This window comes from Bacteroidota bacterium (assembly GCA_016720935.1).
In the GTDB taxonomy this organism is placed as follows: Bacteria; Bacteroidota; Bacteroidia; order AKYH767-A; family 2013-40CM-41-45; genus JADKJP01.
Window position 1 is genome coordinate 173015 of record JADKJP010000006.1, and the last position, 57671, is coordinate 230685.

Here is a 57671-nt window from a genome sequence, read left to right on the forward strand (position 1 = left end):
ATGAAAAGGCCAACATGGTTCTTTCCCGCACCGCGGAGGCACTTGCCGCGGATACAAACGCGTGCAGAAATATGGAAGTGTGTGTAGGCAGAAATGAAATTCACAAAACGGATTCTTTGCTCACCAATTACATGGACTTCTATAATTTTCACATCGATTATTATTTCGAAGTGAAGAAGCCGGGAGAAACGGCAGCGCAGAACAATAGCGGTTTGAAGAATAATGTTTACAAAAAACGTCTTGAAGAAGAAGCCACAAGGAACGGACTTGAATTAAATCTTTTTTTACCGGAGAAAAGACAATTCATCGTTCAGGAAATGGGACCGATGTTCATCACATCTGTCATCCTGATTCTTGTGGTGTTGATTATGTTCTGGCGAACAATTCTGTTGCTGATGAGGGAGAAAAGATTGTCGGAACATACCAATGATTTCCTGAACAACATGACGCATGAATTCAAAACTCCGCTGACCAATATCGCTCTTGCAGGGAAAATGATCACGAAGGATGCATCGAACAGGCAGGAGGAAAAGATCAAACATTATTCTGAAATCATTCTCGCGGAGAACGAGAAGCTGAGATTGCAGGTGGAGCAGGTGCTGAGCATGACAGCATTGGAGCGTGGCGAAATTCCATTGCGCAAAACTGAACTGGATGTTCACGAACTTATTCGTGAGGCGATAAAATACATCAGCATCCAGATTGAAAATAAACAAGGAGAATTAAAACTGAATCTGGATGCGGAAAACCCGGTAATATTCGGAGATAAGACGCATTTGGTAAATGCATTGTATAATCTGGTCGACAATGCCATCAAATATTCGCCGGAAAAACCGGAACTTTCCGTTCGCACTCATAATCATGAAAAACAATTCATCCTTGTGGTTTCAGACAAAGGAATCGGTATAGAAAAAGAATACCAGAAGAAAGTCTTCGAGAAATTTTTCCGTGTACCAACTGGTGATGTGCACGACGTGAAAGGATTTGGTTTGGGTTTGTCCTATATCAAAAAGATTGTAGAATTGCATCAGGGTAAGATTGATCTTGAAAGTACTCCCGGAAAGGGAACCACATTTACTGTTACATTGCCGAATGCTTAAGGAGAAAATCAGAATATTATTGGCAGAAGACGATCTGAATTTGGGCGTCTTGCTGGTAGATTATCTGGAAGCGGAAGGCTATGATGTAAAGTTGTGTAAGGATGGAGAACTTGCATTAAAAGCATTCGAAGGCGGACAGTTTGATTTGTGTCTGCTCGATGTGATGATGCCCAAGATGGACGGCTTTACTCTCGCGAAGGCGATCCGTTCAATCAATAAAACAGTACCGCTGATTTTCATCACCGCGAAATCTCTGAAGGAAGATAAATTAAAAGGCTATGATCTCGGCGCGGATGATTACATCACCAAACCTTTTGATGAAGAGGAGTTGCTTTGGAAAATCAAAGCTGTTGTGCGCCGTATGCCCGGAACAACTTCTCTTGCATCAACTGAAATAGTTCAGATCGGTAAATACACTTTTGATTATACCAATCAGTTGATTTCACTCAATGGCATCAACAGAAGAATAACAGAAAAGGAATGTGAGATACTGAATTATCTGTACGCGCAAAGAAACCGGAAGGTCAGGAGGGAAGAGCTCCTAAAGGCCATCTGGGGCGAGAACGATTATTTTTTTGGAAGAAGTATGGATGTCTTTATTTCCAAGATTCGCAAATACCTGAAAGATGATCCGAACCTGAGTATTGAAAATGTCTTCGGCGTCGGCTTTATATTTAATGTTCCTGAAGTTTAATTTTTTCCCCTTTTTACTTCCGTCCCCCGTCCCCCGTCTATAAAATAGCTTACCCTGTTTTTTCCAATTAACTTAAGGACTTTAACAAGTTTGATTTTCTAAAATCCCTGAAAACAGCTTAAAAATAGATCACCTCTGTAAGTTCTTCATCTTCAACATGAAGGCTGACAATTTTAAGACAATTGCGCAGGGGCTTCCTGTTATCTTTCGTTTACAAAAAACCAAGGACCATGAAAAACAAACTACTCTTAAGCCTTTCCATTGCAGCATTCGTATTTGCTGTTTCTTCCTGTTCACGTGAGAAAGATGATTCTCCGGGTTTATCTGACAATGCATTGATCAGTCTGGCAAACTCGAATGACCTTGTGAATGTGGATGTACACAGTACAGATTCACGTTTGTCGCAAGCCCCTGCCTTCAGGATTCGTATGAATCACATTGCTGCCGATGCGTGCAATGATTCCTTCCATTCTCTTCCTGCTGTCTTCCCTGCAAGTTCGGTCCTCGTAAAAGAATATTTAGATGCATCCGGAACTGTCACTGCACGTGATGTAATGTATAAAGCTCCGGCTGATTCAAGATCTGATGGTGGTTGGCTTTGGGCTTCTTATGATGCCGATGGACAAAATGTATACAGCGCCTCTCGTCGCGGTAGTTCCTGCAACAGCTGCCATTCAGGAGGAACAGATAAAGTAATTGGGCTTTAGAATTGTTGATTGTAGATTGTTGATTGCTGATTGAATCACAAATAAAAAAGTCCCGGCGATGAGCCGGACTTTTTTATTGATGGATTTCTGATTGAAGATTTTAGATTTCTGATTGAAAATTGATTGGATTTTGCAGAACCAATCTACAATCCTCAATCTACAATCAGCAATTAACTTGTGGATTTCTGATTGAAGATTTTAGATTTTTGATTGTAGATTGATTGGATTTTGCAGAGCCAATCTACAATCATCAATCAAAAATCATCAATTAATAAAATCTTCCACGATTATCTTCGATGTTCGCTTTTTCCTTCAGTGCATTTTGCAATTCATAATCACTGCGGGATTTACGTTGTTCGAGGACTTGTTTGATGTTGGCAGAATAATCGGTAGTAGGAGCCGGTTCAGTGAATGATTTAATAAACACTGCTGTTACTCCGTTATCTCCTTTGATTGGTTTTGAAAACTGACTGGCTTTCATTCCAAAAATGGCACCTACAATATTCAGCTCATTTCCGATTCCCGGGATGTATGGGTTTTGGAAGCTGATTTTGTCGGCATCGCCGGGAGTTACATTCAGTTTGTTCGCCATCGCGTCAACATTGGTTGCGCCGGTTGCGTTCATTTTTTCGATGAGCATAGCGGCTTTCTTTTCCTTGCGAGCTTCAGCAGTTACCTGTTCAAGAACTTCTTCCATTGGAAGGATTCCTTTTTCTTTTACATCGGTAAGATGAGCAACAACATATTTATCACCGAAAGTGAATGCTTTTGAAATATCACCTTTGTTTGCCTGATAAGCCCAACGTACCAATTCGCGTGGAGATTCAAGTCCGGGAACGCTTTTATCTGTTTCACGGATGTTATCAGCGATACGTTTATTGAGACCTTGCTTCACAACAGCGCTGTCAAAAAGTACAGCGGTATTATTTGTAGCGGCAAACTGATTTGCCTTATTGAACATATCATCGTAAGTCTTTTGTGAAGGCTCCACTTTACGTTCAACCACCGCGAACTGCATCTGACGTGAGGTAGCTCCTTTTTCCATTACTTCAATAAGGTGTACACCAAACTGTGATACAACAATTGGCATATCGCCTTTTTTGCCATCAAAACATGCATCGTTGAAAGGCTTAACCATCATGCCCGGTTTGAACCAGCCAAGATCTCCGCCTTTGGCGCCAGAACCCGGATCTTGTGAAAAACGTGTTGCCAGGTCGGCGAATTTGGAACCTTTCTTGATCGCGTTTTTCAAACTATCAGCAAGAGCCATAGCCTTTGTTGTATCGTTATTCTCGATCTTCACCAGGATGTGACGGGCTTTCACAGAATCAGCAACGAATTTTTCAGCTGTTGATCTTGCAAGTTTCAATACGCCATTCTCGTTGTAAGGTCCGATCAAAGTACCGATAGGAGAGGAGAAAAGTGTATCCAGCATAGGCTTTGTTCCTTTTGCATGGAAAGCAGAATCAAAAGGCGCATCACTGTTTTGTGCAACAAAAGCAATCGGGTTTTCACTGACAGCGAATTCATCTTTTTTCTTTGTTACCCATTCGTTGACTTTCTGCATATCGTCTGCGGAAGGCTGAACATCAAAAGCGACATATTCAACTTTGCGCATGGTTTCAGCCTGTTTGTACTTGCTCTGATTCGCGTTGTAATAATTGCGCAGATCATTTTCTTCAACAGCTACAGTAGTATCCATAATTGTATTGTAGTCAAGTCGTACAAATCGGATACTGGCAGTACGTTGTCCTTCATCGTATGCGCGTTTTGCCTCTTCAGTTGGAACAAAGAGTCCTGCTTTGATAAGGTCTTTGTATTTGGCAGCGATGCGCTCATCACGCATTGCATCTTCAAATTGTTTCCACTGGCGCTGTACGCTTTCTTCACGGTTAGGAAGATCTTTCAGGAATTTAATAACCGCGTTAGGATCGAAAACATTTGTTTTCGGATCTGTGAAAGCCTGTTTTACCTGTGGGTGAGCATTCGGTCCTGTACACATTTCGTACAGTTCTTCCGGACTGCAGGAGAGACCGAGTTTTTTATATTCTTCACCGAGCGTATTTTCATTTACAAACATCGACCAGGATTGTTCACGCAACATGTCCTGAGTGTTTTGATCAATGGTTTCTGTACGGGTGTTGAGTTTGTAATTTTCGGTCAATGTCTCTACCCGTTTTTCAAATTCCGAGTAGCGCACTTTTACACCACCGATTTCTCCAACGACATCACTGTTGCGGTGTAACAAACCTGTGTTGGATGTAACCAGGTCACCGAGGATGAAGAGGAGCATCGAAACACCGACAAACACGATGAGCAAACCAACGCGTTTCCGGATTCTGCCAATAACTGCCATAAATTATATGAGTTTGAAGTTAAATATTTGATAAGGTATCTTTCGGAAACAATGCAATGCCTTGCTAATCAGATGATTGCATAGACTTATGCATAGATTTTCCTCAAAATGAGGGGCGAATATACAATAAGCAGGGCAAATCGCCAAGTTCGGAGTGAATGTAAGTCCCTCTGCTCAAGGCGGCTAAAGCCCTGTAATTTGCTTAGAAGGCAGGCATACGATGAAGCTCCGGAAACGTTTGATTTTTGCAAAAAAAACAGCAGGTAAATTTTTCCGAAATCAGCCGGATATTTTCAGGAGATTTCAGTCCTCCGGATTGATTTTAAGCCGTACCTGTTCGATACGGTTATTATTCATTTTCACGGCAGTAAAAGTGAATGGAGGTATGACAATCTCTTCACCCGCTTCCGGAATATTTTCATGATGATGAAAAATGAAGCCGCTGAGGGTTTCATAGGATTCGGACTCGGGAATGTTGAGTTCGTATTTATTGTTCAGATAATCGATTTCCAAACGCCCAGAAAGCATGTATTCCTTGTCGTTGATTTTCTTTTCTGTTTCTTCCGGAATATCATGTTCGTCCTGAATTTCACCGAAGATTTCTTCGATGACGTCTTCAATTGTCACCATTCCTGCCGTACCTCCGAATTCATCCACTACAACAGCTACACTCCTGTGCTGGTTGGTGAATTGTTTCAGCAATTCATTCGCGCTCATCACTTCAGGAACGATGCTTACAGGTAATAAAACCTGGACGATCTCCGATGGTTTTTTGAACATCTCTGATGAGTGAACAAAACCAATAATGTTATCAATGGAATCGCGGTAGATAAGGATTTTAGAAAGTTTTGTTTCGATGAATACTTTATTCAGCGATGCAATGGATTCCGTTACATCGAGCGCGATGATTTCTTTTCGTGGAACCATACATTCACGCACTTTCACTTCTTTAAAATCCAATGCATTCTGAAAGATCCGGATTTCGGTGTCCATTTCTTCCACCTGGCTGTTTTTGCTGGTCAGTTCACGGATGTAAAAATCAAGATCCACACGTCCGAACACCGGTCGTTCTTCCACGAAATCTATCCTGAAAATGCTACGCATGATAAAACGGGACAATCCTATGATGACCCACATAACAGGATACAAGAGGTAATACATCATCAGCAAAGGAACTGCCAATACCCGAAGGATTCCATTCGGATTGATCCGGAACAGCACCTTCGGAATAAACTCCGCTGCTACAAGGATAATGAGTGTACTGAACAAAGTCTGAATGATGAGCAGCATCCCTTCGCCGTGCATTTGTCTGGGCAAAATCGACCGGAGGAGATCCAGCGTAAGAATATCTTCCGCCATGATGGTACCATATATGACAAGCGCGATGTTGTTCGCGATCAGCATTGTGGCGATAAAATTGGAAGGCAATTTGATGAAATTCCAGATGATTCGGGCTGAAAAACTGCCCTGACTGCGGTCCAGCTCGATCCGCAATTTATTTGCTGAAATAAAGGCGATTTCACTTCCCGCGGCAAATGCGGAACACAAAAGTGTGAGTAAAATAATACTCCAATTAGACATTACTGTAATTTAAACAGGGCGAATATACAAAGGAAAAAATTGATCACGGGGTTTAGAGTTCCGGGTTCCGAGTTTCGGGTTGTTCGTTCCAGGTTGAAAGAAAGTACGATTGAAAGTGTGATACCGACCACTAAGCACTAACCACTAAGCACTAACCACTACCCACTACCTCAATGGTACTGCTTCGCCTCCTTCTCCTTCTGATACTGTTCCATCCGGATCCGTTGTTTTTTCCTGACGGTATACATGAGCAAAGCTACACCCGTGATTGCGAGCATCCAGATGGCAGCCTGCCAGCCGTCGGTGAAAAACTGGTATGCGGAGATCATCCCGGTAGAAACGGAGATAATCAGCCAGGACATTTCAAGAATCCTTAACATGGGTTGAAGTATTGATAGGAATGGTTCCTCTGGTTTTGAAAATTTTGTATTTGGTAAAATCTTCGTTGGCTTCGAAACCATCACCGTAGATGATTTGATCCTTCGTTGTGATTTTTACAAATTCGTCACTGATTAATTTCTGTTTTTTCATCCCAAATGAGATGTTCCGTATTAAGCCGATCGCCTTTTGATTGACAACCACCACATTTTTCCTGGCCTCCATGCGCTGATCTCTTTCATACCTGATTCCATAATCAGCATCCAGTTTACTTTTACATTCAACTGGTTATCATAGAAAATCGCGCGTAGCCCTTACTGCATTTCAATATACGGATTTTCTGATTCATAGCGATCAAGAACCGGTGCTGTCAACTCTACCTGAACACGTGCAGAAGCGCTGTACAGGATTTTGATATTTTTGCGGTTTCTGTCGGGGTTTTTTCACCTTTTCCGTACAATTTGACCTTGTTTAGGTCATTTTCGCATGAAATGAAAAAGATACCGAGCATACCCAATAGCACTCCCTCTTTCATTTTCATAATACAAACCTAAGGCATTCCTTGAAAAAAGCCAAAGCTTAAACGAGGAATAAGCTGGATTGCTTTGTTTATTATTTGGATTCGCCCAAAATTCCATTTTGCACCAGTTTGTCTTTGAATCCTGACCTGATTCCGAGACAATGATGGTGTAAAAGATTCACGCTACTGAATTTGCCTTGTTAACAAAAGGTTAATCCTCTCCGACCTTTTAGCTTTTATTTTACTTTTGTACTGCAAAAAAATAATTTACAATTAACAGATGAAAAAACCAATTCTTGCGGTAGCCGCAACTGCGATTGCAGCTTCAGCAACCATTTACAGCTGTACACAGAGTGAAGCAAAAAAAGGAGTAGGCATTGATCTTGCGAATTTTGATACAACTGTCAGCCCGAAAAATGATTTCTTCCATTACGCGAATGGTGGATGGATCAAAGCCAATCCAATTCCTGCCGATCAGGTACGTTGGGGATCCTTCAGCATCCTCGGGGATAACAACCGCAAATACCTGCGTGATATCCAGGAAGCCGCTGCAGCAAAACAAGGTGCTGCAAAAGGAAGTCCGGAACAATTGGTAGGAGATTTCTGGTACAGTGCAATGGACACTGCGAAAATTGAAAGTCTTGGTACCACTCCGATCAAAGGAGAAATGGAGAGCATCGAGAAGATCGCTGATATAAAAGGTATAATGTCTTATACTGCAAAATTACAAATGTGGGGAGCGAACCCAATGTTTGGTTTTTACGCGGGACAGGATCCAAAAAATAGTGAAGTAGTTGTTCCTCAGATTTACCAGGGTGGATTGTCTTTACCGGATCGCGATTATTATCTGAAGAACGATGATCATTCCAAACAAATCCGTGAGGAGTTTGTGAAGCACGTGAGCAAAATGTTTGAACTCTATGGCCTCGATGCGGCAACTTCAAAAAAATACGCGGACGTTGTAATGGGTATTGAAACAAAACTCGCTTCAGCATCCATGACACGTACGGAATTGCGTGATCCTTTTAAAACCTATAACAAAGTTACCATTACGGATCTTGACGCGATTACTCCATCTATCAAATGGGCCGACATGATGGACCAAATGGCAGTTCACGGTAAATACGATTATCTGGTGCTGGGTCAGCCTGAATTTTTGAAAGAACTCGAAAACCAGGTAAAGAGCAATTCTCTCGATAACTGGAAAATCTACATGAAGTGGAATTTATTGAATCTCGCAGGTAATGTTCTGAATAATGACCTGGTGATGCAAGATTTCTATTTCAATAACCAGGTTTTGAACGGGCAAAAAGCAATTCAGCCGCGCTGGAAACGCATGACTTCACTCAGTGATGGTTTGATTGGTGATGCATTGGGACAGTTGTATGTTGCAAAATATTTCCCACCGGATGCAAAGAAAAAAGCGGATGAGCTTGTTGCCAATCTGATGGCTGTATACGACGAACGTATTCAGAAACTGGATTGGATGAGCGATGTAACCAAGAAAAAAGCTTTGGAAAAATTACACACCATCACTCCAAAGATCGGTTATCCTTCCAAATGGAAAGATTATGCCGGACTTGACATTACTCGTGATAATTTCTTCCAGAATTTAATGAATGCCACCAAATGGAATTATGAATACATGATCAACCAGATTGGTAAGCCTGTTGACAAAACACAGTGGGGAATGACACCTCCAACAGTAAATGCATATTACAATCCTTCCAATAATGAGATCGTATTCCCTGCAGGAATTCTTCAGCCACCATTCTTCAATAAAGACGCTGATGACGCTGTTAACTACGGTGGAATCGGTGCGGTAATTGGCCACGAGATTACACATGGATTCGATGATGAAGGACGTAACTTTGATGCCAAAGGAAACCTGAATAGCTGGTGGCTTCCGGAAGATTCAGCAAAATTTGTTGCAAAAGCTCAGCTGATCATTGATCAGTTCAATGGTTACAAAGTGCTGGATACACTAGCTGTAAATGGAAACCTCACACTTGGTGAAAACATCGCTGACCTTGGTGGAATTACCATCGCTTACGAAGCATTTAAACGTACTAAGCAAGGACAAGGCAATGAGAAGATTGATGGATTGACTCCGGAGCAAAGATTCTTCCTCGGTTTCGCGACCATCTGGGCCGGAAATATCCGACCGGAAGCTGCGGCGCAACGGATCATTACAGATCCACATTCTCCTGCACAGTATCGTGTAAACGGACCACTGAGCAATATCGATCAATTCTATAAAGCGTTTGGTATTCAGGAAGGTGACGCATTGTACCGTCCGGATTCATCACGCGCTAAAATCTGGTAATTTGATTTTTTTTGAAAAGCCCTGCGCATTCTGTGCAGGGCTTTTTTTTTACAATCGCCCGGAATATTTTTTTTCTTTTCATTCAACAAGTACACGTGGAAGCACGTAGCTTTGAGCCAACAATGAGTCCTGAACAATTTTCATTTTCTGATTTCAAGCTAAACAAACAATTGCTCACTGCGGTTGAGGAAGCAGGATTTCACACGCCAACCGCGATTCAGCGAAAGGCCATTCCATTGATCCTCGGCGGGAGCGATATCCTTGGTATCGCTCAGACAGGTACCGGTAAAACCGCGGCTTATCTTTTGCCTGTGTTGATGAAGATTAAGTTTGCCCAAGGAACTGACCCCAGAGCATTAATCATGGTGCCAACACGTGAACTGGCGATGCAGGTTGCCGAGCACATCCGCATGTTCGCGAAAAATACTGATTTAAGATTTCTGGCCGTTTATGGTGGAGTGGGGCTTAAGCCACAAGTGGAAGCATTGGCAAAAGGAATTGATATCCTTGTAGCCACACCGGGACGTTTGATGGACTTGTATTTGCCCGGACATCTGAACCTGAAAGATATCCGGATCTTTGTACTGGATGAAGCGGAACGATTGCTGGATATGGGATTCAAACATCAGATCGACAGAATTCTTGAAGTAGTTCCCCGAAAGCGTCAGAATCTTTTATTCACCGCGACATGGAACGACAAGATAAAACAAGTGTCTCAGAACTTCCTTGTTTCTCCTACAGAAATCCGCATCGCTCCGGAGATCAAAACAGCGAAAACTGTTTCACAGGTTGTGTATTTTGTTCCAAACCTGAGAACTAAAATCAACCTTCTCGAATTTCTGATTGAAGATCCTTCTTTTCGCAAAGTCATTGTTTTCTGTAAAACAAAAAGTACCGCGACAAATCTGTCACGATATCTGACTAGAAAATATGGAGATGAATTTGTACGAGTCGTCCATGGAAACAAAGACCAGAATACCCGATTAAATTCCATCAAAGCGTTTAAAGAAGAACAGGTTCGTTTTCTCGTAACAACGGATGTTGCCGCAAGAGGGATAGACATTGATGAAGTAAGTCATGTTATCAATTTTGATGTTCCGCTGGTGTACGAAGATTACATACATCGTATCGGTCGAACCGGTCGCGCTTTTCGCACCGGTGATTCCATTACCTTTTGCGCTCCGAACGATGAATATCATTTGAAGAAAATTCAAAAGCTTATCGGACAAAAAATCCCTGTCCAAATAATGCCTGAACATATTGAAATTACAGAAACACCTTATGAAGAACGACAGGCTATTCTTCGTGAAGTGGACATGCAAAGAAGAAAAGATAACCCGGCTTATCAGGGAGCTTTTCATGAAAAGAAAAAAAGGAGTAAATAAATTTAGAAATGTAATTAAGTCTGTTCATTTGACTGTTGAATTTGTATGACGGATTCTCCCAAAAACAAAGCATACATTCTGATAACTATTCTCGCCGTGATCTGGGGGAGTTCCTTCATCCTGATCAAACGAGGAATTGAAGTATATACACCCGGACAAGTCGGTGCATTGCGCATTTTCGTTTCAGCGCTGGCATTGATTCCTTTTGTATTTCGTTCGTTCGGAAAAATTGAACCCGGGAAATGGAAATATCTCGCTGCAACCGGATTGCTTGGCAATGGAATTCCCGCGGTCTTATTTCCTTTAGCAGAGACAAACATCAGCAGCGCTGTTGCTGGAATGATTAATTCCCTCACTCCAATTTTTACGCTCATTGCTGGAATGTTGTTTTTTGGAATGCAGGCGGGGAGAAGCAGAATCACCGGTTTATTCATTGGACTCATCGGTGCAATGCTTCTTATTTTTGGAAGAACAGGAGGTACGATAGAAGGCAATCCGAATTATGCATGGATCATCGTCGCTGCGACGGTCTGTTACGCGCTAAGTGTAAATATCATTCGATCTCACTTGTCTACCATTGGTTCAATCAACAACACCGGTTTTGCGCTCCTCATTGTTGGAATTCCAATGGGAATTTACCTGTTCAGCACTGATTTTATTGTCAGGACACAAACTGTTCCCGGCGCGGGTTTCAGTCTGATGTGTGTTGTGCTTCTGGGTTTGCTGAGTACTGCTTTGTCGACAGTATTATTCAATCAGCTCATTAAAATTTCCGGTGCATTGGTAGCTTCATCTGTAACCTATCTGATTCCAATTGTTGCCACCATCTGGGGATTGGCGGATCATGAATCACTTGGTTATTTGCATCTTGCCGGACTGGGAGGCATTCTTGGTGGAGTATACCTCATCAATAAGAAAAGCTGAACAAAAATATTTTCATAAAAAAAACTCCCGTAAGTTCTACGGGAGTTTTTTATGAATGAAAATTTATTTTTACTCAGAGTTGCAAAGTTCTCAAAGAACAATGGAATCGTTTCAATTCCTTTCAGGAAATTAAAGACACCGTAATGTTCATTCGGAGAATGAATCAAATCGCTGTCAAGTCCGAATCCCATGAGTACAGACTTCAGTCCAAGTTCTTTTTCAAATAATGCAACAATCGGAATACTTCCTCCACCGCGGGTAGGAATCGGCTTCTTGCCAAAAGTTTTTTCCATTGCCATGCTTGCCGCTTTGTAAGCGACAGAATCTGTAGGTGTCACAACTGGTTCTCCGCCATGATGAGGCCTTACTTCAACTTTCACAGATTTTGGTGCAATGCTTTTAAAATGATTGCTGAACAATTCCGTAATTTTTTCATTGGATTGATTAGGCACAAGTCGCATGCTGATTTTAGCGAAGGCTTTGGAAGGAAGAACAGTTTTGGATCCTTCGCCTGTGTATCCTCCCCAAATTCCATTTAACTCAAGTGTTGGACGAATTCCTGTTCGTTCCAGAGTAGAGTATCCTGTTTCACCATGAACATCATCTATACCGAGATCTTTTTTGTATTCATCAAGATCAAATGGTGTCTTGTTCAGTTCAGCTCTCTCTGCTGCATTAAGTTCAAGCACTGTATCGTAAAAACCGGGTATCGTAATATGATTATTTTTATCCTTCATGGATGCAATCATCTCACACAAAATGGTGATTGGATTTGCCACGGCACCTCCGTAAACACCGGAATGCAAATCACGATTCGGGCCTGTCACTTCAACTTCGACATAGCTCAATCCGCGTAAACCAACTTCCAGTGAAGGCAGGTCGTTAGCAAGGATGGATGTGTCAGAAATCAGAATGACGTCTCCTTTCAGACGGCTTTTGTTATCCCGAACCCATTGTCCAAGGTTGCTGGAGCCGACTTCTTCTTCTCCTTCAATCATGAATTTTACATTGCATGCAAGTGTTTTTGTTTGCATCATGAGCTCAAAAGCTTTCACATGCATGTATACCTGTCCTTTGTCATCACAGGATCCTCGCGCGTAAATTTTTCCATCACGGATGACCGGCTCAAAGGGTGGAGTTTCCCAGAGGTTCATCGGATCTGCGGGTTGAACATCGTAATGTCCATAGACGATAACTGTTGGCAACTTCGGGTCTACCATCTTTTCTCCATAAACAATTGGATGGCCTTTGGTCGGGCAAACTTCTACCAGATCAGCTCCGGCAGACAATAATTTTTCTTTTATATAATCAGCTGCTCTTGCAACATCTTTCGCGTATTTGCTATCCGCACTTACAGAAGGAATGCGTAGCAATTCAAAAAGTTCGTCAAGAAATCTTTTTTCATTTGACTGAATATATTCTTTCGTTGTCATAGGTCGGGATTAAATATTTATGTGAATGATTTTTCAAAGGTATGTCAAATCAGGATAGTTTTAAAAATGCGGACAAAATATTGTCACCCGATAAAATAAACCTGGTCCGTGTTACCACAATCTAAAGAACGCGAATAGTCTCCTTTTTCCGAGATAGGAAAGGTTTGATTCATGACGGTATGCTTCCTTTTCAAAAATAATATTCCTGTATGCTTTGTGGTGATTTCTATAGCGAATGAGATTGATCAAATAATTCCCCAGGTACAAAAAATAGAAGGGAAGCACCAGCAATTCCAATTGTTGACGGATGTGTATCTTTTCATGATTCAGAAGTACGGCGTCTGCCCTGAATCGCTGATCAATCAGAATAAAGGGAAAAATTGTAATTCCCGCACGTCGCATGCGGCGCATAAAGATGAGTATCAATTTCCGGAAATTAAATAGTCGCTGTTTTTTTCTCTCCTACAAGAACTTTGCCGGTCATTTCTTCAGGAATGTTCAGGCCCATCATGGTCAGGATGGTTGGTGCCAGATCCGACAAACGACCATCACTGATATTTCGGAAATCTTTATCAATGAGAAACAATGGAACTGGATTCGTAGTGTGGGCTGTATTCGGAGAGCCATCTTCATTGATCATATAATCCGCGTTTCCATGATCCGCTGTGATCAGAAATGAATATCCATTCTTTTGTCCTGTTTCAACGACACGTTTCACACAGGCGTCAACAGTTTCAACAGCTTTGACAACGGCATTGAAATCACCCGTATGGCCAACCATGTCGGCATTCGCGAAATTCAGACATACAAAATCCGGTGTGCCTTTTTCAAGCTCTGCGCAAATCGCATCAGTCACTGCTTTCGCGCTCATTTCAGGTTGAAGATCATAGGTGGCTACTTTGGGCGATGGAATCATAATCCTGTTTTCACCTGTGAAAGGTTCTTCACGTCCTCCGGAGAAAAAGAAAGTAACGTGTGGGTATTTTTCTGTTTCAGCGATACGAATCTGCGCTTTCCCTGCGTTCGCTACAATTTCGCCGAGAGTATTTTTTAAATTGTCTTTGTCGTAAATGATTTTTACATTCTGGAAAGTGTCATCATAATTCGTCATTGTCACATAGTAAAGATCCATCCTGTGCATGTTATGTTCATGGAAATCTTTTTGAGTGAGAGCGATCGTAATTTCTCTGCATCGGTCCGTTCTGAAATTAAAGCAAAGCACAGCGTCGCCCGGTTCAATTTTTGCCAGCGGATTTTTCTGTTCATCGACAATCACTATTGGTTTGATAAACTCATCCGTAACTCCTGCCGCATATGATTCCTGTATGGCAGCAGCAGCATCGGTTGAAGCATGGCCTTTTCCATTGACAAGTAAATCATACGCCGATAGAATTCTTTCCCACCGTTTATCTCTATCCATTGCATAATACCTGCCAACCACCGAAGCAATTTTACCCGTTGATTTAGCAAAATGCTGACTCAATTCATTGATAAATCCGAGCCCACTTTTTGGATCCGTATCACGACCATCCATGAATGCATGAATGAAGGTATTGTCAACATGATTCGCTTTTGCGATATCACACAAAGCTTTAAGATGATTAATATGCGAATGCACACCGCCATCAGAAACCAAACCAATCAGATGGAGTTTCTTATTGTTTTTCTTTACATAACTGAGCATGTCCAGAAGGACAGGGGTGTGTGTAATGACTTATCCTTGACAGCAAGATTTACTTTGACCAGGTCCTGGTATACAACTCGACCTGCGCCAATATTCAGGTGTCCGACTTCTGAGTTTCCCATTTGTCCATCAGGGAGCCCGACATTTTCTCCAGAAGTGAGCAGTTCTGAATTCGGAACAGTTGCAAACAATGAATTAATAAAAGGAGTTTGCGCTTTGTAAATCGCATTAGCATTTGTATGAGGACCTTTTCCCCAACCGTCCATGATGATGAGCACTACCTTTTTTTTCATTTGAAAACAGATAAGGTGAACAATTCTAAACCCAACTCAGAGGAAAAATTCCTCAGAGGCCTACAGAGTGCAAATTTACGAAAATCAGATGGGAAGTACCGGTTCCGGAAATATGATTTATGACATTTCCATTTTAAATGACGGATTCAGCTGTCTACCGGGAGTTGTTGCCGGGTTTTTGGTCGTATTCGAAGGCGTGGACGAAATCAGCAAAAGAGGTATTCAGGGTAAAATTAACTCAGGAATAAGCCGGAAATTGGATACAAAATATTGTTCCATTTGGCTTATTATCGTACACGGAAATCTGTCCATTATGCCCCTGAGCAATGTATTTGACAATAAATAAACCCAGGCCGGTTCCTTTAGTTTTGCGGGTCTCTTCGTTTCCCAGCCTGTAAAATTTTTTGAAGATTTTGTCTTTTTCAGAATCCGGGATACCCGGGCCTTTATCAAGAATACACAGGACTATTTTTTTACCATCCCTTTTCAAATCAATTCCCAAAGGTATTTCCTTAGGAGAGTATTTCCACGCATTCTCGATAAGGTTGGAGATCATGAGAATCAATGCATTTTTATCTCCTTGAATGTGCAATCCTTCTTCAATATGTGTTTCAAATTTTGGAGGATCGGGTACATTTTGCAGTTTTTGAACATGCAATCGCATCAGAGCGGAAAGGTTCATGTCTTCCATTGCAAAAGAATAACCGTTGTGGTCAATCAGATTTGCAAGCAGAGCATTTTCAACAAGGTTGTTTAGTCTTTCCGTGTCATTAATCGCGCTGTTGATAAATGATTTTTCCTTTTCCTTTTCAAGATCGTGACGGAGAATAGTCTGTAAGTATAATTTGATGGAAGCAAGTGGAGATTTAAATTCATGAGTAATGGAAAGAAGAAAGTTTTTTTGCTGGCGGGCCAATGCCATTTCTTTACGAATGGATCGGGCAGTAAGAATGCTTCCCCATGTTAGCAATGCCAGAAATACACTGCCCTCTCCAATCACCATCCAGCGCCGCTGGGTATTTTTCTTTTCAAGATCGGCAATAGCTTCCCTGGATTCTTCCGGAGTTCGGGCTTTCAATTGAACGTTTTCAATCTTGTGCTCATATACTTCGTTGTTCAGATCAACGAGGAGATATGCCCACCAGCAAAATTGAAAGAGGACATAAAAAGCAAGAATGGAGAGAATAAAAAAGGGCCGCATATGCAGCCCTAAATTAATATTTATTTCCTGAAATCCTTATTCCGGAATTGATGAGTTTTCATCGTTTTCATCAAATTTCCGGATCGACATGAATTTCCTTTTGTTGCCAATGCTGTAACTTACAAGGGCCTTGCTTTTGATAAATTCTTTCGGCCGGTCTGAAGGGTCTTTTTCCGCAGGAACTTCGGAAATGTTCAGGTTTACAATTTGTTTATTATCAAATGCTGAAACAATTGAACGTTTTTCGTCACTCAGGTGGACTTTAAATCTCTTTTCATCAATCCAGACTTCCTCGAAAATAAGTTCATCCGAAGATTTCTTTGTTTCCACCTGGATCTGATATACCACTTCTGTTCCATCGGCAGTTAAAAGCATTTTTTCATTGTTGCTTTTAGTACCTTGAAGTATCTGTATTTGAAAAATGTTCTGTAGATGTACGTTGTAAGTACGATCAATGTCATAGGCGGTGCTTGAATTTATTCCTGGTAATCGTACTGTAACTTACTGCCATCAACCTGTTTCAGAATCTGCCAATGGCCGTTCTCATCCATTTTTTCAAGAATATAATATTCAACACCTTGTTCCCATCCTTTGTAAGGAGTCCATTCCAGGTGAACTTGTCTGCCTTCGTTCATTTCACCTTTCAGGAGAACAGTAGAAGTAATCGGACTTAAATCTTCTGTGATATCACAGGTGTTGATGACCAGGATTTTGTAGAAGTAATGATTGTTTTGTACATCGACACCGTAATCCGCGTAATCTGTTTGCACAGACGGAACTGTTGCGACATAACTGAAATTCGTATTGTCGGTTGAACGATAGATATCAAATTGAGCCACCTTTTCCGGATGAACAACCGGTTCTTTCCATTCAGTAAGTACAAATTGATTATCGACAACCGTTGACCTTACCACATCCACAATCTGATTAGCAAGTGTATTTAACGGAATAGTCATAGATGTATCGCTATAGGAGATATAGGATGTTCCACATAAATCCGTTGCTTTGATTCTGTATGAATATGGATGAGGACAATCAAAAGTTGTATCGGTATAGGTCAATGAATCCGGCGGTACCGTTGCCAGGTACTGGGGCGCTTCACCACTTTCGTAGCGATAGATTTCATAGCTGCTCACCGGACAACCGCTGTAAGGTGTCCAGGAAACAAAGATGTCCTGTCCCTGACGTTGAGAAGAAACATTGATGGTAGTATGGGCTGTCAGTTGATCCAGAGGAATCGTATTTCCACAGATATCAAGAGCCTGCACTTTATAAGTATATGTGTTTCGAAGTGTATTCAATCCTGAATCAACAAAAGTATTTTCCAGAGCAAAGCCTGTATTTTGAATATTGGTTTCTGTATAGATTGATTCATAATACTGTGTATTCTGATTCAGTCGATACAAAACATAAGAAGCCAGATCAATTGCCGGATTATTTTCCCATTTGATTTCTACAGTTGTATTAGAAGTAACGGATACACTGTAAATTTTTGTTTCCTGTGGAGGAAGTGTGTCCAGTACATGAATCATTGCTGGGAATGAAATTGAATCACTGCAACCATTAGTATTCACAACAACAAGACTGACCGTGTAAAAGCCCGGTGTCTGATATGTAACGGTTGGCTGTGCATCCGTGGAGGTCTGACCATCGCCAAAATCCCAGTGATAATTAGAGCCGTTTACATTGGTTGTATAGTTGAAAAAGTTCACCTGGAACGGAGCACAACCCATGGTCGCGCCCGCTGTGAATGACACAACCGGTGAAGGAAGTACATTGAAAGGCTGATTGTTGACGAAAGTATCTTTGCAACCAAAAGCATTGGATGCTATCAATTGAACCTGGAAAATTCCGTCATCAAGGAACAGGTGAGTAGGTTGTTGCGCGGAAGATGTATCGCCATCACCAAAATTCCAGTTCCAGCTCGTACTGCCTGTTGAAGTATTGACAAATGTCGCGGTGAATGGCTGGCAACCACTGATATTACCGGTGGTGTATTGAGCATCCGGAGTAGGATGCACTATTATTTTTTGTGGCAGTTCATAATAAGAGCTGCAACCGGCTGTATCTTTTGTTACAAGTGAAACGGTAAATGTTCCTGTATCCTGGAAGGTGTGTCCCGGGTGTTGTGCATATTCTGCATATCCGTCACCAAAACTCCAGTTCCATTCTACCGCATCCTGGCTATGATCGGTGAATTGAACATCGAATGGAGCGCATCCTTCAAAAACGTTCGCGCTGAAATTTGTTATTGGTCCAAGTACACGAATGTAATCCGGCATGTGTAAAGTGTCCTGACAACCGGCATTACTGCCGACAATCAGGGACACGGAATACAATCCGGGATTGTTGTAAATATGCGAAGGGTTGCTGTTGGTAGAAGTTGTGCTGTCGCCAAAGTCCCACAAATACGTATCTGCATCAACAGATAAATCAGTAAAGTTTACCAGTGAAGGAGCACAGGCATAACGGTCAGGTGTAACAAATCCTGCCATTGGCTCACGTGCATGAATCATTGCCGGCATATGCAGAGTGTCGGTACAGCCGCCGTAAAAAGGACTAGCCTGCACAACGAGGGTTACATCGTAATCACCCGCTTGTGTGAATTCGTGATCAGGAGATAATTCGGTGGATGTTGTACCATCACCAAAATCCCAGAAGTAATTTGAAGAAGACAAAGAACTGTTGTTGAAATGAACCGTCATTGGGATACAACCTGTATCCAATGAGGCATCAAATCGGGCAAGAAGTGGAGATGGTGGCGGGCTATAAGCTGTATCCCTGCAACCATTCACGTCCACAATTGCCAGGGAAATGACCAAGCCTGAGTAGTCATTAAACGTGTATAATGGATTTTGCACGTTGGATGAGTCACCGGTTCCGAAATCCCAGGACCAACTGACAGCATTCGCGCTCAAGTCTGTGAACTGAATATCGAATGGCAAGCAAATACTATTCCCGCTGACCGAGAAATCAGCATACGCTGTATCAACACGGATGTATTGCGGATAAGTGAGCGTACTCGAGCAATTGCCTCTGAAGATTGTTAATGAGACGTCGAAATGTCCGGGATCAAGGTAACTGTGAATCGGATTTTCAAGGGAGGAAATTGTTCCGTCGCCAAAATCCCACAAATAGGAATCCGCATTTGCCGATTGATTGACAAACTGAATATTGATTCCATTACAACCCTGACGACCTGTAGTTGTTGTAAATGCAACAGAAGGAAGGCTGACTGTAATCGGTGGATTTACCTGGAAGGATTGTGTGCAACCTGCCTGGTCAGTAACCGTGAGTGTTGCAGTGAAGATTCCTTCCTGAGAATAGACGTGTTTGGGTGTTTGTTGTGTAGATGTTGTTCCGTCTCCAAAATCCCACAGATAGGAAGCATAATTCTGTAAACTTGTATAAAAGTCTACTGTATCCATACCGCAAATTTCAGTTTCACTGGCGAGCAGTGGACTGATGAAATTGGAGTAAATACTTGTTGATATAGCGCTGGAACAACCCATTGTATCTGTCACGGTTTGTGTGATGATATAATTTGGCATTCCACTGTTATATACATGTGTAGGACTGGATAAAGAAGAAGTGTCACCGTCACCGAATTCCCATTCCCAGAATACGGCATTCTGGGAAGTATCCACAAAGGTTACTTCCGTATTGCTGCAACTCGCGGTTTGAGTGACGATAAACCCCGCCCGGGGCCCGGCGACTCGAACAATGCTGTCCATCTGAAAGACCTGGACGATGCCCAATGTGTCAGTGGTTGTCAGAACAACCGTATAGATCCCCGCATTTTCGTATGTGTGATTTGGAAACTGACTTGATGAAGTATCTCCATCACCAAAGTCCCAGTGCCACACAACAGAACCCGGTATCACATTGGTGAAATTGACGGTCAATGGAGCACAACCCTGTTGTACCTCCGGAATTCCGGGGTTACCTGAAGGAACCGGTGTTGTATCCGGTGTTCCAAAATTGAAAGGTGGCGGATCATAATATAATGTACACAAACCATTCGAGATGGTAAGTGTTACATTGTAATTTCCATTTAGCTGATAAATGTGGAATGGATCCTGCAGTGTTGATGTTGTGCTGTCACCGAAATCCCACAACCAGGAAGTTGCGCCAAGTGAATTCGCATAAAATTGTACCGGCATAGGGAAAGTAGTTCCCTGTGGTACTCCATAGAAATGTGCTCCGAATGGCGCGAAATAAACGCTATTGCTTTGCATCGTTGAATAGGTACAACCATCGGCGGTTGTGATCGACAGCGATACGCTGTGATATCCCGGAGTAGCAAATACGTGATCAGGATTTTGATCTGTTGAAGTCGTACCATCACCAAAATCCCAGAACCATGAAACGGCATTCAGGGATGTATCGGTGAATGTTGCTTCGTACGGAGGACAAATGGTTTCTGAATGTGTGAATCCTGCATAGCCCCCACGTACATCAAATGTTCCGAAGGTATTGATAGTTTGAACACATCCGCCTCCCGCAGAAGTTGTCGTGAGAGATACAGTATAGAAACCGGGTGTTGAATAAGTATGTACAGGATTTTGCGATGTAGATGTAGTTCCGTCTCCGAAATTCCATAGCCATGAATTAGCACCAACTGTCGCGTCAGTAAATTGAGTTGTCAATGGCGCACAACCTACCATGGTTGGTGGTGGAATATAATTCGCTGCAGGGTTAGCGGTACGGATATAGGATACTTTTCTTAAAGTATCTGAACATCCAAGTGAATCGGTGACAATCAATGTCACATCAAAATTTCCTGTGCCGTTATAAGTATGGGATGGGTTTTGTTGAGTTGAAGTGTTTCCATCTCCAAAATCCCAATGATACGTGAGTCCTGTTCCCGGAGAAAAAGCGGTAAATGCAACATCCAGAGGAGGGCAGCCAATTCTTGGAGTCGCGGTAAACATAGCTTCCGTAGAAGTTACTTTTACGATACCACGGTATACAATGCTTTTAATACATCCGGTAGCGCTCCAGCATTTAAGGGTTACGTCGAATGTACCACTGTTGGTATATGTATGTGTTGGATTGATTGACATGGAATTGGTGCCATCACCAAAAAACCACTGACAACCGACAAAATTTTGTGATGTGTTTGTGAATTGTACGGACAAAGGTCCGCAACCAACACTATTTGTATAAATAAAACTGGCAGTTGGTTTTACACCGGCTACAATCAGGTTTGGTTTTCTGACTGTATCTGTGCAGCCGGTACTTGTAGTTACGATGAGTGTCACCGTATAGACACCGGCATTAGTATATGTATGACTTGGAGATAGTGAAGTCGAAGTTGTTCCATCTCCAAAATCCCAGAGATTGGAAACTGTGTTTGCATTCAGGTTTGTGAAATTCACAATAATCGGTGCGCAACCGCTGTCTTCATCAACTGAGAAATTGGCCCAGTTTGAAACACCTACGTTAATCTGGGTTGGACTGTCAGCAGTATCCCGGCAACCAAATGAATTCGTCACCATCAGAGAGACATTGTATTGCCCCGGCGATGTATAGGTATGCGATGGATTTTGTGCTGAAGAAGTGTTACCATCGCCAAATGTCCAGGTCCATGAAGTAATATTGCTTCCGGCGTTACTGAATTGAAAGGAGGTGGATGGATCGCAGCTGGCGGTTGTATTGGCAATAATACTCGCGTCAGGTTTTGGGAAAATGGTGATGTATTGATTTCGAATACGTACATCCTGACAACCGAAGGTATTCGTGGCGATCAGGGTAACTGTAAAACTACCCGATAGACTGTAGGAGTGTGTAGGATTTGTTTGAGTGGATGTTGTTCCGTCACCAAAGTCCCACAGATAAGTAGCCGCTCCTGTTGAGCTATTCGTAAATGTATAAGAGTTGTTGTCAAGACAGGATGAAACCTGTGAAGAAGAGAAGTGAGCTGCCGGTTTTCCAATTACAGTGATGTAATTGGTATAAGTAGCAGTATCTGAATTTCCGGCAGCATCGTAAGCAATTAAAGAAATTGTATACGATCCGGGAGTAGAATATAAGTTAGTTGGATTCGCGAGTGTGGAAGTGTTTCCATTTCCCAGGTCCCAATAAAATGAAACAGCTCCTGTTGAAGTGCTCGTAAACTGAACACTCAACGGGGTGCAACCGCTGGTCTGATCCGCTGAAAAGGAAGCGGTAGGCGCAGCAGATACCGAAAGCCCTATTCCTGTAAGGAGCAGGACCAGAATCCTTGTCAGGATCGGTACTTTTGTTCGTTTTATTCGCGTATTGGTTCCCATAATTGAAAAAAATTAATCCACATCTCATTTAAGGTCTCCGTCCCGTAAACCGGAGACCGGTGGTTCAGGCTTATTTTACCTGAACCATCCGGTTACTTTTATCCATGAATAGCGGACTACTTTCAGGAGAAACGACAGTTTTTGGTTCAGCCTGGGCGACCAGATTACCTTCGTTATTGATTTGTTTAATGCGGTATTGAACAGTTCCAGTTACAGGTTTGCTGTCAACCCAACTATAAAGGAGTTCAAGGGGTGATCCGATACCTTCTTTTAAACCAACCGGTTCGTATTCTACGCCATCAACAGATCTTTCAATTACATAAATGCAATCGTCAGAATTTGATTTAGCGACCCAATTGATATAAACCTTACCGGAATTAAATACCATGGTCTCTTTTACAAATTCCAGTTTGCCTGTTTCTTTACCAGCTTTTGCCGGTTCCTGAGCGAATGCGCTCACCGCAGCAAATACTAATACATAAAGAAGCACGAGTTCCAACGCATATACAAAGAAGCGGTTGGATGTCGCTTTCTCCTTTATGGAACGCATTGCATCTGTGGTTTGCACTCCATTAATTGTTTTTGAGATAGAAGTTTTCATTTTTGAAAGGGTTTTATGCTTTGAACAATATATACTGGAAGCACCCTTTGTAGTTAAGTCAATAATTGCAGCTTCTTACATCTGTAAGATTTTCTCCTTTTTGTGTTAAAAATTCTGCAGGGATTATTGGTAAAACTTTGTTTTTTATCTGAAAACACGAATTTTGGCCAAATAGGACTCTTTTCTTGAATGAAATATCTGCTCAAACTCTTTTTGCGAAAATTTCAAGAGACTGTATCCAAAAAAAATGAATGCTCGTTAGACTGCTCAGATAATCCTTACTAACAACCTTACGAGATTCTCATGGATACACTTAACAAGACCATTAAAAAGCTAAATGAAGGTGAATACCAGGAACTGCTTTCTGCTGTTGCCGGTAGAAAAAACAACAAACCTTACCTGGTTCTTGAAGCGGCGCGCAAAGAGAATTATGACGAAACGCAAATGATGGACCTTCTTGGAGTAAATCCAAGTACGTACTATACTTTAAAGTCTCGTCTGAATGAGCGCATCGCTCAATACCTTTCAAAAAATGTTAAGAATCCGATCAGCGCGTTAAAAGATAAGGTGGCTATGGTTCCGGCAATGCTTTTCAGCAACGACCGTGAAGTGGCAATCCGTGCATTAAAGAATCTTGAAAAACAATTGATCGAATACGATCTTTCAAATGAATTGATCGTTGTCTATAAAGTACTGGCTCGTCTCAGTATGTACAATGGCGACTTCGACTATTATGAAAAAGAATACAACCGTCATGTCGCATATTCTCTCGCGGTTGTAAAAGCTGAGGATTTGTTTTATGATTTCGTGAAACGTGCAGGAAACTATCAGCTGACACGTGATGAGCGGGATCTTGAAGCTGTGCAGGCGAGTCTTCGTGAGTTGACAAACATCTCTGAACTGTATCACGGCCACCGTTTGTTTATACTGTACAATATTGTTCGCATCTACTATCTCTGCCTTTTCACTTCACGATCAGAAAATCTGAAAGCGCTCGAACTGGAAGTAGACGGAATCCTTCAGCAGATTAAAAAGAACTTCGAGAAATTTGAACTCGATACATTCTATCAAAGCATCCGTTTCATGGTAGATTATCTCTACTTTGAATATTATCAGAAAACCGGTAATGCCGTTCGTGCGGATCATTATTACAAAATCATCAACAAAGACGTACCTGAAATTGCATTCAAACCAATCTTCAGTTTTTATGTCACTCAATTCCTTCAGTCAAAAATTGAAAGATTCATGGAGTCCGGAAATATCGCGGAGTTGAATGATCTCAATGCTGAACTGGAACCAAATTTTGATGTGGATCCGAATGAGCCTTACCCATACATTTCATTCCGTCGTTTCCTCGCTGTTTGTAAATTCTATGAAGGAGATTATTCCGGTGCAGCGCGTACAATGAATAGCCTCAGAAACGAATTGAGTATGAAGAGGTATTTATTCACGGATGTTGAATACAAACTTTTCCAGGCACTTCAGTATTGTTTCATGGGCGAAGATGGTTTGTGCAGCCAGTTGCTCCAGAGTGTGAAACGTCAGATTACAGAAGATGAAAAATTATATGAGCCTGCAACCATCTTCATCAAAATGCTGAAAACTGCCATTAAGCCGGAGGAATTCCGTAAAAAAGTTAAAAAACTCACTGAGATTTATGAGGCATTCCGCCAGGCAAATGTGGGTAACAAAAGAATGCTGTGGTATGTCAAACTGGATGAAACCCTCATTCGCAGAATGGCAAATCCGATCAAGGATTAATAAGTTTTTAAAATATAAAAAAAGCAAAGCCGGTAGATTTTTCTTCCGGCTTTGCTTTTTTTTTGTTTCAGTACAATAGTCGTCAAGGAAAAGGTCAAAAAAAAACCTGTCTGATTCAGACAGGTTTTTAAAATTTATATCCTTTAGAAATTGATGGCGTCGAGGTATTTTTCGTTCAGGGGTTTGTTGACATATTTTACAACATGAGGATTTGTGCTTGCTCTGTTGATGTCTTCCGGACTGATGGAAGAAGAGAGCACGATCACTTTGCAAAATTTGCGGATGGTGTCATCAAGCTTTTCGTACTCGGCTAAAAATCCAAAACCATCCATCACCGGCATGTTAAGGTCCAGAAAAATAACCTGTGGTAAAACCTGTGGATTGGTGGTATTATCCTTCAGAAACTGAAGCGCTGATTCAGCTGAATTTTTAACGACTACCTGTTTTGAAAACTGGTTCGTGGTGATCATCCGCTCATTGATAAAATTATCAATGTCGTTATCGTCAATCAGCAGTACCCGTTCAAATTTATACGGTTGATCAGGACTTTTCATGTTTGCTTTTGACTTTTGAGTATAAAGTGGTGGTGATGAGTGGAATCGAACCACTGACACAAGGATTTTCAGTCCTTTGCTCTACCAACTGAGCTACATCACCAGCAAAGGCGCTGCGAAGCGTGCGCAAAAGTAGAAAAAAAAACACTCCTCCAAAATAAATTATTAATTCCGGACCTTACCGGCTAAGGAGATGGAATTCATTGCAATAATATACCTTGCGGAATAAATCAGCTGATCAATGTACCTGACCATTGATATGGGAAATACGGCAACGAAACTTGTTCTTTTTGAACGGGATGTGCTTGTTTATAGCAAGATTATAAAAGCACTTTCAGTCCCTGAGATCCGGCGAATTGTGAAACGATTTGAACCAAGGGCCACCATTCTTTCAACCGTAATCAAGACTCCTGAGCCAATTATGCAGGTTCTGAAAATGCAAAAACGTTTTGTACAGCTTTCAGCGAATACCCGCTTGCCTATAAAAAACAAGTACGAAACACCAAAAACACTCGGAAAGGACAGACTGGCCGGGGTCATTGGAGCCGCCGCTCTTTTTCCTGGGAGAAATGTCCTTGTGATCGATGCAGGCACTTGTATTAAGTATGATTTCATTAATTCTAAAAAGGAATATTTTGGAGGGGCAATTTCCCCGGGACTGAATATGCGGTATCTGGCATTGCATCAATTTACTGATCAGCTTCCTTTGTTGGTTCCGGAATCAAAACCTCAATTTGTAGGAAGAAATACCAGGGATGCAATCCGTTCAGGGGTAGAAACAGGAATAGCGAATGAGATAGCGGGTTTTATTCAGTTATACCGCAAACAATATAAATCCCTGAAATTGGTTATTACCGGAGGCGATGCCTCTCGTTTTGTCAGGACGCTAAATTTACCCATCTTTGCCGCCCCGGATTTGGTGAACATCGGGCTAAAAGAAATATTGAAATTCCATGATGCTAAGGAGTAGGTCGTTTTGTTTTTTATTGTTCGTCGGTCTTTTCCTGCTTAGTTTTCAGGCAATCCAGGCTCAAAATGCTTCCAGTTCTCCCTATTCCCGCTTCGGAATCGGAGATCTTCAGTTTAATGGATTAGCAAGAAATAACGGAATGGGAGGAATCGCCCAGGGTCTGCAACACCAATACTATCTGAACCTGGGTAATCCGGCTTCATTTTCTGCCATTAGCATGACCACTTATGAAGTGGGAATGAATTTAACACTCAATCAATTTGAAACTTCTTCCATTAAACAACAAAGTCATACAACATCGCTTGGTTATTTCGCATTTGGATTTCCGGTAAAATCAAAAAAGTGGGGACTTGGTTTCGGATTATTACCTTATTCAAATGTTGGATATTCAATTACGGATAAGCGGACAAATGTTCTGAACTCCATTGAGCTCCATACTTACAAAGGTTCAGGTGGATTGAATCAATTCTTTTTTGCAAATGGATTTTCTCTATCAAAGAAATTATCAGCAGGTTTCACAGCTTCATATTTATTTGGAGTGTTGGAACAGAACAGAACTGTTGAATTTGAAGACCCGACTTATTTTAACACACAGTTGACCAATTCAACTGCAGTAGGTTGGTTTCATTTTAATCTCGGACTTCAATACACAATGGATAGCTTGCGTATTTCGCCGAGTGATTCAATTAAAATGTTTGACCACCTGCTGGAAGTCTCCAGGGATTCAATGTGTGAATTGAACCATTTGCGTAAAAACACAAGCGACAGTCTTATCAGAACAGATTGTGAACGGAAAATTTCCGAGATGACAGTTCAGAATAAAAACACGGCGAAGCTTCGTTCAAATGTTGTTCACCGTCATGACAAAGGGGACTGGGGGCTCACCTTCGGAGTAACAGTTGCGCCTTCCGCATCATTACGTGCAAGAAATTCTACCCTGGCTTATAACTTCAAGTATTTTGATTACACGACCAAAGATCAGGTCCTTGTTCGTGATACAGTTCTGAATACTGAAGGTGAAAAAGGAACGATTAAATTGCCTTTGAGTCTTGGAGTTGGAATCGCCGCAAAAAAGGGAAATCAATGGTTGATTGGCGCCGACTTTAATCTTCAAAACTGGAAAGACTATTCTGCATTTGGACAGAATGATTCGCTCTCCGACAGTTGGAGGGTAGGAGCAGGTGTTCAGTTTACGCCGAATGATCGCGCACTGAAATCCTATTTGAAAGTAGTGCAATACCGAATCGGTGTACATTACGCGCAGACATTTTTACAGCTCAATCAAACCCAATTAAATGAAACAGGAGTTTCTCTCGGACTTGGATTTCCGATTCGTCGTGCCGGTACTACTGTTCAATTCTCCGCCGAGGCAGGAAGCAGAGGGACTACCGAAAATAATCTGATCCGTGAAAAATATATTCGGTTTACTCTCGGCTTTACTCTGAATGACCGCTGGTTTCTCAAACCGAAATACGATTAATTCACACGTTTGTAAAAGAACTGTCCGCAGATTGAGCCGATAAAATCCTGTTCTGAAACATTCTTCCTCCCGGATTGTTATTTTCTGCGAATTCATGATTGAAAATTCAAAACGACGTATTGTTATCTGGCTTTTCTCCGGATGCTTCCTGATCTTCGCGATGGTCGTCATTGGCGGTATAACCCGCCTCACAGGTTCGGGACTTTCCATTACGGAATGGAATGTGATCATGGGCGCAATTCCTCCCTTAAACGATGCTGAATGGCAGGAGGCATTTCAGAAGTATCAGCAGATTCCTCAGTTCCAGAAAATCAATTCGCATTTTGTGCTGGATGATTTCAAAGCGATTTTCCTCTGGGAATATCTGCACCGTCTCATCGGCAGATTAATTGGCGTTGTTTTCATCATTCCCTTTTTATGGTTCCTGATAAAAAAGCAAATGGACAAGCCAATGATTCGAAAGGCTTTGTTCCTCTTTGCGCTGGGTGGACTTCAGGGATTTCTGGGATGGTTTATGGTGAAGAGCGGACTCACGGAAAGAACGAGTGTCAGCCATATCCGTCTGGCGATTCATTTGATGGCCGCATTTATCACTTTTGGATTCACATTCTGGTATGCTCTGGAATTGATTTATCCGCGTACAGTAAAGGCGCCGAATAGCGATAGAAAATTAATTGGAATCGTATTCGGATTGATTATTGTTCAAATTGTTTATGGCGCCTTTGTTGCAGGATTACATGCAGGGAAAATGTACAATACCTGGCCGTTGATGGATGGACAACTTGTCCCGACAGGAATTTTAAGCGCAAATTCCTTTGTGGATAACATCACCGGCAACCAGGTGATGGTTCAGTTCCTTCACAGAACATTTGCTTTTATAATATTTTTCTCAGTGATTTATCTGTGGTTCACTTACCGCAAAAAAATGTTGTCAAAAATTCAAAACAGGAGTTTGAATTTTCTTTTAGCCGCGGTTTTTATCCAGGTCATCCTCGGAATATTAACTTTGCTTACACAGGTTGAAATAACTCTTGCTTCACTGCACCAGATCGGCGCTTTCTTTTTATTCAGCGCTACGATTTTCCTGCTGTATCAATTTCGTACAACAGAAAAAAATCCCGGATAATTATTCTCCGGGTGATTTACAATGCGATCTGAAATCCGATGTCTGCCAGCCATTCAAGACAAAAGAAATGGTGATTGGCTCTTGCGTCATCTACAGTAAGTACATTGGTATAATTCGCGAAGGTTCCTTTGAAACCTGTTTCAAAGAAAAGATGTTTCCTGTATTCATATCTAAGGCTCCCCTCAACACCGAAAATATATCCGGCAACGTGATAGTAATTGTTTTGCCTTTTGCCAAACAAACTTACATCACTCTGTGGGATAACAATACCAAGACCTGGTTTTACAACACCTTGCAGTCGGTGCGATCCTGATTTACTGGCAAGGAACTGATGACGTTTTAACAAAGAAATCATTAAAAAATTTGCTCCATTTGTATGTTCAAATTTTAGAAAACGGACACCAAGTACCGTGTCCTTATCGACATATTCACCTCTGATGTTTCCTTCTACATGAGCAGTCTGATTCTGGATCATGATATATTTGGCATGATCAAACGAAAGTTCCAGGCCCAGGCTTTTATCTTTCCTGAAATAATATCCAAAACGATAAACGTACTGCGGAATGGAAAGATCGACATCAAAAATGTGGTCCAGTTTCGGAAGGTCTTTTGCCCTAACATCTTTAACGGTGAATGAATAGTTGTCAGCACCCTTGCTTTCAAAATGCAAATCACTTTTTGAAAACCAGTCCTTATTGTATCCCCAGGAAAAATAAAAAGAACCTTTTTCCTTTTTTGGTTTTTCCGGAAGAGGAGCATTTTGTGCAAGGAGAATAGTTCCTGACAGACTAAACAGAAGTGCAAGAGCAGTAATAAATCGCATGATGGAATTAATTTGGTGGCAAATGTAAACAACAAAACTTTATGACAATTCAAATTAAGTGATTGCCGCTAAGGATTTGAAGCTGGGTGGCAAAAATCGGAATACCGTTTATTTCCAGCGAAAGCTTGCAACCATGTGGTCGATGTCCGCAGAAAGAAATTCGTTCACCGGAGCCAGAGAATCGGGGTTTGGAATGGCATAAAAATAAAGAGAACCACGAAGAAAATGATTGGTGCTGTCGGTCAGGTAAAACTGTACGGAGGAAGCGGCACTGCCTTTTACATGATAAATATTGCCGAACACCCTGTTGTCCTGATCCGCGATTGCCTGCTCTTCGATTCCGGATGCCTTAGGGATGTGTTTGAATGAAAGAGACCTGCTATCTTCAATAAATTTTTCCAGATCGCCATGAACGGGTTTATAGCTTAAATAAACGGTAGCTCTGAACTGAGGATACTCAATATTCATCCAGCATGGTTCAGCGCGTGGTGACGGATCCTTTGTTACCTCAGAGTAGGAAGGAATCTCAAAGCGAAAAGGGCAGGAGGAAGGATTAAATTCTTTGTAGGTTTTTTCAGGAAGTTCAATACGGAAATATCCTCTGGGTTTTGGAACATAATCCTGATCGCATGAGCTGAGACTCAAAATAAACATGAGAGGGAAGAGAATAATCAGTCCTAAATGATTTCCTTCTTCATTGCTCTTTTCACGAAGATCAGGCAATGTGATTTTTACTCTTTTGATTCTTTTTCTGTCGGCAGACTCTATGGTGAATAAGATTCCTTCATGAGAAAACACTTCGTTACGGAATGGAATACTGCCTTTCTTTTCAAGAATGAATCCGGCAAGCGTTTCTACATCGGCATCGCCGGTATCAAATATCTCTCTGTCAAGTTCAGTGACTCGACATAGATCATTCAGAAGAGTTTTTCCTTCAAAAACGTAATTCTGCTCATCCAGTTTGGAGTAAAAAACTTCATCATCGTCAAATTCATCATTGATTTCACCAACAATTTCTTCCAGTACATCCTCCATGGTCGCTATTCCTGATGTACCGCCGTATTCATCCACGACTATAGCAAGGTGGATTTTCTTTTCCTGGAATTCCTGCAGCAGATCGTTGATCTTTTTACTTTCTGGTACAAAATATGCCGGACGGACGAGTTTTAGCCAGTTGAAGCCTGCATCATCCTGTTTGTCAAGATAAGGCAGCAGATCTTTTATGTAAAGCACACCGATAACTGTGTCAAATGATCCTTCAAAGACAGGTACACGTGAATACTTGTTCTCAACAATAATCGGAAAGATTTCAGGAAAGGTCAGGTCTTTGTCAAATGCAACAACATCCATCCTGGATTTCATAATCTGCCGCACATCAATATTTCCAAATCGTGCGATTCCTTTCAGAATTTTCTTTTCATCATCCGGAGTGTTCTTATCGGTGGTAACATCAATCGCATGCGTAAGTTCATCCATGGACACATCATAGCCTTTGTGGATCATTCTTTTGTCGACAATCGAAGTTGAAAATACCAGGAAACTACTGATAGGTCTCAGGATTTTATCTACCACAAAAACAGGGATAGCGCTGTATTGCGAAAAGGAAAGAGCGTTTTGAGTCGCGTAAACTTTAGGCATTACCTCACAAAACAGGACGATCACAAATGTTACAGCGACAACCTGGATCAAAAAACCGACAGTTTCATGATGCGTGAAGTTGAAAATCTGTGAAATCATCAGCGATGAAATCACAACAATGGCAATGTTGATGAAGTTTACTGTTATCAGCAATGTGGCAAGAAGTCGTTTGGGTTTCTCCAGCAAACGATACACAATACGCGAGGCACTGCTTTCGGCTTCTTTGAGGGTAAAAAGTTGTACCGGGTTGATTGCAAAAAATGCTGTTTCAGCGCCGGAAAAGAATCCTGAAAGTAAAAGCAGGGAAGCAAGTACAATGGATTCAATGATAAACCCGATCGATAGGGTAAAGGAAGGATTAAGATAGGAAGGCGAATCCTGCAAAAGTATCAGCAAAGGGCAACTACCAGGGTCCACAGTTTTTTTGAAGTTAAGAAATGGAGGAAATTACTAATCCGGGCGTAAAGCTACAAAAAAGCTTTACGCCCGAAAATAGTCATTCAGATCAGAATGGCAGATCGTCGGAAGGGACAGCGGTTGGAAGTGGGGTTTCGTTGGCTGCCGGCTCAGGAACTTTGCCTTCAGACTCATTACCGCGCTGGCCTCCGCCAAGCATCGTCATGTTGTCCGCGATAATTTCCGTGAACCATTTCTTGTTATTCTCCTCACCATAGCTCCGGGTTCGGATTTTCCCTTCGATGTATAATTTATTGCCTTTGCGGACCCACTTTTCAGCAACTTCCGCAAGTCCTCGCCAGAGAACAATGTTATGCCATTCAGTAGTTTCTACTTTCTGGCCTTCTTTGTTTTTATATGTTTCACTGGTCGCCAGTGGAAACCTTGCAACCGGAACGCCACCTTCAAGGTACCTTACTTCAGGGTCCTTGCCGACATTTCCAATTAAAATCACTTTGTTTACTCCGCTCATGGGATTTGTTTTTTTTAGTTAGAGATTCTTGAATTAATATATTTGGATTACCATGGTCTGAACCGGGATTCATTTTCCAAAATGAAATAGCTTCAATAAAGGAATGAATGAATTTAGTCCGACAAAGATAAGTCCTGTAATGCCTGCATAAAAACTGTTAAAGCAGGTTTCTTTTTTACCCTTAATTCATGAGAATTATTCATCCAGAAAAAGAGTAATATATTCTATAAAGATAAGTAAAAAAAATGAAAATCAGTTGGGCTTTTTCAGAGGGAAAATTGAACTTTCTGTATCACTTTTGATCAGTGAAAAGTTTCGGTTCACAATAACTCACATTCTTCGAGATATTTTTCTGTCAGTCTTGGAACAGCGTATTTATGCATGGTTCCGGAATTTACTTTTTTCCATTCTTTTAGAGGCTTGAAAGTTTTCCCCTTTTGTGGACGAAGCTGAATGAACCTTGCATAGATTGTCTGATGACTCAATAAATGTTTTTTTTCGGAACTGATACTTTCTATAAGCACCGGGTGTTTAGAAGACCACTCTTTCCACTCTTTTGATTTGAAGAAACCGGTTTCGGAGGTTTTTTTTGTTAATTCCAGCAATGGAAAATCATAAAGATGAATCCAGATATCTTTCTCCGAACGTTTGTGCAGGTAAAAGGAATTTCCCTCTTTGATGACAAGGTAATTGAAGAAACGTTTCCTTACTTTTTGTTTTTTATCTTTTACGGGAAGGTTTGAAACTTCATTGTTTTCAAATGCAAAACAGGATGTTTGCAATGGACAGGAGTTGCAGTCAGGATTCATGGGTTTGCATTGCTTTGACCCAAACTCCATAATTGCCTGATTGAAATCATGAGGCGGCAATTTTTGCATCAGATCAAAAGCAATCTTCCTGAATTCTTTTTTTGCATTTCCGGAATCTATCGGTGTGCGTATACCAAAATACCGGCTGAGTAAACGAAACACATTTCCATCCACGACAGGCTCTTTCTGGTCGAATGCAAATGAAGCAATGGCGGCAGCGGTGTAGTCGCCGATTCCTTTCAGTGTTCGAAGTTCATTGAAATCCGCCGGGAATTTCCCATTGTATTTTTCAACAATCATTGCGGCTGTGGCATGGAGATTTCTCGCTCTTGAATAATATCCCAGTCCCTGCCAGAGCTTGAGAACTTCATCCTGCGGAGCCCTGGCAAGCGAATAAACTGTAGGGTATTTCCCGGTAAAACGGAGGTAATAATTCAACCCTTGCTCAACCCTGGTTTGTTGCAAAATAATTTCGCTGAGCCAGATGAAATATGGATCGCGTGTATTTCTCCAGGGAAGATCACGCTTATTTTTTTTATACCAACTGAGCAGTGCCCTCCCGAATGTCATTCTGTGCTGTATTGAATATTCTGGTGGTTAAAACTTTCCGGCTTGTGTACAGGATTGAATTCATTCATTTAGCAGGTTTCTATGTGATCAACCGGCTAATTCAGTATCTGATTTTGAATGGTTACGAAGGTAAGATAGTTCTACAGGATCTTTACCCCGGAGGATCCCCATTCAGAATTCCATTCATTGAGTCACTGGTTTTTAGGCACATTAATGCCATGATCAGATAAATAGCATCAAATTTGCCGTTTACCTCTCTTGCGAAAATAGCTCAAAAATCAACTTTTTGGAAATTCCGAATAGGGTCAAAAATAATTGTTGATATTTTTTCTTTGGGAAAAATTCATGAAAAGCCTTGAAATTAATGCTTTTAAGCAGGATTCGGTTGGAATCTTGAAGGATTTGATCAAACTTCAGAAAAAATTGATTTTTAAGGTTTTTCTATTTCACTTGAACGCTTATCTTTGCCGCCCTAATATTCAATACATTAATACTCAAAGAAATGACAAAAGCAGAATTAGTTGCCGAAATCTCGACTAAGACCGGAATCGAAAAAACTGTTGCATTGCAAGCTGTTGAAGCAGCCATGAAAGTGATCAAGAACACTATGGCAGATGGAGAAAATGTTTACCTGCGTGGATTCGGTTCTTTTATTGTTAAAAAGAGAGCACAGAAATTAGGCCGTATTATTTCCAAGAACACAACAATCATCATCCCTGAGCATAACATCCCGGCTTTCAAACCGGCCAAGACCTTCGCTAACAAAGTGAAGAATGCTAAAATCAAAAAGAATCAGACAACAGAGGCTATCGATTAATTTGTGATGCGAATCGGTAACAAGCAAGTGTTGTTCGTCGCCGGTGCGATTCTCCTCTCTGCGATACTTTATTTTGCTCCGCGTGAGCAAAAATCTGTTGGAGAAAAGGCAAATGCAAGCCCTTCTGCATTCTCCTTCGAAGGTCTGTTGACTCAGGCGAAAAACCAATTGAAACGCCAGGAGCTTGAACCCATCAGGCAGGTAGAGGCATCTTTATCTAAGGATAGCACTAATCTGGTATTGCTTGATTCACTGGGGAAACTTTGGGATATTGCACAGTTTCCGGTAGTATCTTCTCATTATTTTGAGCAGATTGCATTGCTGAAACCGGGTGAAAAGAACTGGATAAATGCTGCCTACAGATACTTCGATGCTTTTAAAACAACAGGCGATAGTACACTGCGGAGTATTATGGTTGGAAAAGCTATCGAAAGCTATAACAAGGTTCTCGAACTGAATCCCGGAAACCTGGATGCTAAAACTGACCTTGGCGTCTGTTATACTGAAAGCAACGGTAATCCAATGCAGGGAATCCTGATGCTGCGTGAAGTGGTGAAAGAAAATCCTGAACACGAAAATGCTCAGTTTAATCTTGGAATTTTGTCGGTCCGCTCCGGACAAATGGAAAAAGCAGCGGAGCGTTTTGAAAAAGTTCTGAGCATCAACCCAAAAAGAGTGGAAGCCCGTTATATTCTGGGCCAAACTTATATGAAACTCGGAAATAATGAGAAAGCCCTTCTCAATCTTGAACAGGTGAAAAAGGAAAGCTCAGATCCGCAACTTATTGAAGAAGTAAATAGTTTAATTAGTCAAATCAATAACCACTAAACACTTTAACCATGCCAAGCGGTAAGAAAAGAAAAAGACATAAGATGGCGACGCACAAGCGTAAGAAGCGTCTTAGAAAGAACAGACATAAAAAGAAAAACCGGTAAGGCGTGGGCATCTTCGGATGCCCTCCCCTTTTTCCGTTTGTGCAAGCAGAATATTTATAAATCTGCAAATTGGCTTTTCGAATCACATTTCGTGGCTTGCGATGCGTCGCCTGCTGTAATTGCTCCAATTGTGCACAATCCTGTTCTGTGTTTTTCACATCTCCGTTATGATGGTGGGATGAGGTGTTTCAAAACATCTTTTTTTTGAACAACGAATTAGTAATCAATTCAACAGCCGGCGAAGTAACGATCGCGATGCTTGAAGACAAGCGCCTGGTTGAATTAAACAGTGAAAAGAAAGATCAGGGTTTCCAGGTCGGAGATATTTATCTCGGACGTGTGAAAAAGCTGATCCAGAGTCTGAATGCCGCTTTCGTGGATGTAGGTCACGAGAAGGATGCCTTTTTGCATTATCTGGACCTCGGCCCTCAGGTACAATCTCTGAATAAACTCATCAAGCTTACCACTACCGGAAAAGCTCCGGACCCTTTGCTGACCAATTTTCAGCTCGAAGCTGATATTAATAAAGGTGGTAAAATAACTCAGGTACTGTCACCCAATCAATGGGTACTCGTTCAGGTTGCCAAAGAACCTATTTCATCCAAAGGCCCGAGGATTACTTCCGAACTTTCCCTTGCAGGAAGGTTTGTAGTACTCGTGCCATTTTCTGAAATGGTATCGATTTCACAGAAAATTAAAAGCGCCGAAGAAAGACAAAGACTAAAAAGGCTGGCCATGAGTATCAAGCCAAAAGGCTTTGGACTCATCGTCAGAACAGTTGCTGAAGGTAAAAAGGTGGCAGAACTGGACAAAGATATCCAGGATCTCGTTGCCAAATGGAAGACAACATTTGACTTACTCATCACTTCCAAGCCTCCCACAAAAATCCTTGGTGAGCTGAACCGTACTTCAACCATTCTTCGTGACCTGTTAAATCCAAATTTCGCCAGCATTCATGTGAACGATGCTGCTTTGGCCGAGGAAATAAAATCCTATATCAACGGGATCGCTCCGGAACAGACCGATATCGTTAAATTATACAAAGGCAAGCTCCCGATTTTCGAACACTTCGGAATTGATAAACAAATCAAATCCAGTTTTGGAAAAACGGTAACCATGGCCAATGGTTCCTACCTGATTGTTGAACATACGGAAGCGATGCATGTCATCGATGTCAATAGTGGAGGACGTGTAAAATCCGATGGTGATTCCAGTCAGGAACACAACGCCCTGCAGGTAAACATGGATGCGGCCGTGGAAGTAGCGCGCTTGTTACGTATGCGTGATATGGGCGGAATTATTGTGGTCGATTTTATCGACATGCACAATCCTTTAAACCGGAAAGCGCTGTTTGAAAAACTGCGTACGGAAATGAAACGCGACCGTGCGAAACACACGATCCTTCCTCCAAGTAAATTCGGACTCATCCAGATCACACGTCAGCGTGTAAGACCGGAAACAAATATTGTTACCGTTGAGAAATGCCCTGCATGCGATGGTACCGGTGAAATCAAGGCGAGTATCCTGCTCATGGATGAAATAGAAAATAACCTGAGGTATTTCGTTCAGGAACAAAATGAGAAGCAACTGACACTTTTTGTACATCCTTATATTGAAGCTTACCTGAACAAAGGTCTGTTCTATTCTTCAGTCACACACAAATGGAGAAAGAAATACAAAGTGAAATTGAAAGTTGCCGCGAATAATGCTTATCATATCATGGAATATCATTATTTCAACAAAAACGAAGAAGAAATAAAAATTTGATTCTCCTCTCACAACTTCATTTTTCAACTCTGTGTTAATTTTATTAAGAAAATACTGAGGATTTTTGCGCTATTGATTTATCAAAATTGACCTCCGGTAAGATTAGGATTATGTTTACCTGTCCTCTTCCGGGAATCATATAGGAATAGTTTGGTTTTAAGAGTATCTTTTTTAGATTCGCAAATCAAACTCTTTTATACAACTATATGAAGATCCTGAAAAACATAGTTCTTGTCATTGTTATTCTGGTGGTTACATTGGTCATCGTTGGATTTCTGATGCCATCGGCTCGTCACATAGAACGATCACTTGTTGTCAATGCTAAGCCGGATGCGGTATTTGCTCAGGTCAACGACCTGAAGAAATGGAATTCATGGTCACCCTGGTTTAAAATGGACCCCAATAGTAAAATGGTATTCAGTGATAATAGTGTTGGTTTAGGGGCTTATTACACCTGGGAAAGTACCAATTCAAACGTCGGAAAAGGAAAGCTGACAATTGAAGAAAGTACTCCTTTCACCCTGGTAAAATCAAAACTCGAATTTGAAGGTATGTCTGAGTCTCATGCCTATTTTAAAATGGAACCTGAAGGTGAAAACACAAAGGTGACCTGGGCAATTGATTCTAATCTTGGCAATAATCCTTTCTTCCGCTTGATGGGAGTAATGATGGATAAAATGCTTGGTGATATTTTCTTGCAGGGACTTACCGATCTCAAAAAAGTAGCTGAGGAAAATCCAATTGCGCCTGCGGAAGTTGTGCCGGTAGCTGTGACTGACTCAGTAAAATAGTTTTCAAAAAGACATCTTAAAAATCCGGCATTATAATTCCATTAAAATTCCTTTGCCGGTTTTTTTTCAATCAACCAATAACACATTGTAATTCCAATCTGATGAAAATCGTAAAACGAATTCTTCTTATTCTTGCTGTTCTTCTCCTCGTAATTGCCGGTATCGGATTGATGCTATCCAGACATGTACGTGTCGAGCGATCATTGGTGATCAATTCAGATCCCAATACCCTGTTTTCATATACCGGAAATTTTGACAACTGGAACAAGTGGTCGCCATGGTATGATTTGGATACAACTGCTCAGTATACTTTTGAAGGTCCGCATTCAGGAGTCGGTGCTATTCTCAGATGGAACAGTACGAATAATGATGTTGGACAAGGCAGCATGATTATTACAGAGGTGAACTCCCCTCAATTGATTAGACAGGATTATATTTTCATGGGGACTGATACCGCGAAAGCGGAATTTCATTTCGATCCGTCTGATAAGGGTACAAAAGTTACCTGGAGTCTCGATATGGAAATGGGATTCAATCCGCTCCTGAGAATCCTGGGTAAATTTATGGATGGAATGGTGGGTAAGGATTTTGAAAAGGGTCTTGCTAAACTGAAGACAGCAGTGGAAAATATGCCTGCACCGAATAACACAGAGATGAAAGTGGAGGAAGTCAAAGTTTCAGAAATGCATTTCCTTTCCATTCGTGATACAGCCACTGTGGAAACAATTGGAATGAAATTGGGAAAAAATTATGGGATTATTGGGGAGTCGATGAAAAAGCAAAATCTGGAAATGGCCGGAGCTCCATTTGCTTTTTATTATTCTGAAAGTTCTGTTTCATTTGATTTTGATGCAGCTGTTGCCGTGAATAAACCGGGAAAAGCGGATGGATTGGTTCAGCCCGGTGTAGTGAAAGAAGGAAATGCTTTGTTGGTTAAATTTTTTGGTCCTTATGAAAAAACCGCCGATGCGCATACACTCATTCACGAATATATTGGAACCCACAACAAAAAAATAATCGGCGCACCATGGGAGGTCTACATAACGGATCCGGGGATGGAAAAGGACACCATGAAATGGGAAACTGATGTGTATTATCCGGTAGAATGAAACTCGGTATTTTTCCTTAGTCTGATTTCATTGAATTTGCCTTGTTGTTACAGCAGTTTTGGAGCGCTGTTGTCTATCGCTTTAGAATAAACAATCTGTTATTGGATTTTGTTACTTTTACGCACTCCTACAATGAGTCCGTAATGGTGTATATTCCTGTCGATTTTCAAAAAGTTTACAAAAAGATTTTAAAATACTGCACCTATCAGGAACGCAGTCAGCAGGAAGTGCGTGATAAATTGTATGCACTGGGACTTCACAGGAGAGAAGTGGAGCAGGCAATCGGAGAACTGATCTCTGAAGGATTTTTAAAAGAAGAACGTTTTGCCCACGCATTTGCAGGAGGGAAATTCCGTATTAAAAAGTGGGGCAGAGTCAAGATTAAAAATGCACTCCGTGAAAAAAAGGTTTCTGAACCACTAATAAAACAAGCACTCGCCGCGATTGATCAGCGTGATTATCTGAAAACACTTCAACAGGTGATAGCCACAAAAGCAAAAATTACGAAAGAAGAAAATCCGCTCAAACGAAAATACAAACTGGCCTCCTATGCGATTCAACGTGGATTTGAGCCGGATTTGGTTTGGGAAGTTTTGCGCGCTGAATCAGATGATTGAATTTTTATTTAAATGTTGTTGCAAAAAAAACAGGCACTGCATCAACCAGCGCCTGTTTTTTTTTGGTTGGAAAAGTTTTAACGAACAATAAATTTTCCTGTAATATCCGTCTCGCCGCCTGCGTTGGTGATCCGGTAGAAATACAGGCCTGTGGAAAAGAGATTCTTATAAATGTAAATGGGATTTTGCTGACTGTGGCCTTCCTGCAGGACTCTTCCGGTGATATCGAAAATTTGATAATCAACAGGTGATCCTTTGCTTTCAAACCTTAGCTCTGAACGATTGGTGACCGGATTAGGGATGACTGCTGCGACCTGATTTTTTAGAAGGGCTGACACTCCAACGGGAATTTGATTCACCATTGTATTCATGGTCGTGTTTGTTACAACCGGAGCATTCATATCGAATACAATGTGCGCGGTGTTGTAAATGATAGTAGGGTCCGGTATTCCTGCACGAGGTCTGACTTTATAAATCACAAAACCATTGCTGCCTGCCTGATCTACATTACTGTCGGGGAGCAGGATATTGTAAAACGTAAATTTCATGGCACCTGTGGAGTCGATTTGTAAATCAACAGGGTCACTGCTTGACATTATTTCCAGAGTGGCGGGATCGAGATTTGCGTCAAGTGTGTCAAATATGATGACGATGAACGCCGTGTCATTTCCGGTGTTCTGGAAATTGATTGTATAGTTTAATTCGGAATTTATCAGTGTGTAATGATCCGCCTGCTCTCCGGCAGGACTCACATGTTTGTCATTCGGATCAACTGAACACGATGTCACCGTTCCGAAGGAATCCACATAAACTTGCTGAAGCGTAGTAAAGCTTGCATCAAATACACTATCGATCACAACGTACCATACTGTATCGCCGGCCGGCGGGTTGTTGTAGTGGACATAAGATGAGAAAGATTGTCCGGGTGTAATATTTGAATAATTCCAATAGAGGAAAGTAGACGTGATCGACGAAGGAGGAATTCCTGCAGAGTTAAACGAGAGATTCGGTGAGTGAATAATCGAAATAGAACCAACCTGTCCTGCCGGATCACTGGAATTATTTATCGCGGTGAAACTGGAAAAGCCAAGATAAGAGCAGCGCATCGGATGTGTCCAAACAGAAAATGCCTGCGTTTGATTCCCGGAAGGAGGTGGAGCATAAAGTCCAAAATCATTTCCACTTGATGAAGGAGGGATGTTCACTGCATAAGCTGAAGGAGTAGAAGTGAGTGAAAAATTCGGTCCCGGCTGAACAGCAACTGAATAAGAACCTGTATCCAGATAAAACTTGTAGTGTCCTTGTAGATTTGTCACAGCATTATAATTTAGGGGTTGTAAATTGACGGTTTTTCCCCATAATCCCCAATCACTCGCATCACGGACTCCGTTTTGATTTGAATCAAAATACACATCACCTTCAATTGTTCCGGCGCCACCATCAACAAGAAAACCTGAGGGTAATACATTGTCTACTGGCAAATACATTCCAGACCACCAGTCATAAGTATATGTAGTGACATGAACATCGTAGTAACCATAAGGAATTCCAGGTGTAAGATCAAAACCCGCAGAAATCGAATCGTCAAAACCTTGAAAATTGGGATATAATAAAAAGTTGGTACAAGGTACAGTCGTAATCCCCATCTTTAAATAAATGTCACTATTCTGTAGTGGCGGAGAAGCCATGGTCAGAGTACTATTTGGTAAAGTGATAGTTGTGGTCAGTTGAGTACCTCTGTTTCCAAAAGCAGGCCGAATAGATGTTACCTGGGAATACAAGGTTGAATATAAAAGAATGCATGTCAGTAGAAGAAGTAGATTTCTTTTCATACTCTTGATGGTTAGATTCACCGAATGTAGAGGAATTTTAAATTCCGCTTTTAGCTTAGGGTAAAAAATTGGCGAACAGGCAATTATTCAGGCTAAGCCTAAATAAATCGTGGGTTAAAAAAGCGATAAAGTCCGGAAAGCTTCTTGTATACTGGTAGTTTCAGCTCCTTTTATTACTTTCGCAGCACTATGACTACAGACCAATTAAAAGAGATTAAGGAGCGCGTCGAAGCCCTGAGGGGGCATCTTTGACATCGATAGCAAACTCTCAGCAATAAAACAGGAAGAAGCGCAATCACACGCTCCCGGATTTTGGGATAATCCCAAAGCGGCTGAAAAGCTCCTCAAAGGAATTAAACAAAAAAAAGACTGGACCGACGCTTTTGAACAACTCCTGAGTTCTACGGAAGACCTTTCCGTACTTTTTGATTTCTATAAAGCCGGTGAAGTTTCCGAGCAGGAAATCGAGGCTGCAAGGACCCATTCAATAACACTTCTGGAAGATCTGGAATTTAAAAATATGCTCGGTGCAGAAGAGGATCACCTTGATGCTATCGTGAATATCAATTCCGGCGCGGGTGGAACTGAAAGTCAGGATTGGGCTTCTATGCTCATGCGGATGTACATCATGTGGGCGGAAAAGCATGGATACAAAGTAACTGAACTCGACCTTCAGAATGGTGATACAGCAGGAATAAAATCCTGCTCACTCGAAATCAGCGGAGATTTTGCCTATGGATACCTGAAAGGTGAGAGTGGAGTTCATCGCCTCGTCAGAATTTCTCCATATGATTCTAATGCACGCAGGCATACTTCCTTTGCTTCTGTTTTCGCCTATCCTGTAGTTGACGATACAATTGAAATTGAAATCAAAGACGCGGATATCGAAATTCAAACTTCGCGCTCCGGTGGAGCAGGAGGGCAGAACGTCAACAAGGTTGAAACAAAAGTTCAACTGACACACAAACCGACAGGAATTGTCGTTGTATGTCAGGTCGAAAGATCTCAGGGCGGAAACAGAGAGCGCGCGATGAAAATGTTGAAATCCCAACTTTATGAACTCGAGATGCGGAAACAACTTGCGGCAAAAGCGGCTACTGAAGCAACCAAACGAAAAATTGAGTGGGGATCTCAAATCAGAAATTATGTTTTGCATCCCTACAAACTCGTAAAAGATATTCGTACCGACGTTGAAACATCTGATGCGCAAGGTGTCTTGGATGGAAACCTGGATCCGTTTATCAAAGCGTATCTGATGGAGGAAAGCAAAAACTGATATGCTAAAAATCTGGTTCAAGCCCACCTGTAGTACCTGTAGGACAGCCTTAGCTTCACTGAAAGATGAAGGTGTGGAGGACATCGAGATTTATGAATATCTTAAGGAAAAACCTTCTCAAAAGGAAATCAGGGAAATTTTAAAGATGCTCGGTCTGAAAGCATTTGATCTCGTAAGGCAAAAGGAGGAATTATTCAAAACAAAATATTCCAGTAAAAAACTGAATAATGCCGAATGGATAAAAATCCTGAGTAATCATCCTGAATTGATTGAAAGACCAATTGTTGTTAAAGATGGCAAAGCTATCATTGGACGACCGGTAGAGAGGGTTCTGGATATACTTTAACAAACGAGGAGTCAATTCGGGAGCTGATAATGAGAAAGTCCGGATCATTTTGTTTTTGCCGACATTCATCATGTGCCGTGTGCGCCAACAGTATTATTTTGCTTAGCATTTTACAAGGCCTGCGGGTCTTTTCAAATAATTCAAAAAAGTAAGATTATGGAATTCCGTAAAGAAAAAGATACCATGGGTGTTGTGGAAGTTCCCGCTCATGTTTACTGGGGTGCTCAAACACAACGGTCAATCGAAAACTTTAAAATCGCGCAAGACATCAACAAGATGCCACGCGAAATCATCCGGGCTTTTGCTTATTTGAAAAAAGCGGCTGCCCTTACAAATCTGGATGCCGGAGTTTTGCCAGCGGAAAAATGTGAACTGATTTCAAAAGTGTGTGATGAAATTCTTGATGGAAAACTGTACGATCAGTTTCCTCTCGTCGTTTGGCAAACCGGTTCAGGAACGCAGTCAAATATGAACGTGAATGAAGTGGTTGCTTACCGTGCACACGTGATCAATGGTGGCAGCCTGATGGATGAAAAGAAAGTAATCCATCCGAATGATGATGTGAACAAAAGCCAGTCTTCCAACGATACTTTCCCCACAGCGATGCACATCGCGGCATATATTGTTTTGAAAGAAACAACTATTCCCGGTTTGAAAAAATTACGCGATACGCTCTCTGCCAAGTCAAAGGAGTTTATGCATATCGTGAAAATTGGTCGTACGCATTTGATGGATGCGACACCACTCACTCTCGGTCAGGAATTGTCCGGTTATGTTTCTCAGCTGGATCATGGTATCCGTGCGATCGAACATACCTTACCTCATCTGGCTGAACTCGCTCTGGGTGGGACTGCAGTTGGTACAGGAATCAATACACCAAAAGGTTATTCTGAAAATGTAGCCAAACATATCGCGAAGCTTACAGGAATTCCATTCATCACAGCGGAAAATAAATTCGAAGCACTCGCCGCGCATGACGCGATAGTTGAGTCGCATGGAGCATTGAAAACTGTTGCCTGTTCCATGATGAAAATCGCGAATGACATCCGCCTGCTTGCTTCTGGACCTCGCTGCGGAATAGGTGAGTTATTTATTCCGGATAACGAGCCGGGTTCTTCCATTATGCCGGGTAAAGTGAACCCAACTCAATGCGAAGCAATGACCATGGTTGCAGCCCAGGTACTCGGAAATGATGTAGCCATTAATATTGGAGGTGCAACCGGCCATTTTGAATTGAATGTTTTCAAACCGGTAATGATTTATAATTTCCTTCATTCGGCCCGATTGATCGGGGATGTTTGCGTTTCCTTCAATGATAAATGTGCTGTCGGTATCGCGCCTATTGAAGATAATATCCGGAAGAATCTTGAAAACTCTTTGATGCTTGTGACTTCCCTGAATACAAAAATTGGCTATTACAAAGCCGCAGAAATCGCGCAGACTGCACACAAGCAAGGCAAGACACTCAAACAAACAGCAATTGATCTGGGATATGTTACTTCAGAGCAATTCGATGAGTGGGTAAAACCTGAGGAAATGGTAGGACTTTAATTTCTAGTTGTTAGTTGTTAGATTTTAGTTGTTAGACTTTAGATCAGGAAGACGTTCTGACAACTAAAAACTAACAACTAAAATCTAAACGGGTTAAACATATTTTTCCCCTTTTTTCATCTTCACCTCGTTCACGAGGTTGCGGACTTGTTGCTCATCATCTTTAGGGCAAATCAAAAGGACATTGTCGGTTTCAACCACAATAAAATTTTCAAGTCCCTGGATCACTGCGAGTTTATCCTTCGGCATATTGATGATGCAATTGGATGTATGATCGAGCAATACATGAGGACCAACAATTGCATTGCCATCTTCATCATGTGGCAACTGCTCATAAAGAGATTTCCAGGTGCCAAGATCACTCCATCCGAATTCAGCGCTGAGCACATAAACATTTTTCGCTTTCTCCATGATGCCGTAGTCAATGGAAATGTTTGTACACAAGGTATAGGCGCGACGGATAAATTCACTTTCGTCAGGAGTATTGTATGCCTCTTTTCCTTCTTTGAAAAGCGCGGCCATATCAGGAAGATAATTTTCAAAAGCTTTCAAAATTGAATCTATATTCCAGACAAATATCCCCGCGTTCCAGAGAAACTCTCCGCTCTTGAGAAAGAACTTTGCCATTTCAAGGTTAGGTTTTTCTGTAAACGTCTTAACCTTACTGATTTTAAATTTTTCTGCTCCTTCAGCCTCTTGAAATTGTATGTAGCCATAACCGGTATCCGGTCGGCTCGGATGAATTCCTATAGTAAGCAACGAATCATTCTTAGCGGTGAATTCAAGTCCTTTTTCAATTGCTGCCTGAAAGCTTTTATCATCTTTAATTACATGATCAGAAGGAGCAATCACCATGTTGGCCTTTGGATTCAGCTGCGCAATTTTATATGCTGCATAGGCAACACATGGAGCGGTATTCCGTCTTTGTGGCTCAGACAATACCTGATTTTTAGGAAGCTCCGGAATTTGCTCATAAACAAAATCGAGATATTGTTCATTGGTGACAATGAATATGTTCTCGGCAGGACAAATCGAAAGAAACCTTTCGTAGGTCTGGCGGATCAGCGTTTTTCCGCTTCCAAGAATATCAATGAATTGTTTTGGGAAATTGTTACGACTCATAGGCCAGAAACGGCTACCAATGCCTCCAGCCATGATGATACAGTAATTGTTTTTCATCAGGATAAATTATTCGACTCTGTCGGTGTTTGCAGTAAAGTCAGTCGATAGGCGAAAATTGAATTGAATACTAAAAATATTGTGAAATGCTTGATGATGTTCTGTGTGTTTGCTTTGTTTATCTTATCGATGCTCAATCCACAGAAAGATTGCCAAGCACTTTCTTCAGAGATTGAAATACTTCAGGTATTTCAGATGATTTACATGTACCAACAGATAACCGGTACCAGGTAGAATCATCAGAAGAACCAAAGGCGGAGAATGGAACCACAGCTAATTTAGCTTCATCAAGGATGTATTGAGTGACATCCTTTTGAGTACCGAGTACTTTTCCTTCTTTTGTTTTCATCCCTTTCAGATCAAGCTGAATCGTCAGATAGATAGCTGCCTGCGGAGCAATCGCATGTACTTTGTATCCTGCTTTTTTCAATTCCATGAACCCGTCATAGAATGCATGCAGACTAGAATCAATTTGATTTTTGAATTTATCCAGGAAACTGTCAAGCGCTGTTTTTTTCTGTAAATATTTTCCGGTAGCCACCTGTTCAGCTTTTGGAGCCCAGGCTCCGACGTGTGAAAGGATGGCTCTCATTTTGTCCATAATTCTTTGTGGTCCGAATGCCCAGCCAACGCGCACACCAGTAGCTGCAAGGGATTTGGAAATTCCATCAATGAAAATTGTATAATCTCTCATTTCAGGACGCAGACTAACCGGGTTGAAATGTTCGGTTTTTCCGAATGTAAGTACCCAATAAATCTGGTCATACATCAGGTATAGTGGTTTCTCGCCCGGACCTCTTCTTCTGTTTTCTTCCAATACAAGATCGCAAATTTCAGTAAGTTGTTCCTTTTTGAAAACTGTTCCTGTAGGGTTGAGAGGAGAACACAAAGAAAGTAATGTCGCGTTTTTCAGGTGCGGACGAATTTCTTCTGCAGTAGGCATGAAATTATTTTCCGGACTTGTTTCAATCAGTCTGGATTGTGTTTCGGAAAGGTGGCAGTAGTGGTTGTTGTTCCAGGATGGCACAGGAAATACTACCGTGTCACCTTTATCCAGAAGGGTAACATAGGTTGCATAGATTAATGGACGCGCACCACCTGAAATCAGAATTTCATCCGCGGAGTAAGAAAGCCCTTCACGTTCTTTTAGAAATTCAGAAACAACTTTGCGCAGTTCAGGCATACCATTGGCTGCAGGATAATTGGTCTGATGCTCCTTGTATGCGTTGATTATTTCTTCATTGAGTTCTTCAGGAATAGGGAAGATCTTTGGATCAAAATCACCAATTGTATAATTAAAAATCCTTTCACCATTTCGTATTTTATCCTGGATTTCAGCTGCGAGTTTAATGATTTCAGAACCTATCAGGTTTTCAGCCATTTCAGATACTTGCAAAGGATGGCGATTGGCAATTAACGTCTCGGACATATAGGAACGTTTTAAGGTGCTTGGCTTCTCACAAATGTACGGAAATAGTTTTCAAAATACCTCTGAAAAGGCCAAAAATCAGGGCTTTTTTTGATCTTTTCCTAACCAGAAAAGATGCCGTCAACATGAACGAGGGAATAGCAAATGCCAGGGTAAATCCTTTAGCCCACAACAATGACTTCAGTCAGTGCATTCACGAAATAAATTCGTTTTGTTTTTAATTCCAGGCATTGAAAACGGGTGCGTCGGCGATGCCCTTTTACAAAGGTAAAATCTGCTCTTGATTGATGGATCCTGAAAACTGCTTTCTCCGGGAGTTCCTCCAGATGTGTTACAGGATCAGCCTGAGGCGCATCATGATTCTTCAAAGCACGCATCAGATTATAATCAGAACAGCTCGACGCGGCAGGATTGTGTAGATATTTGGCGAGGGCGCGTTGAATATCCTCAGGAAAGATATCTGATGATACAAATGGTGATAAAAGTGACCTGAATTCATTTTTCCATTCCTGTCCATGCGGATCATGTCTGCGCAGATATTTTTCATAGCAATGCAGATGCGCGACTTCATGAACAAAGGTGATCAGAAAAGCAAATTTGTTCAGATCATGATTGACGGTAATACGGTGTCCCTTTCCCGGACCAAGAGGAAGATAGTCGCCAAATTTGGAGGACCTCCCGCGTGTTATTTTCAGATGAATATTTTTGCGAATCACCCATTCCGTGCATTGCGGTACAGCCGCAGCAGGAAGGTACTTGGAAAGCACCGTGGATATCGTTTCTTTGGACAAGAGAAAGGCTTGATTTGTCAGGCGAAGATAAAAGATTATGGGAAAATGGAGAATTCATTCCGTTCTCTTCAAATGCCCAATCCGGTATTTTAATTCACTAAAATAATTGCTCCGGAGTCCCCGATTTTTCAGGGTTTTAAAAGCTGGAAGGCAATTAAGCTTGCTACATAAGCCATTCCGCTCATATAGACAATTTGAATTAATGGATACCTGATTTTTTTTGTCTCCCTGAATACGGTGGCGACTGTACTCATGCATTGCATCGCGAATACATAAAATAGCATCAGAGCCAGACCAACAGCGAAAGTATATCGTGGACCTCCGGTAATGGGATTGATTTCACTTTGCATTTTTTCTTTTAATGTATGCTTTGTTGAATTAGAATCTCCAACACTATATATTGTAGACATTGTTCCGACAAAGACTTCCCTTGCCGCGAAAGAAGTAATGAGAGCAATTCCAATTTTCCAATCAAAGCCCAGTGGCCTGATCACCGGCTCAATCACATGCCCGAGCATTCCGGCATATGAAGCTTCCAGTTTTTCTGATTGAATTTTTCTGTCAATCTCTTGTTGAGGAAGTACACTTGTGTAAACACCCTCACTGTATTTCTGTTCAATTCTGTCAAATTCGCCGGATGGTCCGAAAGATGAAAGTACCCACAGAATAATCGAAATGGATATGATGATTTTACCTGCATCGAAAAGAAAAATTTTCACCTTTTCCATGATGTGTAAACCAATGGATGACCATCTCGGTACACGATACATTGGTAATTCCATAACAAAAAAGCTTCTTTCTTTTGACTTCATAAAGCTTTTCATAATCCATGCGACACCAATAGCGGATATAAATCCAATGAGGTATAACAGCATCAATACCAGTCCCTGCAAATTCACACCGTAGACATAGTCTTTGGGGATTATCAATGCGATGAGAAGAGTGTATACCGGTAACCTTGCTGAACAACTCATCAATGGAGTAACCATAATGGTTATCATTCTTTCCTTCCAGTTTTGAATGGTTCTGGTTGACATGATGGCAGGAACCGCGCAGGCAACTCCGCTGATCAATGGAATTAAAGATTTACCGTTCAACCCGAATTTTCTCAAGAACCGGTCCATGATAAAACTAACCCGGGCCATGTATCCTGTATCTTCAAGTATCCCAATAAAGAAAAACAACAGGGCGATCTGAGGAATGAAAACAACAATGCCATTTAAACCTGCAAGAATACCTCCTACAATCAAATCATTTATCAATCCGGCAGGAAGGTTGTTTCTTACAAAACTACTCAGTGACTGGAATCCCTGATCTATCAGGTCCATCGGATAACTGGCCCAGGAAAAGATCGCCTGAAAAACAATGAACAGTACGATCAGGAAAATAAAGTATCCCCAAATGCGATGGGTGAGGAGACTATCAATTTTATATGAATATGTTTTTTGAATCGGTGTATCCGGAGTAACAACACAATCGTTCATCAGACTCGTGATGATTTTGTAGCGCTCCAGAGTTTCCCTTGCCTGCATTTGTTGGGAATCAAAATTATTTTCAGTGCAGGCCGCGTGAATTTTATCGCGTTTCCATTGGTGGATTTCAAAAGCTGAAATCAAATCGAGATTGTTCGCCACCAGGAACGCATTGTAATTGCTGTGCACGTGCACCACACTTCGTATAGTATCCACAACATGCGGCGAAAAGACTCTTACATCGATGAAATCATTATCAGGAATATGGAGCGGGCTGACCAGCGCTTTTTTTAGTTCGTCAATTCCTTCCAGCTTCCTGCTGTTCATTGGGATTACAGGTATTCCCAAGCGTTTCGATAGTTTTTGAAAATCTATTTCAATCTTTTTGTATCGCACCAGATCCATCATGTTAATCACAAGGATTACAGGGATCTTCAGATCGATAATCTGTGAACACAAAAAGAGATTTCTTTTCAGGTTGGTACCATCCGCAATGACTACGGTAAGATCGGGATGAGACTCATTATTGGGATCACATAAAATCTGAAACGGAATTCTCTCTTCAGGCGATTTTGGATACAGGCTGTAGGTTCCCGGAAGATCAATGTATTCAGCCTCGATCAACTCTCCTTGTGCATCTTTGAGAGTGGCAAAGCCCATTTTCTTGTCCACCGTTACGCCGGGAAAATTCGCAACCTTCTGATTCAATCCGGTCAGGCCGTTGAACACAGAGGATTTTCCACTGTTCGGATTTCCAACAAGGGCTATTTTTAATTTCCTCGCCAAATGATGCTTTCCCGAAGGAGTTTTTTAGGTTTGAAAGATGCAATTAATATTGCAAACAGGTCAATCCTTGAATTTAGTATTCTGTTTTAAAAAAATTGAATCTCTGAACTTAACCCATGCGAACTCTCACCGTTGCTGCCTCATCTTTTCTGAGACTTAACATGTATCCGGTAATCGAAATAGCTATCGGATCACCCAGCGGAGCAACCCGAATCACTTCGATTTTTTCTCCGGGTATACAACCCATCTCCAGGAGCTTTAAAGACAATTCATAGTCAGTAAACGAATCAATGATTCCGTTTTGCCCTTTTCGCAGTTCCGACAAATACTTTACTTCTAGCCCCATTTTGCTATTTAGAACGATTTTAAATAGGAATCAAAAGTAGCGAAATTTTGAATTAAAAGGATGATTTTAATCAGTGAGGGAACTAAAAAATTGTGATTGCCGGATAACTGATGTTCACCTTTTACGATGCCTTACTTTTGTGAATTCGGGACAATCGCATTTCTTTTTAGTCAAAAAGCAGCCTGAATTAGAAACTAAAACAATGAGGAGCAGATAAAGAAGTGCTTTTTTCGACAGATGAGCTATCATGTGACAAAGATAAGAGTGTTGATAATGTTGAAACGTCAATTTTATTGGAATCTTTCAACCAGTTATTAATTCTTATTTTAGCGATCTCATGAATTGGCTTTTTCACTTAGGACGATACTGGATTTTCATCAAGGAGATGATGACCAAACCCGAAAAATTCTCCATTTACTGGCGTCAGCTGGTGCGGGAACTGGATAATTTTGGGTATGGTTCCATGGGAATTGTTGCCCTGACTTCTGTGTTCATGGGAGCTGTAATTACCATTCAAACTGTATATAACCTTGTAAATCCCCTTGTTCCAATGTCTGCAGTCGGAATTGTGGCGAGGGATTCAATTATTCTTGAATTTTCCCCTACAATGATGTCTCTGGTGCTTGCCGGAAAGATAGGTTCAAGCATAGCGTCCGAAATCGGGACGATGCGTGTAACTGAACAAATTGATGCCCTTGAAATTATGGGAATTAATGCATCAGCATATCTGGTATTACCGAAGGTCGTTGCCGCCATCTTAATATTTCCTTTTGTTGTATCTATAAGTATGTTCCTTGGAATATTCGGTGGCTGGTTTGCAGGTACAATGGCCGGTGTGATCAGCTCGGCGGAATTCATCAAAGGAATACAGGATTCTTTTGTGCCTTTTAACATCACTTTCGCGATGATAAAGACACTCACTTTTGCTTACATTATTACTACTGTTTCTGCTTATCATGGCTATCATACCGAAGGCGGTGCCCTTGAAGTCGGCCAATCCAGTACAAATGCAGTGGTTTATAGTAGTATCCTGATTTTGATATTCGACTACATCTTAACTCAACTGATCCTCACATGATCGAACTGAAAAGCATTTCAAAGAGCTTTAATGGTCGTGTGATTCTCAATAACGTTTCGACCACTTTTGAAAAGGGGCACATCAATCTGGTGATCGGTGGAAGCGGATCCGGCAAAACTGTCATGATGAAATGCATGGTCGGACTAGTCGATGTAGATTCAGGAGAACTGTGGTACGACGGAAAAATATTTTCCGGCCTCGATAAAAAAGAAAGAAAACCTTTTCGTCAGGAAATCGGGATGGTATTCCAGGGAGGGGCCTTGTTTGATTCCTTAAATGTGGAACGAAACATTATGTTTCCCCTGAACATGTTTACAAAAATGACCCTCGAAGAAAAACTTGATCGGGTGAATTTTTGTCTCAACAGGGTAAACCTGGTGAATGTAAATAAACTATCACCGTCTGAATTAAGTGGAGGAATGAAAAAGCGGGTTGCTATTGCCCGTGCAATCGCTCCGAATCCAAGTTATCTTTTTTGTGATGAACCAAATTCCGGTTTGGATCCAAGAACGTCTATTGTTATTGATAATCTGATTAAAGAAATCACGGAAGAATTCAATATCACAACAATTGTGAATACACATGATATGAATTCCGTTTTGGAAATCGGAGATAAAATTCTGTACCTGCACAGAGGAGAAAAATGGTGGGAAGGTAATGTCGACGACATCCTTCGTACCGACAACAAAGAGCTGAACGAATTTATTTTCGCCAGCAAGCTGGCCAAGAATGTCAAAAAAGTTTAAGCAGTGAAGAGTGAATGGTGAAAAGAAGGAAGAGTAAGGAATGAAAGGAAGCAAACCGCTAACCCCAACTCCGTCCCTCGTCCCACGTCTCTTGACTCCTGTAAAACAAAAAAACCCTCACCAGCAAGGTGAGGGTTTTTTATTCCCGATAAAATCCGGGCTAATTATTATTTGCTTGAAACAACAACTGTTTTGTTTACAACACCGGATGCAGTGCTGATGCGAACAGTGTAAAGACCATCAGGCTGATTGCTCAGGTCGATAGATTCTTTCACAAGGTTGCTGAAGTTGTTTGTATAAACAGTCTGACCAACTGTGTTGAGTACAGAAACGGTTGCTGATTTTTCAGTAGCGCTTGTGTTTTCAACGAAGATACGGCCATTGCTTGGGTTAGGATAAACCATCATTGCTTTGTTCAGATCAGTATTTTTGATACCTGAAACCAGGTCAATGGTTATGTCATCAATACGTGTAGTATTGTCAACGTTTGTACCGAAACCACGGAATGCGATGTAGTATGTGCCGGTTGTTGGTACTGAGAAAGTCGTGTGAACATTTGTGTATGAAGTATCACCGGGTACAGGAGGTGAAGCAAGAAGTGTAGTTGCGTCAGCTGAATTTTGGCTGGTAGCGAGGTATGCTTCTACATTGAATGGTACTGCTGTGTTGTCAAATACCTTAAACCAAAAATCAAGTCCGTAAACATCATTTTGATCAAAATCAATACAGCTGGTGAAAACCCAATTGTCGGAAGATGCTGAATTTGGTAATGTATAACGCAGACAGGCAAGTCCTGTACGAACGTAAGTGGCACTGATATCTATCGTGGAACCATCTCCGTCAGCATCTTCTACACTGTATAAAGAAAAGTCATCGGTAGTTTCAAAACCCATGTTGTAATTTACATGGCTTGGTGTTCCGGAAGCGGTATTTGTATAAGCAGTATCATTGCTAAGGTCGCCATCACCAGCAGCAACACAATACACAGCTACATCATAAACACCAGGAGCAGAGAAATCAGCCAGAGTTGTGAATGTGTAGAACAAAGTATCACCGGCAAGAATGGTTGTTGTGATGTTTTCAGTTACAGGAGTACCGCCATTGATAGTGTAAGATGCGTCAAAACCAGTGATGTCAGTGGTTCCTTTGTTGATGAAAGCTGTGAAGATTTCTTCAGAAGCACCAAGAGCACAACCGTTGAATGGAACAAGTATTCCAAGAGTTGAAACGTCTGCGGATGGGTAATCGCTGATAGATACATCATCAATCATCCAAGCGTATGCGCAACCGGATGTATCAACAGCAAGTGCATTTGGACTGTAGAATTGGAAACGTACCCAAACAGTTGATTGGTTAGCAGCAATAGAGCTGATGTCAACATTCACAGTCTCAGGATTCGTAAGACTAAGGTCGTTAACGACCATGTTACCATTCACTTCAAAACGTGTCCAGTTAACGTTATCAGCACTTACAAAAACATAAGTACTGTCATAATAACGGGCATAATACTGAGAGAATGACAACTTCGCGGTTGCAATTGAACTACAGTCGATAGAGTTCGCAGTAGTCAGGTTACCCACCTGGTCATAAGAACAGATCAAGTCAGAATCAAACAACGCAAAGCCGTTCGCTGCAGTAGTTGATGCAATCGGATCAATTGCAAAAGGACCACTCGGACCTGTTGTACCAATCACCCAGTCACCGGTTGTGCCGGCCTGATGATCAATTACCCAGTTTGCACCATTGCTGAAATCATCTGACCAAACCGTAGTCGCAACGTGGTTTGTGCCTGAAGCATGGCGTGCGTTTGTCAAACCCTGAGGTTTGATTTTAGCAGTCGCAGTAGTACTAAATTTAATTTTGCCAGATGATTTCTTATCATTCTGGGCTGTAGCTGTCAGCGTCCCGATCAGAGCGATAGCTATTAACGCGTATAATTTTTTCATGATACTTTGGTTAGAGATATTTTAAGAATGGCAAATGTACCTTTTTTTTAAAATCTGTCAACTTTAGTAATGTCATTTTAACAAACATCACATGCCGTATTTCAACTGGAATTCAAGGATTTTGGAAGTATTATGAATAAAAAAAGGACACCCCGAAAAGTGTCCTTTTTTAAAATAATTGGATGAAAAATTACTTCACCACTGAAATCGCTTGCGTGTTAACGCCTGCATCTGAAATAACTTTTACAAAATACTGACCGGCAGGCATTGCGCTGAGGTCTAATGACTGATTGTTCAGACTGTTAAATTTCGATTCATAAACAACTTGTCCAACTGTATTCATTACAGAAACAAGATAAGAAGCTGATTTCAAGGAAGAATTAAGACTGAACATACCCGTGCTCGGGTTAGGATATACGGATACACTCTTCGATGTCAATTCAGAAACACCAACACCTGAAGAACCGGAGAGATTGATGTCATCAATACGGAGACTTGTGGTTGAATCAGCATTGGTAACATGGAATCCGATATAGTAAATTCCGTTTGCAGGCAAATTGAAACTAGCAAGATTCGTCAGGTAGAAGATGTTTGTGATCGTGTGTGTCGGAATGAGAGAAAGGATCATTCCTGAAGAAGATTGGTCGGTTCCCAGTTTAACTTCAAGATTTGCCTGAGTAGATGTGCTGGATGTACGATAGAAATAAGAGAGGTCGTAGTTAGTAGAGTCATTAAGCTCCAGACAAGTTGTAAACAGCCAGTCATCAGCAGGAACTGATGAATTTGGAGTCGCCATACGCGCACAAGTTGTTCCGGAATGAGCATTAGTTGTAACCAATGACCATTCATAACCATCAAAATTAGCGTCCTCTACAGCCCACGTACTGAGATCTTCGTTGTCCTCAAAACCCATTGAATAACTTACAGAAGCATTTGCAACATGTGAGCCATTGTAAATTGAGGCGGAAGCAGTATCGTTAGCTGCGATTGTATCTCCGGTGATTGTTGTGTACGCAACAATGGTATGAGTACCACCCGCAGAAAGGTCAGCGGTAGTTGTGAATGTATAAGAGAGTGAAGAACCCGGAGCGATTGTGTCTGTAACATTTTCTGTTACGGCAGTTCCATTGTCAACAACATAACTTACATCAAAACCGGAAATTTGAACACCACCGAAGTTGTTGATTTCAACAGAAATTGTTTCAGCAGCTCCAAGAAGGTTACAGGATGAAAGCGGGCCATTAATTGCGGAAACACCACCATCAGTAGAAGCAGGCTCATACAATTGTACATCATCAATCATCCACCAGAAATCATAATTCCCCTGGAAGTTAAATTTAATTTGAACAGTAGACTGACCTGCGGCCAAAGCCGTAATGTCGATGTCAACCAAATCCGGATTTGGAGTAGCGGCATATTGTGCAAGTCCGGCACTTGCATCGTAAACTTCAGTCCAGTTTGTACCGCCATCGTTTGTTACATATACACGTGCCGCTTCAGCGAAATGAACTAGAAGCTGGTTGAATGTCAGGTGTACTGAAATATTGGATGAACAATCGATAGTTTCAGTAATAAGATCTGCATCTTCTCCACCAACACCACCTGCAGAATCACTATCAAAAATCATATAACCGTTAGCCGAAGAAGTACCAAGAGTACTCAGGGAATCGAGCCCTGGTGATGCTGAATAAGCACCTGTGCTTGTCCAGGTCCAAACAAGACCATTCGGTGTATTGTCAACAACCTGCCAGGTTCCGGGAATGCCTCCGCTGAAATCCTGACTGTAGAAAGGAACAGCCTGAGTGCGTGGGGTTACAGAGTGACGAAGTGGAACCGATGTACAGTTATCGGCGTTTTGCGCAGCACGATGACGGGTAACGGCAGAAAGTCCTGACGTGACAAGTGTGAGCAGCATGAAAATAAAAATGCGCGTAGAATTTTTCATTGTTTACAGATGGTTTTGGTTGTTTTGAGGGATTCAAATGTAATAATAATCCTGACTTCTTCAAAGCCCGGCACTTGGTTAAAGCCCTTGCTGGATAAGGCTTTATACAGTTTCTTCAGCATAGCTTTCAATCGGAGGGCAGGCGCAGACAAGATTCCTGTCTCCATAAGCGTTATCTACCCTACCCACAGAAGGCCAGAATTTATGTTGAAGAATGTATGGAAGCGGGAATGCGGCTTTTTTTCGCTGATAAGTATGATTCCACTCATCCTTGGTAATTTCTGCAAGGGTATGGGGTGCATTCTTTAGAACATTGTCCTTTTTATCGGCATTGCCCTTTTCAATTTCAGCGATTTCTTTACGAATTGAAATCAAAGCATCACAAAAACGATCCAGCTCTGCTTTTGATTCACTTTCGGTAGGCTCGATCATGATGGTTCCGGGTACAGGGAATGACATGGTAGGAGCGTGAAATCCGTAATCCATCAATCGCTTGGCGATGTCTTCCACTTCAATTCCTGCTGACAATTTAAATGGCCTGCAATCTGCGATCATCTCGTGAGCAACACGATTATTTGATCCGACATACAGGATAGGGAAGTGTGCCTCCAGCCTTGCTTTGATATAATTGGCGTTCAGTATGGCATATTTGGTTGAATCAGTAACTCCTTTGCCTCCCAACATACGGATGTAAGCATAGGAAATAAGCAGAATGCTTGCACTTCCCCAGGGAGCTGCTGATACAGCAGGAATACTTCCACCCATCGTTACAACAGGATGTGAAGGAAGGAAGGG

45 protein-coding genes, 1 tRNA gene and 1 pseudogene (2 of these 47 running past the window's edge) are annotated in these 57671 nt (G+C 41.5%); 21 read left to right on the top strand and 26 right to left on the bottom strand.

Translation table 11 applies throughout. The features are described from left to right. The 3 genes from IPP86_09030 to IPP86_09040 all read left to right on the top strand — a co-directional run. Positions 1-1100 carry the 3' portion of a HAMP domain-containing histidine kinase gene (locus IPP86_09030; protein ID MBL0138658.1) on the top strand. 118 nt of this gene lie to the left of the window's left edge, so the window shows 1100 of its 1218 coding nt (coding positions 119-1218); its start codon lies beyond the left edge, outside the window; its stop codon occupies positions 1098-1100. Continuing rightward, on the top strand, positions 1093-1794 hold the full coding sequence (locus IPP86_09035; protein ID MBL0138659.1) for a response regulator transcription factor: 702 nt from the start codon (positions 1093-1095) through the stop codon (positions 1792-1794). The genes IPP86_09030 and IPP86_09035 overlap by 8 nt, the downstream gene beginning before the upstream one ends. Before the next feature lie 230 nt (positions 1795-2024). Then, a complete protein-coding gene (locus IPP86_09040) occupies positions 2025-2501 on the top strand; it encodes a cytochrome P460 family protein (protein ID MBL0138660.1) in 477 nt (158 codons plus the stop codon). 268 nt (positions 2502-2769) lie between these two features. Here IPP86_09040 and IPP86_09045 read toward each other — a convergent pair whose 3' ends face one another. From IPP86_09045 to lptC, 4 genes are all read right to left on the bottom strand, one after another. Next, the gene (locus IPP86_09045) at positions 2770-4857 is read right to left on the bottom strand and encodes a peptidylprolyl isomerase (protein MBL0138661.1); all 2088 of its coding nucleotides are present in this window, start codon (positions 4855-4857) and stop codon (positions 2770-2772) included. A gap of 303 nt (positions 4858-5160) precedes the next feature. Then, a complete protein-coding gene (locus tag IPP86_09050) occupies positions 5161-6438 on the bottom strand; it encodes an HlyC/CorC family transporter (GenBank protein ID MBL0138662.1) in 1278 nt (425 codons plus the stop codon). 170 nt (positions 6439-6608) lie between these two features. Continuing rightward, entirely contained in the window at positions 6609-6818 is a 210-nt protein-coding gene (locus IPP86_09055) for a hypothetical protein (protein ID MBL0138663.1), read from the bottom strand. After that, positions 6802-7083: an LPS export ABC transporter periplasmic protein LptC gene (gene lptC / locus IPP86_09060; protein MBL0138664.1), complete on the bottom strand. Its 282-nt coding sequence runs from the start codon at positions 7081-7083 to the stop codon at positions 6802-6804. The genes IPP86_09055 and lptC overlap by 17 nt, the downstream gene beginning before the upstream one ends. Before the next feature lie 533 nt (positions 7084-7616). Here lptC and IPP86_09065 point away from each other — a divergent pair. The 3 genes from IPP86_09065 to IPP86_09075 all read left to right on the top strand — a co-directional run bounded on the left by IPP86_09065 (position 7617) and on the right by IPP86_09075 (position 11971). Then, the gene (locus IPP86_09065; GenBank protein MBL0138665.1) at positions 7617-9662 is read left to right on the top strand and encodes a M13 family metallopeptidase; all 2046 of its coding nucleotides are present in this window, start codon (positions 7617-7619) and stop codon (positions 9660-9662) included. A 122-nt stretch (positions 9663-9784) separates the two neighbouring features. Beyond that, positions 9785-11047 carry a DEAD/DEAH box helicase gene (locus IPP86_09070; protein ID MBL0138666.1) on the top strand — a complete coding sequence of 421 codons (1263 nt, stop codon included), beginning with the start codon at positions 9785-9787 and terminating at the stop codon, positions 11045-11047. 45 nt (positions 11048-11092) lie between these two features. Continuing rightward, complete coding sequence (locus IPP86_09075) at positions 11093-11971, top strand: EamA family transporter (protein MBL0138667.1); 879 nt, start codon at positions 11093-11095, stop codon at positions 11969-11971. On the opposite strand, the gene IPP86_09080 is transcribed toward IPP86_09075, so the two are convergent. The 7 genes and pseudogenes from IPP86_09080 to IPP86_09110 form a co-directional block, all read right to left on the bottom strand. Beyond that, positions 11905-13404: a dipeptidase gene (locus IPP86_09080; protein MBL0138668.1), complete on the bottom strand. Its 1500-nt coding sequence runs from the start codon at positions 13402-13404 to the stop codon at positions 11905-11907. The two genes, IPP86_09075 and IPP86_09080, sit on opposite strands and share 67 nt — an antisense overlap. Before the next feature lie 111 nt (positions 13405-13515). Further along, a complete protein-coding gene (locus tag IPP86_09085; GenBank protein ID MBL0138669.1) occupies positions 13516-13815 on the bottom strand; it encodes a hypothetical protein in 300 nt (99 codons plus the stop codon). A gap of 25 nt (positions 13816-13840) precedes the next feature. Continuing rightward, a pseudogene (locus IPP86_09090) lies at positions 13841-15381 on the bottom strand (2,3-bisphosphoglycerate-independent phosphoglycerate mutase). A gap of 238 nt (positions 15382-15619) precedes the next feature. Further along, positions 15620-16582 (bottom strand): HAMP domain-containing histidine kinase, encoded by a 963-nt coding sequence (locus IPP86_09095; GenBank protein MBL0138670.1) that lies wholly within the window; start codon positions 16580-16582, stop codon positions 15620-15622. 36 nt (positions 16583-16618) lie between these two features. Further along, on the bottom strand, positions 16619-16957 hold the full coding sequence (locus IPP86_09100; protein ID MBL0138671.1) for a hypothetical protein: 339 nt from the start codon (positions 16955-16957) through the stop codon (positions 16619-16621). Positions 16958-17058: 101 nt separating this feature from the next. Beyond that, on the bottom strand, positions 17059-22857 hold the full coding sequence (locus IPP86_09105; GenBank protein MBL0138672.1) for a PKD domain-containing protein: 5799 nt from the start codon (positions 22855-22857) through the stop codon (positions 17059-17061). A 70-nt stretch (positions 22858-22927) separates the two neighbouring features. Next, positions 22928-23458, bottom strand: a complete 531-nt coding sequence (locus IPP86_09110; GenBank protein MBL0138673.1) for a hypothetical protein — start codon at positions 23456-23458, stop codon at positions 22928-22930. 303 nt (positions 23459-23761) lie between these two features. On the opposite strand from IPP86_09110, the gene IPP86_09115 reads away from it, so the two are divergent. Next, complete coding sequence (locus IPP86_09115; GenBank protein MBL0138674.1) at positions 23762-25219, top strand: hypothetical protein; 1458 nt, start codon at positions 23762-23764, stop codon at positions 25217-25219. 143 nt (positions 25220-25362) lie between these two features. Here IPP86_09115 and IPP86_09120 read toward each other — a convergent pair whose 3' ends face one another. After that, a complete protein-coding gene (locus tag IPP86_09120) occupies positions 25363-25773 on the bottom strand; it encodes a response regulator (protein MBL0138675.1) in 411 nt (136 codons plus the stop codon). A gap of 27 nt (positions 25774-25800) precedes the next feature. Next, positions 25801-25876, bottom strand: a tRNA-Phe gene (locus IPP86_09125). 138 nt (positions 25877-26014) lie between these two features. Between IPP86_09125 and IPP86_09130 the strand changes: the two genes are divergently transcribed. The 3 genes from IPP86_09130 to IPP86_09140 all read left to right on the top strand — a co-directional run bounded on the left by IPP86_09130 (position 26015) and on the right by IPP86_09140 (position 29349). Further along, on the top strand, positions 26015-26743 hold the full coding sequence (locus IPP86_09130) for a type III pantothenate kinase (GenBank protein MBL0138676.1): 729 nt from the start codon (positions 26015-26017) through the stop codon (positions 26741-26743). Then, positions 26727-28223, top strand: coding sequence for a hypothetical protein (locus IPP86_09135; GenBank protein MBL0138677.1), 1497 nt, complete (start codon positions 26727-26729; stop codon positions 28221-28223). The genes IPP86_09130 and IPP86_09135 overlap by 17 nt, the downstream gene beginning before the upstream one ends. Before the next feature lie 94 nt (positions 28224-28317). Continuing rightward, positions 28318-29349: a COX15/CtaA family protein gene (locus IPP86_09140; protein MBL0138678.1), complete on the top strand. Its 1032-nt coding sequence runs from the start codon at positions 28318-28320 to the stop codon at positions 29347-29349. Positions 29350-29365: 16 nt separating this feature from the next. On the opposite strand, the gene IPP86_09145 is transcribed toward IPP86_09140, so the two are convergent. The 4 genes from IPP86_09145 to mutY all read right to left on the bottom strand — a co-directional run bounded on the left by IPP86_09145 (position 29366) and on the right by mutY (position 34117). Next, a complete protein-coding gene (locus IPP86_09145) occupies positions 29366-30172 on the bottom strand; it encodes a hypothetical protein (protein ID MBL0138679.1) in 807 nt (268 codons plus the stop codon). A gap of 108 nt (positions 30173-30280) precedes the next feature. Next, a complete protein-coding gene (gldD, locus tag IPP86_09150) occupies positions 30281-32227 on the bottom strand; it encodes a gliding motility lipoprotein GldD (protein ID MBL0138680.1) in 1947 nt (648 codons plus the stop codon). An 88-nt stretch (positions 32228-32315) separates the two neighbouring features. Beyond that, on the bottom strand, positions 32316-32738 hold the full coding sequence (gene ssb, locus IPP86_09155) for a single-stranded DNA-binding protein (protein ID MBL0138681.1): 423 nt from the start codon (positions 32736-32738) through the stop codon (positions 32316-32318). Between the two features lie 320 nt (positions 32739-33058). Then, on the bottom strand, positions 33059-34117 hold the full coding sequence (gene mutY, locus IPP86_09160) for an A/G-specific adenine glycosylase (protein ID MBL0138682.1): 1059 nt from the start codon (positions 34115-34117) through the stop codon (positions 33059-33061). Between the two features lie 502 nt (positions 34118-34619). On the opposite strand from mutY, the gene IPP86_09165 reads away from it, so the two are divergent. The 6 genes from IPP86_09165 to IPP86_09190 all read left to right on the top strand — a co-directional run bounded on the left by IPP86_09165 (position 34620) and on the right by IPP86_09190 (position 40153). Beyond that, positions 34620-34934, top strand: coding sequence for an integration host factor subunit beta (locus IPP86_09165; GenBank protein MBL0138683.1), 315 nt, complete (start codon positions 34620-34622; stop codon positions 34932-34934). 6 nt (positions 34935-34940) lie between these two features. Continuing rightward, on the top strand, positions 34941-35762 hold the full coding sequence (locus tag IPP86_09170) for a tetratricopeptide repeat protein (GenBank protein ID MBL0138684.1): 822 nt from the start codon (positions 34941-34943) through the stop codon (positions 35760-35762). Positions 35763-36073: 311 nt separating this feature from the next. Beyond that, on the top strand, positions 36074-37636 hold the full coding sequence (locus IPP86_09175) for an Rne/Rng family ribonuclease (protein ID MBL0138685.1): 1563 nt from the start codon (positions 36074-36076) through the stop codon (positions 37634-37636). A gap of 206 nt (positions 37637-37842) precedes the next feature. Next, on the top strand, positions 37843-38427 hold the full coding sequence (locus IPP86_09180; GenBank protein ID MBL0138686.1) for an SRPBCC family protein: 585 nt from the start codon (positions 37843-37845) through the stop codon (positions 38425-38427). A gap of 101 nt (positions 38428-38528) precedes the next feature. Then, positions 38529-39536 carry an SRPBCC family protein gene (locus tag IPP86_09185; GenBank protein MBL0138687.1) on the top strand — a complete coding sequence of 336 codons (1008 nt, stop codon included), beginning with the start codon at positions 38529-38531 and terminating at the stop codon, positions 39534-39536. Between the two features lie 143 nt (positions 39537-39679). Further along, on the top strand, positions 39680-40153 hold the full coding sequence (locus IPP86_09190) for a RecX family transcriptional regulator (GenBank protein MBL0138688.1): 474 nt from the start codon (positions 39680-39682) through the stop codon (positions 40151-40153). A gap of 77 nt (positions 40154-40230) precedes the next feature. On the opposite strand, the gene IPP86_09195 is transcribed toward IPP86_09190, so the two are convergent. Next, a complete protein-coding gene (locus tag IPP86_09195; GenBank protein MBL0138689.1) occupies positions 40231-41985 on the bottom strand; it encodes a T9SS type A sorting domain-containing protein in 1755 nt (584 codons plus the stop codon). A gap of 189 nt (positions 41986-42174) precedes the next feature. Here IPP86_09195 and prfB point away from each other — a divergent pair. The 3 genes from prfB to fumC all read left to right on the top strand — a co-directional run bounded on the left by prfB (position 42175) and on the right by fumC (position 45158). Then, a protein-coding gene (prfB, locus tag IPP86_09200) for a peptide chain release factor 2 (GenBank protein MBL0138690.1) occupies positions 42175-43261 on the top strand; the annotation gives its coding sequence in 2 pieces (ribosomal slippage) (positions 42175-42234 and positions 42236-43261; 1086 coding nt in all). Between the two features lies 1 nt (position 43262). Further along, a complete protein-coding gene (gene arsC / locus IPP86_09205) occupies positions 43263-43607 on the top strand; it encodes an arsenate reductase (glutaredoxin) (GenBank protein ID MBL0138691.1) in 345 nt (114 codons plus the stop codon). 156 nt (positions 43608-43763) lie between these two features. Continuing rightward, positions 43764-45158 (top strand): class II fumarate hydratase, encoded by a 1395-nt coding sequence (fumC, locus tag IPP86_09210; GenBank protein ID MBL0138692.1) that lies wholly within the window; start codon positions 43764-43766, stop codon positions 45156-45158. A gap of 93 nt (positions 45159-45251) precedes the next feature. On the opposite strand, the gene IPP86_09215 is transcribed toward fumC, so the two are convergent. The 5 genes from IPP86_09215 to IPP86_09235 form a co-directional block, all read right to left on the bottom strand. Beyond that, positions 45252-46340: a mannose-1-phosphate guanylyltransferase gene (locus IPP86_09215; protein ID MBL0138693.1), complete on the bottom strand. Its 1089-nt coding sequence runs from the start codon at positions 46338-46340 to the stop codon at positions 45252-45254. Positions 46341-46470: 130 nt separating this feature from the next. Beyond that, positions 46471-47718: an aminotransferase class I/II-fold pyridoxal phosphate-dependent enzyme gene (locus IPP86_09220; GenBank protein MBL0138694.1), complete on the bottom strand. Its 1248-nt coding sequence runs from the start codon at positions 47716-47718 to the stop codon at positions 46471-46473. A 209-nt stretch (positions 47719-47927) separates the two neighbouring features. Continuing rightward, positions 47928-48533, bottom strand: a complete 606-nt coding sequence (locus tag IPP86_09225) for a sprT domain-containing protein (protein MBL0138695.1) — start codon at positions 48531-48533, stop codon at positions 47928-47930. 152 nt (positions 48534-48685) lie between these two features. Further along, complete coding sequence (gene feoB / locus IPP86_09230) at positions 48686-50815, bottom strand: ferrous iron transport protein B (protein ID MBL0138696.1); 2130 nt, start codon at positions 50813-50815, stop codon at positions 48686-48688. Between the two features lie 109 nt (positions 50816-50924). After that, the gene (locus IPP86_09235) at positions 50925-51161 is read right to left on the bottom strand and encodes a ferrous iron transport protein A (protein ID MBL0138697.1); all 237 of its coding nucleotides are present in this window, start codon (positions 51159-51161) and stop codon (positions 50925-50927) included. A 337-nt stretch (positions 51162-51498) separates the two neighbouring features. Here IPP86_09235 and IPP86_09240 point away from each other — a divergent pair, with 337 nt between their 5' ends. Next, positions 51499-52239 (top strand): ABC transporter permease, encoded by a 741-nt coding sequence (locus IPP86_09240; protein ID MBL0138698.1) that lies wholly within the window; start codon positions 51499-51501, stop codon positions 52237-52239. Further along, positions 52236-52985 (top strand): ATP-binding cassette domain-containing protein, encoded by a 750-nt coding sequence (locus IPP86_09245; GenBank protein ID MBL0138699.1) that lies wholly within the window; start codon positions 52236-52238, stop codon positions 52983-52985. Before IPP86_09240 ends, IPP86_09245 begins: the two co-directional genes overlap by 4 nt. A 167-nt stretch (positions 52986-53152) precedes the next feature. On the opposite strand, the gene IPP86_09250 is transcribed toward IPP86_09245, so the two are convergent. The 3 genes from IPP86_09250 to gcvP all read right to left on the bottom strand — a co-directional run. Continuing rightward, positions 53153-54931, bottom strand: coding sequence for a T9SS type A sorting domain-containing protein (locus IPP86_09250; protein MBL0138700.1), 1779 nt, complete (start codon positions 54929-54931; stop codon positions 53153-53155). Between the two features lie 190 nt (positions 54932-55121). After that, a complete protein-coding gene (locus IPP86_09255; GenBank protein ID MBL0138701.1) occupies positions 55122-56876 on the bottom strand; it encodes a T9SS type A sorting domain-containing protein in 1755 nt (584 codons plus the stop codon). A gap of 102 nt (positions 56877-56978) precedes the next feature. Further along, on the bottom strand, positions 56979-57671 hold the 3' end of the coding sequence (gcvP, locus tag IPP86_09260) for an aminomethyl-transferring glycine dehydrogenase (protein ID MBL0138702.1). It continues 2175 nt past the right edge of the window; 693 of the gene's 2868 nt are visible here — the last part of the coding sequence; its start codon lies off the right edge, out of view; it ends in the stop codon at positions 56979-56981.

Excerpts from the sequence above, each read along its gene's own strand:
- IPP86_09245 (MBL0138699.1), top strand. The coding sequence starts at position 52,236 with ATGATCGAACTGAAAAGCATTTCAAAGAGCTTTAATGGTCGTGTGATT.
- IPP86_09080 (MBL0138668.1), bottom strand. The coding sequence starts at position 13,404 with ATGACAACGAAAGAATATATTCAGTCAAATGAAAAAAGATTTCTTGAC.
- IPP86_09190 (MBL0138688.1), top strand. The coding sequence starts at position 39,680 with ATGGTGTATATTCCTGTCGATTTTCAAAAAGTTTACAAAAAGATTTTA.
- IPP86_09255 (MBL0138701.1), bottom strand. The coding sequence starts at position 56,876 with ATGAAAAATTCTACGCGCATTTTTATTTTCATGCTGCTCACACTTGTC.
- IPP86_09115 (MBL0138674.1), top strand. The coding sequence starts at position 23,762 with ATGGATACACTTAACAAGACCATTAAAAAGCTAAATGAAGGTGAATAC.
- fumC (MBL0138692.1), top strand. The coding sequence starts at position 43,764 with ATGGAATTCCGTAAAGAAAAAGATACCATGGGTGTTGTGGAAGTTCCC.
- IPP86_09135 (MBL0138677.1), top strand. The coding sequence starts at position 26,727 with ATGATGCTAAGGAGTAGGTCGTTTTGTTTTTTATTGTTCGTCGGTCTT.
- IPP86_09145 (MBL0138679.1), bottom strand. The coding sequence starts at position 30,172 with ATGCGATTTATTACTGCTCTTGCACTTCTGTTTAGTCTGTCAGGAACT.
- IPP86_09050 (MBL0138662.1), bottom strand. The coding sequence starts at position 6,438 with ATGTCTAATTGGAGTATTATTTTACTCACACTTTTGTGTTCCGCATTT.
- IPP86_09140 (MBL0138678.1), top strand. The coding sequence starts at position 28,318 with ATGATTGAAAATTCAAAACGACGTATTGTTATCTGGCTTTTCTCCGGA.
- IPP86_09185 (MBL0138687.1), top strand. The coding sequence starts at position 38,529 with ATGAAAATCGTAAAACGAATTCTTCTTATTCTTGCTGTTCTTCTCCTC.
- IPP86_09040 (MBL0138660.1), top strand. The coding sequence starts at position 2,025 with ATGAAAAACAAACTACTCTTAAGCCTTTCCATTGCAGCATTCGTATTT.
- IPP86_09085 (MBL0138669.1), bottom strand. The coding sequence starts at position 13,815 with ATGCGCCGCATGCGACGTGCGGGAATTACAATTTTTCCCTTTATTCTG.
- IPP86_09100 (MBL0138671.1), bottom strand. The coding sequence starts at position 16,957 with ATGCTTTTAACTGCCGATGGAACAGAAGTGGTATATCAGATCCAGGTG.
- IPP86_09180 (MBL0138686.1), top strand. The coding sequence starts at position 37,843 with ATGAAGATCCTGAAAAACATAGTTCTTGTCATTGTTATTCTGGTGGTT.
- IPP86_09070 (MBL0138666.1), top strand. The coding sequence starts at position 9,785 with ATGAGTCCTGAACAATTTTCATTTTCTGATTTCAAGCTAAACAAACAA.
- IPP86_09105 (MBL0138672.1), bottom strand. The coding sequence starts at position 22,857 with ATGGGAACCAATACGCGAATAAAACGAACAAAAGTACCGATCCTGACA.
- arsC (MBL0138691.1), top strand. The coding sequence starts at position 43,263 with ATGCTAAAAATCTGGTTCAAGCCCACCTGTAGTACCTGTAGGACAGCC.
- IPP86_09220 (MBL0138694.1), bottom strand. The coding sequence starts at position 47,718 with ATGGCTGAAAACCTGATAGGTTCTGAAATCATTAAACTCGCAGCTGAA.
- IPP86_09250 (MBL0138700.1), bottom strand. The coding sequence starts at position 54,931 with ATGAAAAAATTATACGCGTTAATAGCTATCGCTCTGATCGGGACGCTG.
- IPP86_09065 (MBL0138665.1), top strand. The coding sequence starts at position 7,617 with ATGAAAAAACCAATTCTTGCGGTAGCCGCAACTGCGATTGCAGCTTCA.
- IPP86_09165 (MBL0138683.1), top strand. The coding sequence starts at position 34,620 with ATGACAAAAGCAGAATTAGTTGCCGAAATCTCGACTAAGACCGGAATC.
- IPP86_09240 (MBL0138698.1), top strand. The coding sequence starts at position 51,499 with ATGAATTGGCTTTTTCACTTAGGACGATACTGGATTTTCATCAAGGAG.
- IPP86_09045 (MBL0138661.1), bottom strand. The coding sequence starts at position 4,857 with ATGGCAGTTATTGGCAGAATCCGGAAACGCGTTGGTTTGCTCATCGTG.
- IPP86_09195 (MBL0138689.1), bottom strand. The coding sequence starts at position 41,985 with ATGAAAAGAAATCTACTTCTTCTACTGACATGCATTCTTTTATATTCA.
- IPP86_09235 (MBL0138697.1), bottom strand. The coding sequence starts at position 51,161 with ATGGGGCTAGAAGTAAAGTATTTGTCGGAACTGCGAAAAGGGCAAAAC.
- ssb (MBL0138681.1), bottom strand. The coding sequence starts at position 32,738 with ATGAGCGGAGTAAACAAAGTGATTTTAATTGGAAATGTCGGCAAGGAC.
- IPP86_09120 (MBL0138675.1), bottom strand. The coding sequence starts at position 25,773 with ATGAAAAGTCCTGATCAACCGTATAAATTTGAACGGGTACTGCTGATT.
- IPP86_09035 (MBL0138659.1), top strand. The coding sequence starts at position 1,093 with ATGCTTAAGGAGAAAATCAGAATATTATTGGCAGAAGACGATCTGAAT.
- IPP86_09170 (MBL0138684.1), top strand. The coding sequence starts at position 34,941 with ATGCGAATCGGTAACAAGCAAGTGTTGTTCGTCGCCGGTGCGATTCTC.
- IPP86_09110 (MBL0138673.1), bottom strand. The coding sequence starts at position 23,458 with ATGAAAACTTCTATCTCAAAAACAATTAATGGAGTGCAAACCACAGAT.
- IPP86_09095 (MBL0138670.1), bottom strand. The coding sequence starts at position 16,582 with ATGCGGCCCTTTTTTATTCTCTCCATTCTTGCTTTTTATGTCCTCTTT.
- IPP86_09130 (MBL0138676.1), top strand. The coding sequence starts at position 26,015 with ATGTACCTGACCATTGATATGGGAAATACGGCAACGAAACTTGTTCTT.
- IPP86_09055 (MBL0138663.1), bottom strand. The coding sequence starts at position 6,818 with ATGTTAAGGATTCTTGAAATGTCCTGGCTGATTATCTCCGTTTCTACC.
- IPP86_09075 (MBL0138667.1), top strand. The coding sequence starts at position 11,093 with ATGACGGATTCTCCCAAAAACAAAGCATACATTCTGATAACTATTCTC.
- mutY (MBL0138682.1), bottom strand. The coding sequence starts at position 34,117 with ATGACATTCGGGAGGGCACTGCTCAGTTGGTATAAAAAAAATAAGCGT.